45 protein-coding genes and 1 tRNA gene (1 of these 46 running past the window's edge) are annotated in these 57671 nt (G+C 38.3%); 23 read left to right on the top strand and 23 right to left on the bottom strand.

Annotated features, from left to right (window positions below; translation table 11 throughout):
- The 7 genes from DB42_RS06850 to DB42_RS10525 form a co-directional block, all read right to left on the bottom strand.
- Nucleotides 1–594, bottom strand: partial view of an enolase C-terminal domain-like protein gene (locus DB42_RS06850; RefSeq protein WP_044882306.1) — the 5' portion only. Its footprint begins 348 nt before the window's first position; only the first 594 of its 942 coding nucleotides appear in the window; it begins with the start codon at nucleotides 592–594; its stop codon lies beyond the left edge, outside the window.
- Nucleotides 594–1499, bottom strand: a complete 906-nt coding sequence (gene menA / locus DB42_RS06845; RefSeq protein WP_044882305.1) for a 1,4-dihydroxy-2-naphthoate octaprenyltransferase — start codon at nucleotides 1497–1499, stop codon at nucleotides 594–596. The genes DB42_RS06850 and menA overlap by 1 nt, the downstream gene beginning before the upstream one ends.
- Nucleotides 1500–1519: 20 nt before the next feature.
- Complete coding sequence (menB, locus tag DB42_RS06840; RefSeq protein WP_044882304.1) at nucleotides 1520–2350, bottom strand: 1,4-dihydroxy-2-naphthoyl-CoA synthase; 831 nt, start codon at nucleotides 2348–2350, stop codon at nucleotides 1520–1522.
- Complete coding sequence (locus DB42_RS06835; RefSeq protein WP_052436048.1) at nucleotides 2341–3054, bottom strand: alpha/beta fold hydrolase; 714 nt, start codon at nucleotides 3052–3054, stop codon at nucleotides 2341–2343. The genes menB and DB42_RS06835 overlap by 10 nt, the downstream gene beginning before the upstream one ends.
- Nucleotides 3051–4649: a 2-succinyl-5-enolpyruvyl-6-hydroxy-3-cyclohexene-1-carboxylic-acid synthase gene (menD, locus tag DB42_RS06830; RefSeq protein WP_052436047.1), complete on the bottom strand. Its 1599-nt coding sequence runs from the start codon at nucleotides 4647–4649 to the stop codon at nucleotides 3051–3053. The genes DB42_RS06835 and menD overlap by 4 nt, the downstream gene beginning before the upstream one ends.
- Complete coding sequence (locus DB42_RS06825; protein ID WP_044882303.1) at nucleotides 4646–5716, bottom strand: chorismate-binding protein; 1071 nt, start codon at nucleotides 5714–5716, stop codon at nucleotides 4646–4648. Before DB42_RS06825 ends, menD begins: the two co-directional genes overlap by 4 nt.
- 61 nt (nucleotides 5717–5777) lie before the next feature.
- Nucleotides 5778–6377 (bottom strand): hypothetical protein, encoded by a 600-nt coding sequence (locus DB42_RS10525; protein ID WP_052436046.1) that lies wholly within the window; start codon nucleotides 6375–6377, stop codon nucleotides 5778–5780.
- A 174-nt stretch (nucleotides 6378–6551) separates the two neighbouring features.
- Between DB42_RS10525 and DB42_RS06815 the strand changes: the two genes are divergently transcribed.
- The 3 genes from DB42_RS06815 (at nucleotide 6552) to DB42_RS06805 (ending at nucleotide 9822) form a co-directional block, all read left to right on the top strand.
- A complete protein-coding gene (locus tag DB42_RS06815; protein WP_044882302.1) occupies nucleotides 6552–7550 on the top strand; it encodes a hypothetical protein in 999 nt (332 codons plus the stop codon).
- Between the two features lie 239 nt (nucleotides 7551–7789).
- The gene (locus DB42_RS06810; RefSeq protein ID WP_044882301.1) at nucleotides 7790–8938 is read left to right on the top strand and encodes a branched-chain amino acid transport system II carrier protein; all 1149 of its coding nucleotides are present in this window, start codon (nucleotides 7790–7792) and stop codon (nucleotides 8936–8938) included.
- Between the two features lie 107 nt (nucleotides 8939–9045).
- A complete protein-coding gene (locus DB42_RS06805; protein ID WP_044882300.1) occupies nucleotides 9046–9822 on the top strand; it encodes a 2'-5' RNA ligase family protein in 777 nt (258 codons plus the stop codon).
- A 507-nt stretch (nucleotides 9823–10329) separates the two neighbouring features.
- On the opposite strand, the gene DB42_RS06800 is transcribed toward DB42_RS06805, so the two are convergent.
- Entirely contained in the window at nucleotides 10330–10716 is a 387-nt protein-coding gene (locus DB42_RS06800) for a hypothetical protein (protein ID WP_044882299.1), read from the bottom strand.
- A 128-nt stretch (nucleotides 10717–10844) separates the two neighbouring features.
- Here DB42_RS06800 and DB42_RS06795 point away from each other — a divergent pair, with 128 nt between their 5' ends.
- The 6 genes from DB42_RS06795 to DB42_RS06775 all read left to right on the top strand — a co-directional run bounded on the left by DB42_RS06795 (nucleotide 10845) and on the right by DB42_RS06775 (nucleotide 15422).
- Nucleotides 10845–12305 carry an RNB domain-containing ribonuclease gene (locus DB42_RS06795; protein WP_044882320.1) on the top strand — a complete coding sequence of 487 codons (1461 nt, stop codon included), beginning with the start codon at nucleotides 10845–10847 and terminating at the stop codon, nucleotides 12303–12305.
- 522 nt (nucleotides 12306–12827) lie between these two features.
- Nucleotides 12828–13088, top strand: coding sequence for a hypothetical protein (locus tag DB42_RS06790; RefSeq protein ID WP_044882298.1), 261 nt, complete (start codon nucleotides 12828–12830; stop codon nucleotides 13086–13088).
- Nucleotides 13081–13347 carry a type II toxin-antitoxin system YafQ family toxin gene (locus DB42_RS06785; RefSeq protein ID WP_044882297.1) on the top strand — a complete coding sequence of 89 codons (267 nt, stop codon included), beginning with the start codon at nucleotides 13081–13083 and terminating at the stop codon, nucleotides 13345–13347. The genes DB42_RS06790 and DB42_RS06785 overlap by 8 nt, the downstream gene beginning before the upstream one ends.
- A gap of 169 nt (nucleotides 13348–13516) precedes the next feature.
- A complete protein-coding gene (locus DB42_RS10920) occupies nucleotides 13517–14725 on the top strand; it encodes an IS1634 family transposase (protein WP_080502772.1) in 1209 nt (402 codons plus the stop codon).
- Nucleotides 14715–15083, top strand: coding sequence for an IS1634 family transposase (locus DB42_RS11700; RefSeq protein WP_155117457.1), 369 nt, complete (start codon nucleotides 14715–14717; stop codon nucleotides 15081–15083). The genes DB42_RS10920 and DB42_RS11700 overlap by 11 nt, the downstream gene beginning before the upstream one ends.
- Nucleotides 15084–15227: 144 nt before the next feature.
- On the top strand, nucleotides 15228–15422 hold the full coding sequence (locus DB42_RS06775; RefSeq protein WP_044882296.1) for a hypothetical protein: 195 nt from the start codon (nucleotides 15228–15230) through the stop codon (nucleotides 15420–15422).
- Here DB42_RS06775 and DB42_RS06770 read toward each other — a convergent pair.
- A complete protein-coding gene (locus DB42_RS06770; RefSeq protein ID WP_155117456.1) occupies nucleotides 15400–15681 on the bottom strand; it encodes a hypothetical protein in 282 nt (93 codons plus the stop codon). The genes DB42_RS06775 and DB42_RS06770 overlap by 23 nt on opposite strands.
- A gap of 131 nt (nucleotides 15682–15812) precedes the next feature.
- On the bottom strand, nucleotides 15813–18215 hold the full coding sequence (locus tag DB42_RS10520) for a pentapeptide repeat-containing protein (protein WP_052436044.1): 2403 nt from the start codon (nucleotides 18213–18215) through the stop codon (nucleotides 15813–15815).
- A 968-nt stretch (nucleotides 18216–19183) separates the two neighbouring features.
- On the opposite strand from DB42_RS10520, the gene DB42_RS06760 reads away from it, so the two are divergent.
- Nucleotides 19184–22540 (top strand): NACHT domain-containing NTPase, encoded by a 3357-nt coding sequence (locus tag DB42_RS06760; protein WP_044882294.1) that lies wholly within the window; start codon nucleotides 19184–19186, stop codon nucleotides 22538–22540.
- Nucleotides 22541–22802: 262 nt separating this feature from the next.
- Here the strand turns inward: DB42_RS06760 and DB42_RS06755 are convergent, their stop codons facing one another.
- The 10 genes from DB42_RS06755 to DB42_RS06715 form a co-directional block, all read right to left on the bottom strand.
- Nucleotides 22803–23807, bottom strand: a complete 1005-nt coding sequence (locus DB42_RS06755) for a DNA polymerase III subunit delta' (protein WP_080502770.1) — start codon at nucleotides 23805–23807, stop codon at nucleotides 22803–22805.
- A 78-nt stretch (nucleotides 23808–23885) separates the two neighbouring features.
- Nucleotides 23886–24530 (bottom strand): dTMP kinase, encoded by a 645-nt coding sequence (tmk, locus tag DB42_RS06750; protein WP_044882292.1) that lies wholly within the window; start codon nucleotides 24528–24530, stop codon nucleotides 23886–23888.
- Nucleotides 24531–24547: 17 nt separating this feature from the next.
- Complete coding sequence (gene gyrA, locus DB42_RS06745; RefSeq protein ID WP_044882291.1) at nucleotides 24548–27106, bottom strand: DNA topoisomerase (ATP-hydrolyzing) subunit A; 2559 nt, start codon at nucleotides 27104–27106, stop codon at nucleotides 24548–24550.
- 29 nt (nucleotides 27107–27135) lie between these two features.
- Nucleotides 27136–29640: a DNA topoisomerase (ATP-hydrolyzing) subunit B gene (gyrB, locus tag DB42_RS06740; protein ID WP_044882290.1), complete on the bottom strand. Its 2505-nt coding sequence runs from the start codon at nucleotides 29638–29640 to the stop codon at nucleotides 27136–27138.
- 21 nt (nucleotides 29641–29661) lie between these two features.
- Nucleotides 29662–30000 carry a DUF721 domain-containing protein gene (locus DB42_RS06735; RefSeq protein ID WP_044882289.1) on the bottom strand — a complete coding sequence of 113 codons (339 nt, stop codon included), beginning with the start codon at nucleotides 29998–30000 and terminating at the stop codon, nucleotides 29662–29664.
- 232 nt (nucleotides 30001–30232) lie between these two features.
- Entirely contained in the window at nucleotides 30233–31171 is a 939-nt protein-coding gene (gene ispH / locus DB42_RS06730; protein WP_044882288.1) for a 4-hydroxy-3-methylbut-2-enyl diphosphate reductase, read from the bottom strand.
- 149 nt (nucleotides 31172–31320) lie between these two features.
- Complete coding sequence (locus DB42_RS06725; RefSeq protein ID WP_052436043.1) at nucleotides 31321–31656, bottom strand: hypothetical protein; 336 nt, start codon at nucleotides 31654–31656, stop codon at nucleotides 31321–31323.
- Nucleotides 31614–31814, bottom strand: coding sequence for a hypothetical protein (locus tag DB42_RS11695; protein ID WP_255359359.1), 201 nt, complete (start codon nucleotides 31812–31814; stop codon nucleotides 31614–31616). The genes DB42_RS06725 and DB42_RS11695 overlap by 43 nt, the downstream gene beginning before the upstream one ends.
- 9 nt (nucleotides 31815–31823) lie before the next feature.
- Nucleotides 31824–33740 (bottom strand): bifunctional serine/threonine-protein kinase/formylglycine-generating enzyme family protein, encoded by a 1917-nt coding sequence (locus DB42_RS06720; RefSeq protein WP_044882287.1) that lies wholly within the window; start codon nucleotides 33738–33740, stop codon nucleotides 31824–31826.
- A 10-nt stretch (nucleotides 33741–33750) separates the two neighbouring features.
- Entirely contained in the window at nucleotides 33751–34698 is a 948-nt protein-coding gene (locus tag DB42_RS06715; RefSeq protein WP_052436042.1) for a hypothetical protein, read from the bottom strand.
- A gap of 465 nt (nucleotides 34699–35163) precedes the next feature.
- Here DB42_RS06715 and yidC point away from each other — a divergent pair, with 465 nt between their 5' ends.
- From yidC to DB42_RS10515, 6 genes are all read left to right on the top strand, one after another.
- The gene (gene yidC, locus DB42_RS06710) at nucleotides 35164–37680 is read left to right on the top strand and encodes a membrane protein insertase YidC (RefSeq protein ID WP_044882286.1); all 2517 of its coding nucleotides are present in this window, start codon (nucleotides 35164–35166) and stop codon (nucleotides 37678–37680) included.
- Nucleotides 37681–37756: 76 nt separating this feature from the next.
- Nucleotides 37757–39130, top strand: coding sequence for a DnaA/Hda family protein (locus tag DB42_RS06705; protein WP_044882285.1), 1374 nt, complete (start codon nucleotides 37757–37759; stop codon nucleotides 39128–39130).
- Nucleotides 39131–39517: 387 nt separating this feature from the next.
- Nucleotides 39518–39592 (top strand) — tRNA-Pro (locus DB42_RS06700).
- 56 nt (nucleotides 39593–39648) lie between these two features.
- Nucleotides 39649–40545 (top strand): prolipoprotein diacylglyceryl transferase, encoded by an 897-nt coding sequence (gene lgt / locus DB42_RS06695; RefSeq protein WP_044882317.1) that lies wholly within the window; start codon nucleotides 39649–39651, stop codon nucleotides 40543–40545.
- Nucleotides 40546–40613: 68 nt separating this feature from the next.
- Nucleotides 40614–40880, top strand: coding sequence for a 2Fe-2S iron-sulfur cluster-binding protein (locus DB42_RS06690; RefSeq protein WP_039384800.1), 267 nt, complete (start codon nucleotides 40614–40616; stop codon nucleotides 40878–40880).
- Between the two features lie 16 nt (nucleotides 40881–40896).
- A complete protein-coding gene (locus tag DB42_RS10515) occupies nucleotides 40897–41478 on the top strand; it encodes an iron-sulfur cluster assembly accessory protein (RefSeq protein WP_052436040.1) in 582 nt (193 codons plus the stop codon).
- Between the two features lie 316 nt (nucleotides 41479–41794).
- On the opposite strand, the gene DB42_RS06680 is transcribed toward DB42_RS10515, so the two are convergent.
- Complete coding sequence (locus DB42_RS06680; protein WP_044882284.1) at nucleotides 41795–42685, bottom strand: Kdo hydroxylase family protein; 891 nt, start codon at nucleotides 42683–42685, stop codon at nucleotides 41795–41797.
- Between the two features lie 357 nt (nucleotides 42686–43042).
- Here DB42_RS06680 and DB42_RS06675 point away from each other — a divergent pair, with 357 nt between their 5' ends.
- The 5 genes from DB42_RS06675 to DB42_RS06655 all read left to right on the top strand — a co-directional run bounded on the left by DB42_RS06675 (nucleotide 43043) and on the right by DB42_RS06655 (nucleotide 51275).
- Entirely contained in the window at nucleotides 43043–44509 is a 1467-nt protein-coding gene (locus DB42_RS06675; protein ID WP_044882283.1) for a hypothetical protein, read from the top strand.
- Nucleotides 44510–44853: 344 nt separating this feature from the next.
- Nucleotides 44854–46350, top strand: a complete 1497-nt coding sequence (locus DB42_RS06670; protein WP_044882282.1) for a hypothetical protein — start codon at nucleotides 44854–44856, stop codon at nucleotides 46348–46350.
- Between the two features lie 587 nt (nucleotides 46351–46937).
- Nucleotides 46938–48443 carry an efflux transporter outer membrane subunit gene (locus tag DB42_RS06665; protein WP_162180766.1) on the top strand — a complete coding sequence of 502 codons (1506 nt, stop codon included), beginning with the start codon at nucleotides 46938–46940 and terminating at the stop codon, nucleotides 48441–48443.
- Nucleotides 48430–49722: an HlyD family efflux transporter periplasmic adaptor subunit gene (locus DB42_RS06660; RefSeq protein ID WP_052436039.1), complete on the top strand. Its 1293-nt coding sequence runs from the start codon at nucleotides 48430–48432 to the stop codon at nucleotides 49720–49722. Before DB42_RS06665 ends, DB42_RS06660 begins: the two co-directional genes overlap by 14 nt.
- A 2-nt stretch (nucleotides 49723–49724) precedes the next feature.
- Nucleotides 49725–51275, top strand: a complete 1551-nt coding sequence (locus DB42_RS06655; protein ID WP_044882280.1) for a DHA2 family efflux MFS transporter permease subunit — start codon at nucleotides 49725–49727, stop codon at nucleotides 51273–51275.
- A 174-nt stretch (nucleotides 51276–51449) separates the two neighbouring features.
- Here the strand turns inward: DB42_RS06655 and DB42_RS06650 are convergent, their stop codons facing one another.
- The gene (locus tag DB42_RS06650) at nucleotides 51450–53189 is read right to left on the bottom strand and encodes a hypothetical protein (protein WP_044882279.1); all 1740 of its coding nucleotides are present in this window, start codon (nucleotides 53187–53189) and stop codon (nucleotides 51450–51452) included.
- A 115-nt stretch (nucleotides 53190–53304) separates the two neighbouring features.
- The gene (locus DB42_RS06645; RefSeq protein WP_044882278.1) at nucleotides 53305–53715 is read right to left on the bottom strand and encodes an OsmC family protein; all 411 of its coding nucleotides are present in this window, start codon (nucleotides 53713–53715) and stop codon (nucleotides 53305–53307) included.
- 633 nt (nucleotides 53716–54348) lie between these two features.
- Between DB42_RS06645 and DB42_RS06640 the strand changes: the two genes are divergently transcribed.
- Together DB42_RS06640 and DB42_RS06635 are read left to right on the top strand one after the other, a co-directional pair.
- Nucleotides 54349–55131 (top strand): class I SAM-dependent methyltransferase, encoded by a 783-nt coding sequence (locus DB42_RS06640; protein WP_044882277.1) that lies wholly within the window; start codon nucleotides 54349–54351, stop codon nucleotides 55129–55131.
- Between the two features lie 530 nt (nucleotides 55132–55661).
- Entirely contained in the window at nucleotides 55662–55922 is a 261-nt protein-coding gene (locus tag DB42_RS06635; RefSeq protein WP_044882276.1) for a hypothetical protein, read from the top strand.
- Nucleotides 55923–57671: the final 1749 nt, after the last annotated feature.

Genomic DNA, 57671 nt, shown 5'->3' with positions numbered 1-57671 from the left:
AAATGCTTTTTTCCAAGCTTTATAGGTAAAAGGAAAGGGATCTTCGATGTAATCTATAGATGTTTTAGGAATAAGTAAGCGCTCCATGAAGGACCAAAATTGTTCTGCATTTAATTTAGCATTAAAGTCTAATCGCCATTTCGCATGAGGAAACAAATGCGCCATCTCTGCAAAGATCTCTTTTTCTAAAGAAAGATTATGGCCTAATTTTACTTTAAAAAAAGTAAAACCGTTTTTCCACGCCTTTTGAAGATTAACAATACTGGAGGCATCCAAATGAGCCATCAGATAATGGCTCATAGGAATCTTAGCACCTTCTAATAAATTTCGTTTATTGGCGCGCGCTTTTGCATCAACGTGAGCAAAATAAATAGATTGGGCTGTTAGACGTGTACATTTTCCCTTTTGCAATAAATCAAGTTGCGTTTGCAATGGTAAATCGCCTAGCTCTTCCCAGGGGTGGCAGTCTGCATAGCCTACAATCCCCTCTTCGAAGGTTACTTTCAACAACGCTCCGCGCCTTAAAGAGTGAAGGATTTTTGATTGAATAGGCTGTTTGCTAGTTAATTCATAAAAGGAATGTTGGATTTTCATTACAACCAAAAGCCTAGCGACAAGCACACCCCAAAGAATAGGTTTAATAAAGCAGCCATACCTAGAAAAGTATTATAGATTTTAGAGGGTTCATAAAACCAAATGCAGCGTAAAAGAGTAAAACCTAAAGGCAAGGTCACGAAGGGCAAGAGTCCGGCCTTGTAAAACCCTAGATCACTCCAAAGCAAGCTTAAAAAATAAGGCAAAAGAATTAAAAGGGTGATCTCTAAACGGGCAAAAGTTTTCCCAAATTTTACTGCAATCGTTATTTTTTTTGCTTTTTCATCACTCTCTATATCCCGTAGATTATTGATAGCATTAACAGCGGCTGCTAATAAACCAATCTGCAAACCAGCCAAAAAAGCTTTTTCTGAAGCTTTACCAGCTTGCAAATAAAACCCCGCTTGGGTTCCTATAATTCCAAAAAAAAGTATCACAAAAAATTCTCCTAGCCCATAATAAGCTAAGGGAAAGGGCCCTCCCGTATAGCCGTAAGCTAGTAATGAAGCCACGATAAGCAAAATTAAAAAAAGAATACCGCCTTGAATGATCATAGGTATGCCTATTATAAAGGCCAGAGCTAGACAAAAAAATCCACCATATAATACTTCATGGAAACTCAGCCATCCCTTTTGTGTCGCGCGCTCCGGCCCTAATCTCGCTGCGTTATCAGCCCCTTTTTTAAAATCAAGAGCATCATTAATTAGATTTACAGCGACTTGAATGAAAAGGCCTGCTAGCAAAGCTGAAGCAAACGCTATTCCTTTGAAGTAGGAAGTATAATTAAGGGCAAGTAAAGTTCCGACAAAGATAGGAACCACAACTAATATCAATGTCTTAGGGCGAGCAGCCCAAGTAAAAGCCTGCCATTTAGCTGGCTTTTTAAGAAAATTACCATTCATCATTTAAATAACCTTTTATTCTTTTAAGGCAGCCTAGGAAAAGTAGAAAAATCAGGTGGCCGTTTTTCTAAAAAAGCTTTTTTTCCTTCTTGGGCTTCTTCAGTCATGTAGTATAACATTGTAGCATTTCCAGCCAGTTCTAAAAGGCCCACTTGGCCGTCGCAATCGGCATTAAGAGCAGATTTTAAACAGCGTAATGCTAGAGGAGAATGCTGTAGCATTTCGCGGCACCAGCGAATAGTTTCTTGTTCGAGCTCTTTATAAGGAACCACACAATTTACTAACCCCATTTCTAAGGCTTGCTGTGCACTATATTGGCGGCAAAGATACCAAATCTCACGCGCTTTCTTTTGGCCGACAATACGAGCTAAATAGCTGCAGCCTAAGCCTCCATCAAAAGAGCCTACACGTGGACCCACTTGCCCAAAACGAGCATTATCGCTAGCGATAGTCAAATCACATACTATATGTAGGACATGTCCTCCTCCTATAGCATAGCCTGCTACCATAGCCACAACAGGCTTGGGTAAAGAACGGATCTGCTTTTGTAAATCTAATACATTGAGACGAGCCACTCCATCGGCGCCGATATACCCTTCATCTCCTCTAACGCGTTGGTCGCCACCAGCACAGAAAGCCTCTTTTCCCTCCCCTGTTAATATAACTACACCAATAGAAGATTCATTACGGCAGACTTCAAAAGCATCTTGCATTTCTATAACAGTCTCGGGCCGAAAGGCATTGCGTACCTCAGGACGATTGATAGTTATTTTAGCAATACCCTCTTCTGTTCTTTCTAATTTAATATCCACATATTGTTTAATAGAAGTCCAAAGAAATGACGTTACGGACATGATAAAACCTCTTGAATAAATGATTGAATAATTTTAAGAAAAAGAATGGATTGCTCCCAGGGAGCTCGATGTCCAGCATGAGCGATGCTCTCCACACGTGATAAGGGATGAGAAAAAGTAAGTTCATGCGCCTTAGCTAAAAATTTGGTGTCTAATTGCCCGCTGATCCAAAGGATAGGAAGGGGTAAGCCTTTTAAAGCTTCAGATAAGTCATCCTGATGGCCTGTGGAAAAAAACTTCAGTTGATCTTGTAAATTTTTACGTAAAAACTGATGTTCTGAGCGCTTGAGCGGAAAGCTTTTACCCCCGAAAACAGCTTGGCAATTCCAATCTCGTATAACATCTTGCCAGGGATCATTTCCAAAACGATCTGCCCAGGCCTTATCAGCTTGTACTCTCTTTATCTTCTCTTCTTTAGAAGTCAATCCTGGGTGAGCTGAGATGATAATTCCTGCACGCCACTGGTTAGGATTATCCAATAAAGCATGCAGTGCTAACCTTCCTCCTAACGAATAGCCCATTAGAATGTCATCATGCCTTGGCTGAGCCAAACGGTTAAAACGCTTGGCCCATCCCCATAGCCCATCAGCAGCGGGAGCAAGAGAAGGGCGTCTAAGGCTATATGCATGTAAATTAGGAAGGTTAAACCTTTGCCAATCGGTGGGAAGGCCTAAAAAACCATGAAGGGCATGAATTTTAGTCATAAACTTTCTATACCATTCCAAAAGCGCATAGTTGCTTGTTCATTTGGCACAATTTCAACCAACCGGTGCCCCCCATAAGATATACTCTTGGGTAGATGGGTGTAATGCTCATAGTGCATATTCCATAAATCTGCAAGAGCTTTAAAACGAAGGCAATGTTGATTTTGTACCCGTTTATTTGCGTGTAAGTGGGCAAAAATTTTTCCCCCACCATTATTAATGACCAGGAGATTAAGATCTATTTCTTTCAACTGTTCTAGTATCCAAGGTGCTGCAAGATCATAAAGAGTGGTTAAATCGCCCATAATCCCCCAATTTTGCTGGCGGCAAGAACACATTCCTAGAAAAGTAGAAAGTTGGCCATCAATACCATTCAATCCACGATTAGCAAAAATATTTTCATGTTCTTCCTCGCGTGTGGCATAAGCGTCCCATTCTCGTATGGGCAGGCTATTGCCCAAGTACACTAAGGAGGAAGAGGCAATTTGCTTAGATAAATGATAAATAAGAGAAGCCTCAGCTTGAGGCTCTTCTTGCAATAATGCTAAAAGTTTACTTTGATAACGCTGGTCTTCCTTTAGCCATGAGCTACAAGATTTATTTATAGCATAGCTATATTGATAAACAGAAAAAAATTCGTGCAAGGATACCGAGTAGTTTAAGCCCCAGCTTAAACCTGGGAAAGGTAATTCGCTAATCGAACAAACGTTTATTCTACCTTTAAGCTCTTCTAAATCGCGCCATAGACGGAGGGTGGGAATGCTACCTATGCGTAAAATCCCATCAATTGGATAGCCTGCCTTTTCAGCAGCCTTCCATATGTTATCACCTCGCGTTATGCTTAACGTACGCAAGTAAGGATTTTCTCGTAGGCCTGAGGCTGCTTCTAGATAAACAGGAGCTTGATAATCAGCTAAAAATTTTACGGTAGCTTGCCTTGCCTGGCAAGATAGCCCCCCCACCACTACAAAAGGATATTTATTCCTTTGGACAAATTGATCCAGAGCTGCTTTTGCAGCCTCTATGTCCCCCTTTTGGTGGGCCACTTTTGTACATCTATTATCTAGCTCTTCCCATGCGCTAAAATTTTGATTGAGAGGTTCTTCTAAGCAAACATTTATATGAGCTGCCCCATTTTGCTTCCACTTTTGAAGTGTACAGGGCTCGCCAGCGGCAATGTCTTGTTCAAAGACAGCATAATGGCCAAATATGCCTACTTGCTCAGCTGTCTGGGGCGATCCTGTGCGGCGAAAACGGCGGGGGCGATCGGCTGTTAATAAAATCAAAGGTATGCCAGTATAATAAGCCTCCATAGCAGCTGGCAAAAGCTCACCGACTGCTGTTCCCGAGGTAGTTAAAACTGCTGTGGGGCGATGCATAAGCTTGCTACGCCCTAAAGCAAAAAATGCAGCTGAACGTTCTTCGGGCCAATAATAAAGTTTAAATTGCTCAGCTTTCTCCAAAGCAGTGATAAAAGGGACATTACGGCCGCCAGGGCAGATACATATTTCTTTAACACCTCTATAAATCAGCTCTTGCAGGACTTGTATCACTAGCTTTTCATTATCTTTCTTAGGAAGGAGGTCCATATTCATAACGCTATCATCTCTTTGATCGAAAGAAGCTTTAAATTAATTTCTTGCCATTCATGGTGCCATTGGCTAGCGGGTACAATTCCACAGCCTGCTCCAATTTTTGCCCCTTGGCTATTCCATTGAACATTACGAATGCCTACAATGCATCTAGCTTGCCTTTTATTATCGAAAAGGCAGCCTACAGGGGCACCATAACGCCAGCGATCGATCTTGTCATTGTATAAATGTAACCATTTCCTCCCTTCTTCTTTAGGAAAAGCCCCTAACGCAGGCGTAGGATGTAAAGCTTTTACAAGGGCTAAAAAATTTGAAGGTCCCTTCATTTTCAATTGGATAGGTGTCATAAGATGAGAAATCTTAGGAAGCTGTAATATTTGTAACTCGCCAATCGTTACTACTCCTAAAGAAGATAAAGATTCCTGTATGCCTTCAATGACCAGCTGATGCTCATATAATTCCTTTGAATCCTGGATGAAAATAGAGTCAGAGTCCCTATATCTTTTAGTACCTGCGCAAGCTACTGTTTCGATCAGCCCTTCAGAAGCATTATGATAGTTGAATAATATTTCAGGAGAAGCTCCTAATATTCCTTCTGTCTCTTCCCAATATCCATACACATGGAGTTGCTGATCTTTTACATAATTAATTAAATGCTTAAGAGTACTGCCTAATCTATCTAGTGTCATAGTACTTAAACTTTCTTCAAATATATAGGGCACAGCTTTTTTTAATTTTTTATTGTAAAAATGAGTGTGCAATTCTTTACAAGTATTTTCAAAATGAGCTAAGTAAGGATTTTTCCAGCTTAAAGGTAGAGGTGTAGCGGGATATGTATGCATAGCGGCTAGAAATTCATGGTGGCTGACAATAGCTGTATATTCGTGCTGGAACCAAGGACAAGGAGAGGAAAGAAAAAAATCGGGAAAATAAAAAAAAGGGCTTGGTGACTCATAAATGTTTTCTAACCAGGTACGTGCTCCCCAGCCAATCAAATAATTATCTTTATTTAGGCGAATTAGACTCCCCGATTCTATAAAGCAGCGCCAATCTTGCCGGGCCAGCCTCATGTTGCCTCCATCAAATTTTCTTTTACACTTCAAATAATAATTTCTTTTTTAAATTAGGAAATCAAGGATAAGTATAAGGCCTTTCTCTATCTACTATATTTTGTAAAGCAGCTAAATCTGATGCTTGGATTAGATCCTTGCTAAGAACTTGTATGAGTATTTCTCGTACTTTTGGACTTTTAAGAGAGGGTGAATTGATAAATTTAGCGGCTAACGTTTTTTTTACTTCTAAGTTAGTGATAGCATTTTCTAGCTGAACTTTATCGATGCTCATAGGCATTCTTGTTTTATCTTGTACGACTCTCCATTGGTTTTGCATAAGCTGTTCGGCCTCTTTAACTCGTATATTTATCTCCTGGTTTGCCTGCTTAGTTTGCTCGGGGGTGAGAGAAGGGTACTTGAAAGCTGCAGGCGGATCTTTGCTGTCATTAGAGGAGGAAGACTCGCGTGTTATAGGCATGCTTGGAATGGGAGGCTCCTGCTTTAAGCGGCGCAATTCTTGCTTTAAATCTGCGTCTGTAAATGACTGTACACTAGCTGCATGCAGTTGATATAAGCTAGTCAAAGGAAGGGCAAAGCTTAACGTTTGTATGCTCACAGATAGAGGAAAAAATAGTAAAGTCATTGCTGCCCTACGGAGTGAAAGCTGATATTTTCTCATTGTGTACCTCTTTGTTAGTTGGCTTACCTGATGCCATCTCAACTTTTTTTTGGCAAGTGCCAATTTTAATAGAACTCTATTAAATGCAATTCGTTTTTTTATTTAGTTTAATTTCCTATATATATATAGTTTCCTGAATTATATAACCTTCATTGATGTAAGGATTTCTCAACTATGGCTAGTATTTTAAATGTTCCTAGAGAACCGTATCATTTAAATTTCGCACGCAAGCAGATTCAATCGCCCATACAAAGAAATTACAATCCGTGCCAAGCGTTAAAAACAGCCCTCATTAAAGAAATCGTAAAAAAAAGCTTGCTTGAGTTAGCCATAGCTTTATCTTTTACAGGATTAGCTTGCTTGTTTGTAGCTACTCCATTAGGTATGGCCACGCTACTGCTTTCTACGATTGCCAGTTTGGCTATTACTACGTTGCTGAGGTTAGCACGAGCATACTGTATCTTCCGTGTATTTCAGCTAAAGCATTCTACTTCTAGGAAGGCAGTTGAAAAGAAAACACAATTTACCTCTTGGGTAGGTTTTATCAACGCTCTTATTCCCACAGCTTTTCGTCAATTAGTGGATGCTAATACACGCGAGGTAATCGTACATGAGGGAGGGCATGCCCTAGCTGCAAAAATTTTAATAAAAAATCCTCTGGTAAACGTTTCTATTACTCCTTTTAATGGCGGTCAAACCACTTACTACGTTAGATCTTTAACTACGATAGGGCAATATATCGGACGCGCTAATTCTGAATTGCTAATCGTAGCTGCAGGCCCTGCTTTAGCAGTTTTAGCAGCCACTGCGGGTTACAGTGCTTCCCTTGCATTAAGCAAATCTCATCCTGAGCTTAGCAGATATCTTAAAACAGCTACTCTCAGCACCATCAGCCAGCATTTCTTATATGCTTTGTCCGCTTTGTGGACGACCACCTCTATACAAAAACATGATTTTGTCAATTTAATGGCTGCTGGGCTATCTCCAATTGTTGCGGCTATCTCCATCGTCGCTCTACCTATATTAATAAGAGTAGGTTTTTATATTTATCATCGAAATAAGGGCAGCCAAAAGGAAAAAACTAATGAAAAAGAAAAGATTGCTTTAAATAATAATGGTAGATTTCAAGGCCCTTTATATAACTCTCTAACACTTGAGGCTCCGCCTATCTAAAAGTTTGGTTTTTTCCCGATCAAATCTATTAGAAATTAGGTGATTGACTGAAATTAAAGAGATTTGCTAATTTAATTTCTATGAAAAAATTTACCTATCTTTTGTCTGAAACTTTTATTCCTCTTATTGGCAGTTAGCTGCCAAAATATATACTTTTCTTCATACTTATATTTATCGTTTAAAGTGCAAATAGCAAGGTAAGCTTTCTGCCTATACCCTCGACTATCAATAGGAATAAAATGAATACGAAGTTTTTGTTTGTGAGTACTGGATTTGCGCTATTTGCTATGTTTTTTGGTTCAGGAAATCTAGTTTTCCCCTTACTTGTAGGTATCGAAAGTCAAGGCCATTATTTAATTTCTTCATTAGGTATTATTTTTACAGGCGTACTTGTTCCTTTCTTAGGCGTTTTTGCTATGCTTTTATACAAAGGGGAAACAAATGAATTTTTAGGCACGATGGGAAGCTTTGCAAAATTTTGGTTTCCTCTTATTGCTTTATCTTTAATGGGACCTTTTGGTGTACTTGCTCGTTGCATTACAGTAGCTCATGGAAGCTTTACGCTGCTTTTCCCTGACTGTTCTCTTATTGTTTTCAGCCTAGCTTTTTGCGGCATCCTCTTTTTGCTCACAACAAATAAAAGTCAGATTATTCCTTTCTTAGGTTCTGCTTTAACCCCTTTTTTACTGCTTTTTTTATTAGCAATCATCGTAGCAGGTATGTGGTATGGCCAGCTATTGGAGCCTTACAATCCAAACTACTGGTCTGCTTTCCACGAGGGAGCTTTGCAAGGTTATCAAACGATGGATCTTCTAGCTGCCTTCTTTTTTTCGACTTTTGTTATAAAGCATCTCTCCAATCATTTTTCGGCTACTTCTGATAATAGTCAGCTTGTTAAAGTGTTTATAAAATCAGCTTTACTTGGCGGTGGCTTACTTGCTATAGTCTACTGTGGACTTGTTTACTTGGGAGCGGCTTTTGCTTCCGATTTAAAGGGAATAGCTCCCCAAATGCTTCTAGGAATTATCTCTCAAAAAACCCTTGGAGCTCTCTCTGCCCCTGTTGTCTGCTCTGCTGTTATCTTAGCATGTTTTACTACTGCCGTGGTATTGACCTCTCTTTTTGCCGATTTTTTCAAGCAACAAGTCTGCCGAGAAAGTATTCATTCCTCTCTTTCCCTTCTGTTCACTTTACTTATTGCTTTCGGGGTATCTACCAGAGAATTTTCCGGTATTGCTACCTTTTTAGCTCCTATTTTAGAGACATTATACCCCGCCCTCATCGTCTTGACTTTGATCAATATTGCCCACAAATTAGGAGGCATAAAGTTACGTCGATGGCCGGTAATGCTCACCTTTGCAGTAAAGTTATATTTTTTGATAGAGTAATAATCATGGAGTCCATATTTGAAAGTTTACTTATCAAGTAGGCTCTTTGCTTATATTAAAATTTAAGATAGGTAAGCATTATCAACAAGAAAGCAGATGAAAAACGTGTGTTTTTTGCTCTCGAAGTTAAGGCTCCTTGGCCTGAAAAATTGCCTAAGGGGCGTGTTTTAGATCCTCACACACGTCATGCTACCTTAGCTTTTATAGGAGAAATTTCCCTTTCTGCTTTGTTTCAACATGCCTTTCCCCACCCTTCCTTCAGAGTAGGCCTAGTAGGAGCTTTTAATGAATGCCTATTTTTACCTTTTCACCATCCTAATGTCGTAGCTTGGAAATTTGATTGGTATGATGAAAGTAAAGAATTAATTGAGTATCGCCACAAGCTTTTAAATTGGCTTGATATGCATCACTATCCCCTGCGAGACAACCATAAAGATTGGCTGTGTCATGTAACCTTATCCAGAAAACCTTTTGATCAAAAAGAGTGGCAAGCAGCTTTTACGCCTTTACCCATGCTAACGCAGTCACTTCATCTTTATGCTAGTTTAGGTCACTTAAACTATCAGCCTCTATGGTCCTATTCATTTATTCCTCCTTTTCAGGAAATTAAGTATCCTAATCAGACTGTTTATCAAATTAATGGAGAAAATCTTAATCAGATCTACCAGCATGCCTTTGCTGCCCTAGCTTTTCATTATCCTCCCCTTACCTCTTATCATCATACAAAAAACTATGATCAGTTAAAGGAGATTATTGCTGATTTAAATTTTTTGATTGCTCAGGTAAAAGCTGATCAAGACTGTCCCCTTAAAACCCTTCATGTATATAAAGACATCCAGACAGAAGACTCTATTCTTCAATTTGAAATGATAATGGATAAATAATTTAGAACCGCTAAAGCTTTTTATTCATTTAATCTTTACCTAAAGAACAGCCTCATGCAAAGAATAGAATGGAAAGATCAAAGAGCAATAGGAGCTTATCAAAGAGGAGGGTATAGAAATCAAGCAAAGGCACTCACGCTTCAATCTTTTTATATGCTCATTGGATGATGAAGTTAAGATCAGCTTTCTAAGCAGCCGTTGATTAAATAGCAATCTTTAAGTATTTTTTCTGGCCATGTACTTAATATATTAGCTATAAATCCAGCAAGAACGCAAATGTTAGTAAATAGCGTGCTTCAAAAAACTTGAGTCTGAATACCTAATTCTTTAAAAGCTACCTCTCTACCTTGGGAAGATGATTATACAATAGCTGCCCTCGCATACAGACAGCTTAAAAGCATATAATAGTTTAAAAGGCAAAGAAAGCTATTTAACAATTTGTTGCTTTATAACTCGTCAATTTTTTATAGCCTATAAAAAGTTTTATGAGTGCAAGAAGGACACTGGCTAATATGTCGCTAAAACTTCCCCACGTATATTTATGTACACCACCGCATCACTTATTTCTATAATAATCATCCGCTGATGCTGTTTTGTTTCTTTTTCTCCCCCCCATGCGTCACCAGCTTTTTGTGTGGTCCATTGAATCTCGTACTGGCCTGGTAAAAGCTTAAAAACTTTTGATACCCTACGATTCATAAAGCTTTTTGGTGTTAAATCCATATCTTCTTCATTAAATTTAACAGAAGTAACGATAACCTGGGGCATTGCGCTATCTTCAATAGATAAATGCACTTCAACTTTATTGGCTACCATAATAGCATCTAGGGAAGGAGAATAAAAAAGTAAAAAAGTAAAAAGAAAAAAACAAGTTTTTAAAATTATTCTTAGCATACAGTTCTCTTTAGGTTAAAAAATTTATTCGATAAACCCGAAAAATAAATTAGCACGGAAATTCTATCCTTGTTATATCATAACTTTTTAACATTTTCATTTAAATTTTCAAAGCTATGCAAAAATTAATGAATTCCCAGGTAAATTTATTAGAAATTGCCCGTCAGGCCATGCTAGCTAAAGGGTTATCTCCTGATTTCCCTTCAAAAGTACAGGCTCAGTTAAATAGGCTACAAGCTCTAGTACTTGATAGCTCTAATGAACGTAGTGACATGACTAATAAACTGTGGTTTTCAATTGATAATGATGATTCATTAGATTTGGACCAGTTAACTTATGCAGAGCGTATAAACGACCATTTAATAAGAGTATATGTAGCCATTGCGGATGTAGATGCGTTAGTTAAAAAAGATACGCCTCTTGATCGACATGCTCTGGCAAACACCACCTCTGTTTATATGCCCATGATCGTCTTTCCTATGCTGCCAGAGAAGTTATCAACTAATTTAACCTCGCTTAATCCTAATGAAAAGAGAGCCTCTATTGTAGTTCAAATGGATGTAGAGGAGTCAGGTAGAGTAGTGGATTATCATCTGTTTCAAAGCTACGTTTTTAATTATGCTAAACTTGCTTATAATAGTGTGGATGCGTGGCTGGAAACGGGAGCTTTACCCCCTGAGCCTATTCAAAGAATAAAAGAGTTGGCTTCTCAGATACGCTTGCAAGATGAAGTAGCTCAACGCCTGAAAAAACATCGCCAATCTTTAGGCTTCTTAACATGGGAAACTTACGATCCGCAACCCATTATAAAAGAAGGCCAGGTAGTAGATCTTCAAGAGGTAAAAATTAATCGTGCGCGTGAATTAATAGAAAATTTAATGGTTGCTGCTAATACCTGTATCACTTTATTTCTACAAAAAACTAAGTGCCCGATAATTAAACGGGTTATTTGCCACCCCAAACACTGGGAGCGCATTGTACAAATTGCTGATAAACATAAATTTCCTCTCCCTCTTAACCCTGATTCAAGAGCTCTTGAAAATTTTCTAATTAAAATGCGCGCTGAGGATCCTTTAAATGCCCGTGATTTATTTTTAGTGATTATCAAGCTTTTAGGACGGGGCGCATATACCGTACAATCCCCTGCTGATAAACCCAACCAGCATTTTGGCTTAACCTTAGCGCCCTATACGCATGCTACTGCCCCTAATAGACGTTACTCAGATCTGATTGTGCAACGTCTGCTTAAAGCCCGCCTTGTAAATCAAACTTGTCCTTATTCTCTTTCTATTTTGCAAATCATGCTTCAAACATGCACAGAAAAAGAAATATGTGCAGACAAAGCCAAGCGGAGTGTAATGAAATCCGTATTAGCTTTATATCTAGAAGATGCAATTGGTAAAACTTTTGATGCTTTTCTAACAGGTAAAGGAGAAAAAGGTAACTGGATCCGACTGATTAGTACCGCCATTGAAGGCAAGCTTATCAATGGCTATCAAAATATTGAGGTAGGAGATCGGTTGAAAGTTAAGCTAGTTTCTGTGAATGCTGAAAAAGGTTTTTTGGATTTTGTCCAGGAAAAGCAATAATCTATTATTTCTTTGTGAAAAAATTATAATTTTTTAAGCTGATGATTGGGTAAAGAGCTGCTTAAAAGTATATAATCCTTTAACCTTCTGCACCGATCTATACCTGAAGCGCAACTTATTCCTTGACTCCTCTCAGGGGTTTAGTGAAGCACTTCTTAATTTAAAGATGTGTATTCTATCATCATATAACAATTTCGATTCTATTTAAGAATATATAAGTATTTTATATCTTCACAGTAAATAGGTTTTTTTCCGCCTCGCTTCGAGAAACGGAAAAGAAATAGATTCTGAATAGAGCAAATCGCGCTCCCACCTCCCATTTTTCATCGGATCCTTATCTTTTTCCTTTTCGAGGGAGCAATTTCTCACCTTGTTATGCCCTTCCTCTTAAACGCATTTAAAAGTTGGATTGTGACTAAGAGTGAGCTCCTATACTAAACCAGGGTAGACTTGCCTAGTTTTAGGCTTGCCTATAAACATTTTCTTTAGTATCATAAAAATATGAACCCAAGGAGAAGTTATATGACTGCTCATCCTCATAGAGTAAAGGTCACCATAGACGTTTCTGAAGACGAAAGAACTTATATTAAAATGCTAGCCGCTAAAAAAAGAATGACTATTAGTGATTTTATTATGTCCTTTGTTAGACCTAATATTCCTCATGATCAGCCCAATGCTGAAACTCAAAGAGCCATGCGCGATGTAGACGAAAGAAAGAATCTCACTCATTGCAAAACGATAGAAGAATTCTGGGCAGTAGTGGGAATAGACCCGAATGCTTGAGATTGAATTCACCAAAGCAATAAAGAAAGATTTAAAAAAGTATCAATATCAAAAAGATATACTTCTCGCCCTTCATGAAGTTATTGGCATATTAGCGAGCCAGCATCCTCTGCCTTCTAAAAACCGGAATCATCATTTAACTGGCAATTGGGTAAATCATAGGGAGTGTCATGTTAAAAATGATGTCTTACTCATCTATCAAATCGATGGTAATATTTTATTTTTAACTCGATTTGGGTCTCATTCTGAGCTTTTCTAAAAAGATATGAGAGGATATCTTAAAGCTTACATTCCTCAGCAAAAAAAATAATTAGGGATTTTGAAGACTAATCAAGTAAGATGTTTTCTTTAAGAGTTTAAGCTAAACGACTAAAAGCTATGCAAATAGATACGCAAAAACGTCGATCATTTAGGGCTGGTAGCTTAGAATGTGTGAGGAGATAGGGTTAGTTGACCTTATTGACCAAGCAGTAGGTAACCAGGCAAAGAATAAGCATTTAACCTATGGGCAAGCTGTTAAATGCATGATTTTAAATGGATTGGGATTTGTAAGTCGGACGCTTTACATGTATTCTGAGTACTTTGAAGACAAGCCCATCGATCATTTACTAGGTACGCCAGTCATTCCCGAGCAAATTGATGATAATGTTTTAGGCAGAGCGCTGGATAAGTTATTTGAATTGGGAGTGACTGAGCTTTTTACTAAGATAGCTTTGCATACGATCAAAGTGCTTGGCATCCAAGTAAAAAGTTTGCATTTGGAGGCGACAAGTTTTCATGTAGATGGAAACTATGAGAGCCTATTAGAACAAGGAGAAGCGTGTATTCGTCTATTACAAGGCTACAGTAGAGACCACTGGCCTGATTTAAATCAAGCCGTATTGCAGCTTATCACCTCCAATGAAGGCAATATTCCTTTATACATGCAAGCGGCTGATGGCAATAGCAGTGATAAAACCGCCTTTACGCAAATTGTGGCCGCACATCTTAAAAGCTTTCGGCAAGCCGTAGAGAATTGTTATATAGTAGGAGACAGTGCTCTTTATACGGCAGCTACCTTACAAGCCTTTAAAAGAGAACAACGCTTATTTGTCACGCGGGTGCCTATGCAAATCAAAGAGGCTAAAGAGCTCATATTTGAAGCGACTTACGATAAGACGGTAGAGATAGCAGAAGGTTATCGAGCTTTTGAAAGTACCTCTTGCTATGCCGGTGTTGAACAAAGATGGGTAGTCATCTTTAGCCAAGCGGCCTATCAAAGAGAATGCGGTACTTTAGCCAAGCATTATCTTAAGGGCAGTGAAAAAGAATCTAAAGCTTTCTTTAAGTTTATAAAGCAAGAGTTTTCATGTCCAAGCGATGCTAAGCGCCAATTAGATAAGTTTGCAAAAAAGCTTAAATACATACAAATTGTAGAACCTCCGGTTATAGCGACTCAAAAGCATACTACCTCTGGTCGACCAAAATCTGGGCAAGCACTTTCTATACTTAGCTATCGCCTAGAAGGTACAGTAGCTTGCTCTTTGCTTAACAAAGCAGAGTTAGAGAGGAGCAAAGGGTTTTTCATCTTAGCAACTAATGACATGGACGTAACTGCTTTTCCTGCTCAAGAGTTATTGAAAACATATAAAGCTTGAGCAAAGTGTAGAAAGAGGATTTAGATTCTTGAAAAGCCCCGATTTCCTTGTCTCTTCTTTCTTTTTAAAAAAGCCAGAAAGAATTGAAGCTCTTTTAATGGTAATGACTCTATGCCTTTTAGTCTATTCTGCGCTTGAATATAAAATTCGAGAAAAATTGCGAGAAAATGGTGAGAACTTCTTAAATCAGCTTAAGAAACCTACGCAAAAGCCAACCACACGCTGGGTGTTTTTCTGTTTCCTAGGCCTGCATATGGCCTTTATTGACCATAAAAAATTGCAAATTACCAATCTGAAAGAACGCCATAGAATTATTCTTAGATGCTTAGGGCCTCCTTTGTTTTTTGCAACCATCTGAATATGAGAAACTTATAAAATTTAAGTTTAAGGATTAACTTTTATAAAAGCTTAGCAATCAGCAATTTAAATTTCAGGTGAGGAATGTGGGCTGTAAATATTTTCTTTATTAGAATAAGGATATATCAGCTTAAGGAGAAGTTATATGACTGCTCATTCTTGTAGAGTAAAGCTCGCCCTTGACGTTTCTGAAGACGAAAGAACTTTTATTAACCTGAATGTTGAGTTTATCTATTTATTACTCAACATTCAGGCTACAAAGAAGGATTTAAAGAAGTATCCATATCAAAAAGATAACCTTCCTACCCTTCATGGAGTTATTGGCATATTGGCGAAATAGCGTTCTCTGCCCCTTTAAAAAGTTGGGATAGCAATAATTCATTTTTAAATTGCAGATTGTGGACATTCTTTAAGCTTAATCCTTTTACCTCCAAACATCTAGGGATTTTCCATAAAAAATGGAAGTGTGTTTTATTAATTTTCCATGTATAAAGAGTTTTTAATCCCACTAGATTATCGCGCCAACAGACCACAAACTCACCATGAGGTGAAATGCGAACTTTTGGTGTAGAAAAAGACAGAGTCTTGTGAGCAACCACTTCTTTTCTTTCTATATTCCATAAGCTAAGCCTGGTAATACAGGACTGAGGCGATTTTATAATTTTTTCAGCAGTAAGCATTAAAGAACCATTTAGGGATAAATCAAAGCTCTGCACGCGATTATTAAAATCTATTTTATTTTTTTGTCTGTATCGCTATCCCAGATAGAGATTTTGTAGCAACTTTTCTGAAAGATGAGCCTAGAATCATCTAAAAAGCGTATATTAGTAATAGACGAAAATTTTTTAGCTAGCTGTACTTGGGAAGTTCGCCAATCGATTTTCCAGAGTTTGGTTTGTTCTAAACGCACCTCATGTTCAAGTGTGATGAGAGTGGCTATAGGAAAAACACTAGGGGAGAGGGCAAGGCCAATTTTTTTTCCCCTAAGAGAAGAGATAGGAACAGTACCTTTTCGTACCTTGGAAGCGATATCCCATATTTCAAGTTGATTTTGATGGGCAGTCACGAGGTAACAATTATCTTCCGATAAAGCACATCCTAGTAGGGCATACATTTTAAACGTGGCCTGTTCTGTCCCCTTTTTAGCTTGAGAGAGAGTAATACAGGCCATTTCCTGCTGACGCTGGACTCCTAAGATATATTGTGCATCCGCGGAAAGAGCACAAACATCTGGATCTTGCTTAGATATGGGTAAAGCATGTTCTGGGAATGAAATAGCCCTGTAGGAAAGCCTCATACCCGATGAAGATTCGTATTCATAGAGCCTACCATTCGAGTTCAGAAGATAAATTGCCTCATCATCAGAAGAAAAACGTAAAGCGCGGAGGCGTGCGTTAAGAGGAGTTTCTTTCTTGCTATAAAAGCTCTCTAAAGTTCTGATAAAAATTTTTTCATTAGAAATTCTGAGCAGGCGTTTATTAGCTAAAAGGAATGCTATGTTTGTCATACGAGACCTCTGAGTAGAGAATTGCTCGCGTACCTTTAATTGATAATTCTCTACGCTATCCCGCATGCAAAGCATGTCTGTACCCAGGAAGTAGGCTATAAGAGAACTGTTTGGCAAAAATTGCAAATTGCTTATCCCACTTTTTTCAGAAAAAAGTGGGATTCTTTTCTTATTCTTGCTATCCCACGCATATACTTCTTCTCCTTTCATGGTGAGCAGCAGGTCTCCCTTGGGAGTAAACTGAATATTGCTAATGTTGTCGATTTCCTCTCCTAAATAGATGGTCCTGTCTTTTAGCAGTTCTAATGTCTGAAGTGAATAAAATTTTATGCATTTACTCTGATAAATTTTAACTGCCACAACAGATTCCTCAGGAGAAAAGATAATATCATTTCCCGCCTCCCCTACTAGAACCTCTCTTTCCATCTTAGTATCTTTTATTAGTATATCTTTTACTCGCTTAAGCTGAGGAAAGTTTTCCTTATTTGAGTCTATTCTCCAAAGGCAAATTGCCTTTGGGTCAGCCTCTATATTTTTACTCCTACTTTTTAATCGTGTTCCAGTAAGGATTAAGCCGTCTTTTGTAAGTGCAAATAAGGAAAAAGAGTCAACGTTTTCCAAATTTAATTGCCCACTCTCTACTATTTTTAAAGACTTAGTCTCCCATATCTCGATTTTTCCTTGGCCATAAGCTCTAAAAAGAAATTTTCCATCTGGAGAGAAGAGCAAAAAGATGCGTGGAATAGGGGGAGAAGCTGATGAGCCAAGAGAGGCCCTTGGTTTTGGTTTACTTACCTCACCTTCAGGTATTGGGCTTGACATTTTATGAAAAGTTATTAGATCCCAAACATAAAGATTTTCCGCATCATTAGACACTAAGAGCCTTCCATCAGAAGAGAGAGCTGCCGCAAGCACAGGACGATGATGCTGTAAATAAGGCCGATGTCCAAACTTGATAGCTTCAAGATTAGCGCCATCCAAAATGGCATTCCTCAGTGAACAATCCTTCAGCTCCGCATGGCTTAAATTAGCCTCCGATAAGCTGGCCTTTGCCAATGAGCAATCTCTCAGACTTGCATAGCTTAAATTAGCCTTCGATAAGTCGGCTCCATCAAAAATCGCATGCGAAAGCCTTGCGTGCGGAATCTGGATTCTTTCAAGTTTCTGATTTATAAAAGAGAAGCCTGTTTTTTTTAAAATCATCATGGCATTGGCTGCGGCAAAGCTCACCTTTGAGCAATCTTTAGAAAGCTTAACAATCTTTAGAAGCTTATGCTGGATTTCTAATAACCCGGAAGCTTGTTGTAAATAATCTGCTGCAAAAAGATGGACTCTCAGGGAGTTCATTAATTGGCCGTTATTAGAAATTTTTTGTATAAACATGTCATCTTTTTCTTGAATAAGCTGCTTCCATTCCTTACAAACCAGCTTAGCTTGGCCTTGATCTTGTGCGCCCAATTTTGCGAATATTTTTGAGCTAATTTCTGCGTAAGGCGCCAATTTAATGCATGGATACTCGCTTTCCGCTATTTCTTTGAATGCGGGAAATATAAAATGATAAGAGCCTTGTGCTTCAGGATTAAGGGCTGGATAAATGTTATGAGCTTTATTTGTTGAAATACACATATAACTATCTCCTAACAAAAAACGTCAAGTTAAAAGGCCAGGTTACTAGAATATTTTAAAAAATTAACAAACTTTTTTGTCTTTATCTTCCTCCTCATTCAGATTGGTGAGAGTTATATTATATATTTTACCTTTTCACAAATTTTGTCAAACGCAAATCTGCTGAACTTTTTTATTCATAACCATTTATGCTATCAGACGTCATTGAATTCCTTTCATTCTTTGGAGGGCTTTTAGCAGTATAAAAAGCTAGAAACCCATAAGGCCTCCCTCCTACAATAAAAGCAAATGGCTAAAAAGCGAAAAAATAATTAATCTCAACATTATAAAAAAAACCTTAATTAGCTAATGTCTAAAGAAGTTTTCATATTCGATGCTATGGTTACAACTAACTGATAGTTGAAACTTTCCAAGGATTTAAGAAGTGATGGCAGCGGGAGAAGGTAGTAAAATCCTTTCCTTAAAAGTGGAGGGTTGGGGAGCTATAAGAGAAAGTTGCAAGCATGAGGGTAAGCCATCCCCTTTCCACTACTCCGCAGACCTGATTAAGGCAAGTATGGCTTAAATAATAAGTAGGCAGCTAATTAACAAATCTACCTAAACTCTAATAAAGATTTTTACTTTAAGGTAGGACGAGTTTTTCTCTTAGAGCCGGCAACAGATAGCTAAGAGTGGGTTAAGACTAGCCCTAGTAAAAAAAATTAATAGAACCAGGCAAGAGATAGGAGCATGCCTGGTATAAAACCACTCTTAAAAAGCCTGTCACTTATATGAAGATAAATTTTCATGCGAGATTATAGCTAAATTTAAAGAGCTTTAGCTGTTTAAAGCAAAAAAATATTGCATAATTTAAAATAATTATAAAGAATGGAGGAGCAAAGGTTGTTCTTTAAATCCAAAAAAGCAAAATAGCAGGCCATCAATCAAGATGGATGCAATTTTAGTTTTCAAACCATGAGGAGGAAGCTATGACAAGCACAAGTCCTACAATTTTCACCCCACAGTCTACAACTTTTACCACCATAACTACCCATCTACCGCCAACAAAAGGAGAAGCTATTGCTAAAGTAATTTTTCGCCTAATTGGTCAGATTTCGAATAAACCAAAATATATCTACGATGTAAGCATACATCCTGATAAAAAAGATGCAATAGCGAGCGTTAAACATAAAGATTCAAATTTGATAAAGCACCATACTCACTATTGGAATGTTAAGTATATAAATTTTCCTAAAGAATTTACTTTAAAGCAAATTTCCGAATTGATGATTCGACAGCATCCTGCGATAAAAGTATCTAAAGAAAAGAGCATTGAACAGTTAAATTTAGAAGCTGAAAGCTATGATCGACAATATCCCGTTAAGGTAGAAATAGGAATTAAAGGCACGACCCACCAGGGAAAAGAATACTATTTAAAGCTATGCCCTGACAACCTGGAAAATAGCGCAGCTTATATTAAAGATGAACAGGGAAATCCGGTGCAAGTTAGCCTCAACTTAGGACCTCTTAAGGACTATCGATATAAAGATATCCGTAACAATGTTTTACCTAATTTTAACTCTAAATATCAAGTTAACTTAGCTCAAGAAGCAAAAGGACCCTGCTTACGGTTGACTACTTTAGCCCCGTTTACACAACAAGTAGCTCCCGCCTCGGGGGAATTCCAGCAAGCCGCTTCGTCTTTATCTATTTCTTCTTCTCAAATACTTCCCCGAGCTGAGCCTTTGTTTTCTATCCGCAATACTCAAGACCTGACTAATTATCTGGCTGGCGAAGGCTCTAAAGATCCTTTAATTGACGAGATTGTTAAGAAGATGGTGGATAGCTTTACCCAGCTTCAGCAGCCTTCAGCAGAGGCGATTAAGGAAGTTATCAAACTATTTGATAAGTTGGAGGAGGACGATCAATTTCGCATCCTCCAAAGTTTGACCGCGCATTTTGTGGACAACCCTCTCATAGATAAGAATATTTTACAAGCATTGACAGACATTTTGGTTCATTTTCAAAAATTTATCTACCAGGATAATTTAGAAATCTCTCCTCGCCAACCTAGTCAGTTTTCTTCTATGTCAGCAGAATTTTTAAATAAGCTTGAGTCTAAGCACCTTGTGAATATGCTGAGAATTTTAACAGATAATCTCAAGCCGACTGCTCGACCTAAAGAAAATTCCTTAATCAAGCAACACCTCAGGGTAATCATTGCACTAATTGAAGCTATGTTAATCAAGGAGGTAGAAGGCGTCGACAAAGAAATATATATAAAGGCCTATGAGGCGATTAGCCAATTTACAAAAGATGAAGACTTAGAGGTGGCTTACCTTGCCAGGTATGGGGAAAACTCTTTTCTCAAAATATCGGATGACCGAACTACTGGAGACATTATTAAAGATGTGGGCGCTCGTACCTTTTACTTCCTAAGAGCGGTAGCAAAGATAGCAGATGCGGTTGACCTATTTGAACCTTGGCATATTGCCTCGGCTTTCGATGCTCCAGCGGATTTTCAAAAGGCTTTCGCCTTTCAGGGACCTGGAATTGTAAAAAAAGTTAAAGAAAAGTGGTTTCCTGAGGATTGGTTTAATGTGCTCTTTAAAGTGCGCTATACGCTTTTTGAATATCCCCATATCTTTGTCAAAGCCATTAACGCCTTAAGTACAGATGTTGAAATTCAAAAAAAAGAGACGCTCCATCATCCCTTTTTCCTAATGGGGTTTGTAAATCTGCTTTGGGAAGTACTTCATTTTCCCCCTTCTGCTTCTTTAGACGACCTTGAGTTAAAAAAAGTAGCTGTTCAGCTTTTTAAACAAATTTACCAAGCCAATGACACGCAGAAAAATTATAATCCCCAGGAGGCATTTAGCTTAAAGAAAGAGAGGAATAGAACACAACTTCAAGAAATTACTAAACGTTATTTATTAACTTGCACTACTCATCCGCAGCAAGAGATTAGAGAGCTTGCTAAGGGAGTTGTAAACGCTTTGTCAATGGATAAAAGTCAAATCACTTCTTTTGAGTCTGCTCCACTAACCGCTCTTTTCACTGAAGCTATTAAAAAAGTTCCTCTTTTTGAAACTATGCAACGCATTGCAGAAAAATTAAGAAAAGATGACCAACTTAAGAAAGAAAGAGCCTATTATATTTCTTCTAAAGCTAGCGATCCCGAACGGCAATTTTCTAACCCGCTACCCCTGGCAGAGGAATTAAAAGGGTTTTTTAAAAGTGAGAGTACTTATGCTCTTCATCTTGAAGGGGAGGGTGGGGCAGGGAAAACACTTGCTATGAAAATGCTAGCGGATCAGCTTTTAAAGAACTATTCTCATGAAAGTTATTTTCCTCTTTATACCTACCTCCCCAAGTTAAAGGATCCTATTCATAAAGCTCTGGAACATACTCTGGATTTTTATGGAGTGGATCGAGGTCAAGCCAATCAATTAAGGGAGCGCAAAATTTTATTGATTTGCGATGCTTATGATGAAATTAACTTTGACAGATTTTCTCGTCGATTTGAAGACCCTAAAAAAATTAATATTTATGTGACGAATGGATTTAAAGACAAAGAAATTTCCAAGGTTATCTTTGTCAGTAAAACAGGAACAGCAAAGAAAAGATGCTTTAAACCCCAAGGTGAAGACTTGCAAAGGCTCCGTCTTACTCCCTTTGACGAAGCCCAAATTGTAGCCTATCTAAAAAGATTTGTGGCAGAGCGCCAAAAAGATAAAACCCTTCTTTGGACCGAACAAGAATATTTGAATAACTTTCAAGAAATAAAAAACTCTTCTTTAGGAAAAGTTATTACCAATCCTTTTCATCTAAAAATTACGGTCGAAGTTCTTCCTATTATTGTAAAAAGATACTTAAGTGAACACCCCGGCCTAGAATTGGAAAAAATATTTCATGGACAAAAAAAATTTGTTATTTTGAAGGAATTATTCGATGTTTTTGCTTGTGTAACAGCTTATCGATCAAGTGTCAAAACAGCGGGAGGGCATTATATATCCCCTCAAGAGTATTTGAACTATTCTATTCAACTAGCCTTGAAAATGGGAAGTCGTAACAGGACTTTTATTCCTTGGCCACCTGAAAATTATGTTGGTATTAATGAACAGGAAAGAAACGATATTCAAAATAGTTTTAGAGATTTTTTTGAACCAGTTAATAGCAAGGAAAGATTTTATAAAGAATGTCTAATTCAAAGAAATGAGGGATGGTCTTTTATTCATAAGGATTACCAAGAATATCTGGATTATTTAGGAGGAAAGCGGCCGGCAGAATTAGAAGAGTTCATTAAAAGAATTGTTAGGGAATATAAATTTAAGGAGCTTTTTTAGTCATGGCAGCTGAAGCACAAGGAAACAAGAGAGGAGCATATCCCCCTCTTTAAGCTTACGCCAGCTAATATACCCGACTTTTAAATAAGATCTTTAAAGAGCTTCATTTCAGTTAGAAATTCTGTTTTCTCTACAGGAACTAACGAAAGGAGCTCTTTTTTATCTTAAAACTCTTTCGGAATTTTTCAATCCAACTTGAAAGGGAGAATTTCTTTCGAGGGAAAGCAACAAATCTTTTGCATCTATCAAACACGAGCTATATTTAAAGCAGCTGAAGCTCTAGAAAGAGCCTTTCTAAGCAATAGCTTAAAGAAGTTGATCTTTCCAGGCTTTTTTGAACGTTCTTAATTTTTTCCTCAACAAACTCTAATGGTAGAATTTCGCCGCGTTGATAAGCTTGTATGAGGTGTTTATGAAAGTCAGGGTTTTCCAGTAATTCTAAGCGTCCTCCCACATCTAGCAAATGTAAATCTCGATACCAAGATAAAATGTTTTTTAATAATGCTGTAGCCTGCTGATTTACCTGCATAGCTATTGCACCTTCTGTCTCTTTCTCAACTAAATTCTTCTGATAGGCGTTCATTTGATCGGCCTGTATCTTTTGAATTTCAGTTGTCCCAGCTTTTTCTTCTGCTTTTTGAATTTCTTCAATTTGATGGGCAATTTGAGAAGCATAAGAGGAAAGTTTGGTATAGGTAGTCATTTTGCCTTCAGCCAATAATGACAAAATTTGGTTACGGCTAGGATCTTTTATCCGTGGAGCAGCATTTTTATTGGGAGATTGAAAACGAATCGTACGGCATCGCGACAAAATAGTAGGTAGAAGAGCATGCGCATGACTAGAAAGTAAGATAATAAGGCTATTTAAAGCTGGTTCCTCAAAGGTTTTAAGTAATGCATTGGCACTATAATTTAACATCCTTTCGGCATCATAAAGTATAAAAATTTTCCAAGGGCTTTCATAAGGAGGCAAGTAGACCTCCTCACAAAATTGACGCATAGAAGCAATACTATGCATCCCTATTTTACCTTCAGGACGGTAGATATGAACGTCCGGGTGGACATTTCTATCAATTTTTGAATAAGAATTTTCTCCCATTAGCAATTTTGCTAAGGAAAAGGCAAATTGATCCTTGCAAGCTCCTTCAGGTCCTGCAAACAATAAAGAATGCCCAATAGCTTGCTTTTGAACCATATTCACTAGATAATCTTTCACCTGCTCATTGCCTAGGATGTGGTCAAAAACTTCTCTCATATTGCTCGTCATAACCCAGGTTACCTTACAACCCTCGTATTAAGAAGGAAGATAATTAAACTATTATTTATCAATTTAATTTATAGTTTTTCAATGGATGACTTTTTCTTCCAGCCACTGCTTAGCCTGGCGAAAGACAGCATCTTCGGCTTGATTAGCGTCAATGACCCGAATGCGCTCAGGAGATTGCCTTGCTAAACTTAAAAATCCTTGACGCACACGCTTATGGAAATCTAAACGCTCCGCTTCAATGCGGTCTACTTCCCCTCGTCCTGCATTTTCTTTGGAGGCTTTTCGCGTGCGCATAAGACCAATTTGCGGATCGACATCTAAAAATAAAGTAAGGTCTGGATTTAAATTTTCACTCACACACTCACAGATTTGCTTAACATAGTCCATTCCTAAGCCACGGCCTATGCCTTGATAAACAATTGTAGAATCATTAAAACGATCGCACAGCACCACTTTTCCTTTTTCAAGAGCAGGCCTAATTAATTCTTCTAAGTGTTGGGCACGCGCTGCTAAAAACAGCAGCAATTCAGCTTTATAACCAATCGGCAGATCAGCATTTCTATTAAGAAGCCATTCTCTAATATGAGTGCTTAATCGAGAACCACCCGGCTCCCGAGTTTTCACTACAGCGTACCCAAATGAGGTTAAAACGGCAGCTAACTTCTCTATAAGAGTTGTTTTACCGGCTCCTTCGCCGCCTTCTATTGTGATGAATAATGTCATAGGCTATTATTTTCTTCCTAAGTTTCTGTATCAATATGAGTAGGGCCTTCTAAATCAATTTCTGTTCCTGTTGCTACCCCATCAAGACTTTCTTCTTCTATGGCTGCCCCTACGCTAGCATCTTCTATACTTTCTTCTGCACTTTTCACTTTCTGAATAGCAACAAGATAATCATTATCACGTAAGTTGGCTAGTCTAACTCCTTGCGTATTACGTCCAAGCACGCGTAATTCACGCATACTAATACGGATAGCTTGCCCACTTGCTGTCATCATGACCATCCCATCCGTATCCGCTACGCAAAGAGCGCCTACTACATTTCCGTTCCGCTCGCTAGTCACAATTGAACGTACTCCCACGCCGCCACGATTAGTTTGCCTAAAGTCTTCTACGAGGGAGCGCTTGCCAAAGCCATTCTCACAAACGACCAGAATGGTTTCATCCCCCTTTACTACTTCACAGCTGACGACATAATCATTCTCTTCTCTTAGGCTAACTCCTTTTACCCCTCGAGCCATGCGACCCATGGGCCTAACCTTATCCTCAGCAAAGCGAACTGCCATACCCCTATGGGTAAATATCATCACTTGATACTCTTCTTTTACTAAGCGTGCTGCTACCACCTCGTCACCTTCATCCACATCTAACGCCCATATACCTTTACGACGTGGATTGCTGAAGTGGCTAAGCTCAGATTTTTTAACCACGCCTTTACGTGTAGCCATCAATATGCAGGCTTGCTCATCAAAAGAAGAAACACGCATGATGGTGGCAATCTTTTCATTAGGTTGAATATCTTCTAGCAAGTTAACGAGCGGTTTACCTTTAGATTTACGACTCGATTCTGGTATCTGCCAAACTTTTATCCAATAGCAACGCCCTAGATTTGTAAAAATCAATAGGTAGTCGTGCATGGTGGCAACATACAAGCCTTTAATGGTATCGTCCTCCCGCTTCATCTGCATACCTGCAACCCCTTGGCCCCCTCTCCTTTGTTCACGGAAAGTATCCATAGGCATACGTTTGATGTAGTCATCTTCCGAAATAGTGATGATCACAGGCTCATTAGCAATCAGATCTTCCATGTTCATCTCGCTTTCGGCTGCGATGATCTGAGTTTTACGGGGAGACTTATGCTTTTCTTGAATTTCGTTCAGTTCATCTTTAATAATTTGACGGACCATGAGTTCGCTTGCAAGCACAGCTTTAAAATAGTTTATTTTCTCTAGTAAACCCTGATACTCTTCATTAATTTTGTCATGCTCTAAAGCCGTCAGTTGATATAAACGTAAATCCAAAATTGCGATCGCTTGCTTATCGGAAAAGGCAAATCTCTCAATTAAAGATTGTTTAGCCTCTTCGCGGTTATTGCTAGCACGGATCAATCTAACCACTTCATCCAAATGATCAATAGCTTTTAAATAACCTTCCAAGATATGAGCGCGTGCTTCAGCCTTAGCCAATTCAAATCGGGTACGACGGCGGATAACTTCTATGCGATGCTCAATCCAGGCGCTAATGATATTTTTTACATTCATAATGCGCGGTAGACCTTTATCCAAGGCCAACATGTGGCATCCAAAAGTAGTTTCCATATCGCTGAATTTATAAAGCTGATTGATAGTCACATCAGGAACTTCATTTCGTTTCAGCTCTAGCACAATCCGCATTCCATCTTTATCGGATTCATCACGTAAATCAGATACTCCTGCTAAAGTCTTACTATTGATCAGGTCTGCAATCTGTTCAATCAAACGGGATTTATTAAGATTATAAGGAATTTCATCGATGACTAAGCGCTGGCGGTCCGGGTTATCTTCCATTTCTTCTACACGGATGACACCCCGTAAAATGATTTTACCATGGCCTGTATGAAAAGCTTCTTTCACTCCCCGATATCCACAAATAATTCCCCCTGTAGGAAAATCGGGCCCGGGCATTATTTGCATGATTTCTTCGATAGAAGTCATCGGTTGGTCTAGCACGAGTAAAGTTGCTGTAATTAACTCGCTAAGATTATGGGGGGGTATGTTAGTGGCCATACCCACGGCAATTCCTGAAGAACCATTACAGAGCAAGTTAGGAAATTTAGCAGGAAAAACGACCGGTTCTTTCTTGGTCTCATCATAGTTAGGAACATGATCTACCGTATCTTTATCCAAATCTTCCATTAATTGCATAGAAGCATGAGTGAGCCGTGCTTCTGTATAACGCATGGCAGCAGGAGGATCGCCATCAATCGAACCAAAGTTCCCTTGGCCATCAATTAAAGTGTAGCGCATCACCCAGCCTTGCGCCATACGCACTAAAGTGGGGTAGATGACCATTTCACCATGAGGATGATAGTCCCCTGAAGTATCCCCGGATATTTTTGCGCATTTACGATGTTTGGCTCCCGGCGACAAGTTTAGCTGCCGCATCGCATAAAGAATACGGCGCTGAGAAGGCTTTAATCCATCGCGAACATCTGGTAATGCGCGTGAAATAATCACAGACATCGAATAACGCAAATAGCTGTCTTTCATTTCATCTTCGACATTACGAGGGATAATCACCTCATTTTTCGTATACGACATATTTACCTTAAAGTTGACGATTTGTTAGCTTATATATCTAAGTTTTTTACAGAAAGTGCATGCTGTTCAATGAAAGCTCGCCGTGGAGGCACTTCTTCACCCATCAGCATGGTAAACATATGATCAGCAGCTATCACATCAGGAAGGGTCACACGCAGCAATGATCTTTTAACTGGATCCATTGTAGTCTCCCAAAGCTGGTCTGCATTCATTTCACCTAAGCCTTTATAACGTTGGATTTCAATGCCTTTGCGGCCATTTACCCTTAGGAAATCAAGAATTTCATGAAGGGTATAAAAATTATGGGTATGGTTATCTTCCTTAATTTCCATAATCGTTCCACTAGCCACAAGATAATAAGTCAAGTCATACCCAAAGTTTGCCAGCTTATTATTTAGCTGTTCAAGGTGCTCCTCTTCATATAATTCCATAAAATTTAGACGAGTAGGTCTAAAAATTCTCATTTCCGGAGTAATTTCTTCTTCAGGGATAGAGGCTAAGGTTTGTTCATGCTGAGCTTTTTGCAAGCGCTCGTTACGCTCTTTAAGCTCTTCAAATTCATCTAATGAATAAGCAAAGTGTACACCATCAGGCAGCGTAACCTGAAAACGAGGCAGCATCCCTTGAGGATTTTTTGCATGCAGAAATTCTCGGAAAGTGATTCCTTTACGCTCCATGCGTAAAACAAAGGATTCTAACTCTACCATTAGCTGAAGTAAATCTTTCATCTGGAGAATAGACATAGGCTCTTGATCTTTGGGAAGCTTCATTTTCACGTCGCTAATCCCCAATTCTAACAAGTATTCATCCATCTCTTTTTCGGAGTGAATATAGCGGCTAGTCTTTTTCCTAGAAACCCTATATAGAGGAGGTTGAGCAATGTAAATAAAGTTATTCTCTACTAAAGCAGGCATGTGACGATAAAAGAAGGTGAGAAGTAAAGTACGGATATGCGAGCCATCCACATCAGCATCCGTCATGATAATAATTTTATGATAACGCAGTTTTTCCAAGTGAAAACCATCAAGGCCAATGCCACATCCTAAAGCAGAAATAATTGTTCCTACTTCAGTATTCTGAAGAACTTTTTCCAAACGAGCTTTTTCTACATTAAGAATCTTTCCGCGAATAGGCAAGATAGCCTGGAAACGTCTGTCCCTACCATTTTTAGCTGAACCTCCTGCTGAATCACCTTCCACAATATAAATTTCGCATAGCTTAGGATCTTTTTCTTGACAGTCGGTAAGCTTTCCAGGTAAGCGTCCACTGTCTAAAGCAGATTTACGCAAAGTCAATTCACGTGCTTTACGAGCAGCTTCCCGAGCTTGCGCAGCAAGAATAGCTTTATCCGAAATAGTTTTGGCGATTGCGGGATGCTCGTCAAGGTAGATAGCTAACTCTTCACCAACAATTTGTTGGACGACGGAGCCTACGTCGCTATTACCTAGACGCTGCTTTGTCTGGCCTTCAAATTGGGGATTGGCAACTTTAACAGAAATAACAGCTGTTAAGCCTTCTCGCATATCTTCACCGCTAATCGATATTTTATCTGATTTTAGGAGATTATGGCTTTTAATATAGCTATTTAATACCCTTGTAAGAGCCGTTGAATAGCCAGTAAGATGAGTTCCTCCATGTCGTGTAGCAATATTATTGACATAAGAAAAGATAGACTCGGTATAAGTATCGTTCCATTGCATCGCTACTTCAAATTCAATGGGAGCATCATCACCGGGCCTAGATCCAGAAAAATATAAGGGCTCAGGAAAAAGGACATTTTTGTTTTCATTTAGATAAGATACAAAGGAAGAAAGACCTCCACTATAACAGAAATGCACATCATCTTTATCTTCATTTCTTTCATCATGAAAATAAATATTGATCCCTTTATTGAGAAACGCTAGCTCTCTTAAACGTTTGGCTAGAATATCATAGTCGAATTCTACGACTGATAAAATAGTATCATCCGGCCAAAATGTTATTTTAGTTCCCCGCTTCGTTGTCTCACCTATTTGTTCTATAGGTCTTACCACATGCCCTTGAGAAAATTCAATTTCATGAGTTTGGTTATTTTTATAAACCTGGACAACCATCTTTTTAGAAAGGGCACAGACACAAGAAACGCCTACTCCATGTAAGCCACCCGAGACTTTGTAAGTGTTTTTATCAAATTTACCGCCAGCATGTAAAATAGTCATCACCACTTCTATAGCTGAAACATCACGACCCTGCTTGATCGATTCTTTTTCATGCTTTTCTACAGGAATACCCCGGCCATTATCTTCAATAGTCGCAGAGCCATCTTTATGAAGGGTCACGCAAATGGCGGTGCAATAGCCTGCCATAGCTTCATCAATACAGTTATCTACGGCTTCATACACCAGCTGATGCAAGCCATTAGAAGAGGTGTCGCCTACGTACATACCAGGGCGCTCTCTAACAGCTTGCAACCCTTCTAAGACTGTGATAGAACTAGCATCGTACTCTTTAGTTACTTGCTTAGCACCTTCTGAACTTAACGTATCGTTAGTCATGCATACATCCTATAATATTTATCATCCAATCCGAAAAACGATGTTCTTGAGATGAATATGAGGGAACTTGGTTTTTAAACTAGCTATAATTCGATTTTTATCATTTTGGCTTAAAAGACTGTGTAAAGTAGAATTTTTTACTTTAACATGCAGAATGCCATCAATAAAAGACATGGCTTGTGTCATAGATGCTAGCTTAGCTCCAATGACTTCAGGCCATGCTGCTAACACAAGATCTGGACGATGGCGATAATTCTCGCGAATTTGAAAAACGAGCTGAGAAAGCACATCCGAAATTTTGTGTGTGGTAATTGCAGTGCCATCATAATTCTTAGGAGTTCTTCGAATTGCTTTTTGCACCGTTTAATTCCTTTAAAAAAGTAAGTTTTTTAACATAAAAGGTCTCGTCTTATCAAGGGTTTTTATGCTTTGTTTTTCTCTACCTAGCCTACAGGTAATGCTAAAGTAAATTATTCATTTACCTTCCCTAAATGATCAGAATTAATAAAAAAGATTTAGGAGGTTAAAAGTTAGAATAAATATGAGCATTTTTGCAAACTAGCTTTTAGCTATCTATCCATTAGCATGCATATTAAGCTCCAAAACGCGCATTAACGATAGGCTTTGGAAGTTGAAAAACAACATCTTCGGTAGTAAATACTACATCTTCAACCTCTTTAACCCCTAAAGTAATAAGTTTCTTAATACAATCTTGCACGATTCCCTCAGGGGTAGAGGCACCTGCTGTAAGGCCTATAATTTTTACATCTTTTATCCACTGGGGATCAATTTCGCTATCATCGTTGATTAAATAAGAAGCAATTCCTTTATTAGCTGCTAACTCACGTAAACGGTTAGAGTTAGAGCTTTGTGGATCACCGACTACTAAAACTAAATCAGTAGCATCGGTAATCTCACGCAATGCAAGCTGTCTATTTGTAGTAGCATAACAAATAGAAGAACTAGGCAAAGTAACAATATGAGAATATTTGGCTATCAAAGCTTGTGTAATTTCTCCCACATCATCCAAGCTTAAAGTGGTTTGGGTAATGTAAAAAAGCTTATCACTACTTTGAAAAGTAAGATTTTCTACATCTTCCACCGATTCCACAATAGTTGTTACATCAGGAGCTTCTCCAGCGGTTCCAATAATCTCTACATGATGGCGATGACCAATTAATATGATCTGATATCCTAAATTAGCAAAGCGCTTAACAGCTGAATGAACTCTAGTGACTAAACCACAGGTGGCATCAATTTCAATTAAATTGCGTTTTTGGGCCGCGGCGCGTACAGCTGGTGATACGCCATGCGCTGAATAAATGAGGCGCGCACCCATAGGAACCTCATCTACCTCTTCTATGAAGATGGCGCCTTTAGCTTTCAAACTTTCTACCACATGTTTATTATGAACTATTTCGTGCTTCACATAAATAGGGCGACCCCATAAAGAAAGAGCTTTTTCTACTGTCTCAATAGCCCGTTCCACGCCTGCGCAAAATCCCCGAGGCTTAGATAACAGTAATTTCATAAACTTTTATTCCTATAAGGCTAGCATTGGAAAGGAGTTTATTTTATCACAAATTTGATATTGAGTAAAGGCTATTTCCCTAGTCAATCCATTCAATCTAAGGCGTACATCTACCTAAAAAAAACTTAAAAAAAGAGGTTGATTAAACATTAGGCGGATGCTTTTGCATGTTTATTTCGAGTTTTTAAATGTTCGATAAATCCTTTACAAGCCTCTTCGATCATATCCAACTCCTCATCAAACGCTGTCTCTCCCTTATAAAAAGGATCAGGAATGGTTTGATGATGATAAATTTGACTAAATGCGGTCAATAAATGAATCTTTGCCTTTTGCTTTACTGTTTTAGCGTGCAAGTATAAATGATGCAGAATGTCCTGATCTGCAGCAAAAATGTAATCAAAAGCTTCTAAAAACTTTGGATGAAAGGCTTGTGCAGGAGAAGTTAGATAAATGGCCGCGCTTGGGAAGCGGCCTGCCTCATACATGCATCAGGAAGTTGCCCTACATGCCATGAGCCTAATCCACGGCTTTGCACTTTTACATTTTTTAAAGCAACCTCTTGATTAATGAGGTGACGTAAGATTCCTTCAGCAGCTGGCGAGCGACAAATATCACCTAGGCACACAAATAATATAGTAATCACAGATATCCTTCATTGAACATCGGCAGCACAACGGAAGCCATAGGTTCCATTCACGGTACCTGGATTGTTCCGATGCCGCCTTGAGCACCGTAAGTCTTCTTTTAGACTTTTCCAACAGCCTCCCCTTAAGACCCGGTAAACACCTTGTAAAGGCCCTTTAGGATTTTCCGGCTCTTGAATGGATATCTCATAGTAATTATAACCGTACCAATCTTGGCACCATTCATAGACGTTTCCTACCATGTCATAGAGGCCATACCCATTAGGAATATAACTCATCACCGCAGTAGTATCCGAACTGAAAAAGTTAGCTTGAGATTTTTCAATCTCTTCACCTGTAGGATAAAGAGAATTTTCTTGTCCCCCTCGTGCTGCAATTTCCCATTCTGCTTCTGTAGGAAGGCGTTTTCCTATCCACTTGGCATAAGCTACAGCCCCATACCAGGTTACCCCTACGACTGGATGTTTAGCATATCCCGATTCAATACTTAATTTACCGCCACTACGTTTGATTCTTGAATCCCGCATACGGATAATATCTTGATGATTGCTATCTTTTTCTCCACCCATGACCTCTAAAAAGCGGACAAACTGCTCGTTAGTTACCGGATGGATATCGATAGCAAAACCAGCTAAAATTACTTGATGGCGAGGTACCTCATCGCGGTTTCCATCATTACTACCGCGATAAAAACTCCCTCCTGATACAATGACCATATCCGTTAAAAGAGGTTGAATATTTTTTACTTCTTTATATTCGGGGCGGTAAGATTTTACGCTGGTATCAATCTGAAAGACAGCAGCAGGATCCGGATCTGTTTGAGGCCTTTCTAATTGGGCGGTACGAAGGATAGGCCTTAATGTAGCCGCTTGCTTTTCGTCATGCTTAATTACTTTTTGGGTAGCCCTTTCTGCCTCTTTTAATGCAGGTTGATCAAGTATATAAACCTCTGCTAAACCCTCCTCTGCTAAACCCTCAACAGAAAGAGCTTTAGCAGGAGAAGCTTGTATTTTATCAAGTTCGTACACAAGCAATTCTGGACGCTTAACAGGATCGTTTTGTAGACAGCTTGATATTAATTTATCCCAGTTCCACCGCAAGTCCGAACGCTCGGAAGGCATTTCAAAAATGCCTTCTGGAAACTCATTCATCAATAAATAATACGCCAGCACTCCAAAAGCATAACAATCCACTTGCACATCTACTATTTTGGATGTATCCAAGCGTTTTTGCTCAGGAGCTAAAAAAAAGTAAGTCTGTAAGAAAGAAGCGTGCAAGGGAATTAACTTTGAATTTTCCACCGAGCTTACGTACCGTTCCTGACCTGCTTTAATAGGATTTACGGCAGATCCGATACCTAAAGATTCGGCTACATTCTTATATATGCGTGTTAAGACAGAACCTACACCGACAATACGCGAAAGGCCGAAATCCGAAAGATAAAGGTCAATTTGTGCCCCTAGTCTATTACTTACCAAAATATTATTAAGCTTAAGACCGCGATGCACAAGTTTTTTTCCATGCGCATAATCCAATGCTTCAGCAATCTGTCTGAGCAGACGAAATAATTCTTCTTCCTCTAGTCGTTTGCCCCGGCCCACCATATATTGCATTAAATTGGTTGTTTCGCCCAATTCATCTACTACGCAATCGGTAACTAAAAAGTATTGTCCATGCGAGTAGGAAACATTATGAATTTTAACTATATGCGGATGATCTAGAGCGGATAAATTAGCTACATCTTCTTCAAAACGCTGAATAAAAGCTCTATCGGCACTCAGCTCTTCCGGAAGAACTTTTAGGATATAATGCTTTTTCATAAAGCGATGCTCGGCTAAATAAACATTCCCTAGCGATCCTTGGCCTATCTGTTTGATAACAGTATAATCCCCTAATATTTTCGCTTCTTTTGTTCTAAGTTCCATACTTTCCTAATTATTTTTGAAAATGACCACGCTTTTCATCTAAAAGCTTTTGGGCCAAATTAATTACACGACTAAAAGCATACCATTGCTTAGCTTTATCTAACAATCTTTGGGCTAAATCATATTGATGAAAAGCAAGAGCTATCTCAACATAATAAGGAATGTCTATACGCGATAATACTATATTTTGTTCGATAATGCTGTTAAGGTAAGTCGATAAAGCCTGCACCTTGGCATCTTTCTGGGTAAATCCTAAGATCATCCGATAGAGACTTGTATCGTAAGGCTCTATAGCTACTGCTTTCCTAGCATGGCTTAATATTTGTAAACGTGCAGCCTGCCGCTCTTCTTCTGTTTTAGCTCTTTCGAAAAGTTTAATGTAGAGGGCAGCTTTAGCTTTATAAGCGAGAAAATGTTGGGGATCGTGAAGATAGGCATTGTAAAACAGCTCAAAAAATTGTTCGTATAAACCCAAATTTGCTTTACTCATTGCTAATAAGTAGCTTAGATGATAAAAATTAGGATTCTTTATAAAAAAAGGTTCAAATTGTGATATTATTTTTGTGGCTGTCTTGTCAGGATCATAGCCAGCATCTTCTAAATAAATCTTTAAAGCTTGGTCATAAATGAGCTTTTCGTCTGGGGAGATGTTAACAGCCTCTACAGCTGGAACCTCTTTTAAAGATTCAAGGAAAGCTTTAAAAGATTTTTCTTGCTCCTGATCTTTATAATAAGCAATCGCCCAATTTTTTTGTGTTAACCCTCTATCTTTAGGGGAAACCTGGGAGGGTTGTGCTTCAACTGGCAAGGAGCTTTCACAGTTTGAAGCCTCTAATTTCTTTTCTGGCACAGCTGCAATTTCGGCTCTCCATGCCAGAAGAAGAGATAATAAAGTTTTCAATAATCTTTCTTTCATCCACTTATCTCTGTAGTAGAAGCGTAGGGCTAAAAAAAACATTAAATATCCCCTATCTTTGAAGGAAAATTATTTCACCAATTACTTAGATTTTTAGACATCTTCTTAAAAAAATTATAAGCTTTAAAGTCTAGTAGGATTAAAACCTTATCGACTCAATCAGCTATCTCTAACAGTTAAGGCTCATTGGCTGCCGTAAAAGCTGGAAGTTTTATGATCTATCTGCTTAAAAGTTGCCCGTTATAAGGTCATTAAAAAACATGAGAATGAGCACCAAGGGTAGAGTAGTCTATTCTTTTTACTTCGAATGTCTGGTATCATGATAAAAAATACACGGCCTAAGAGACAAAATCAAGGGTAATCTTACACCCAATAAATATCGGATTTAACTTTATCATTTCCCTTCTCCTGACAAGGGCTCGTCTAGGGGAATTTAAATTGCATGATTAGAGAGATGTATGCTAATGTTCTTAATTTATCTTTAAACTTCAACAAAAAAGTCTACTTATGGATAAGCGAACCGCGCTATTTGTTTTGTGTCTAGCCTTGACCTTATTTGCTGTTAATTGGTACTTCGAGGGGAAAAATCAAGAAAACCTAAAGGAATGGACAGCCCAGCAAAAAGCTAAAGCTCTACAGATCGAGCAACAGTTAGATAAAGAGATTAGCCAGAAGACCGAAAACCCTAGCAACCTCCCCTTAATTAATTTGTATGCTGATGAGAACGCCACCAATTTTCTCACTACGGGTGTGGAGATTAATAATGTGGTGATGGCCCTTGCATGGGACGAACACCTTCCTCAAATTGTGTATAGCAGAAAACTTTTAGAAGATAGCAAGCCACGCGCATTTAAACTTCTTTTTAAAGAAGGCTCTATCGAACAGCCTGTAATTTATGCAGCAGAAAATGGAATTAAATTGCAAGTAAGCGAGCTTCCGGATTTTGGTTCATTTGATTTACAAATTGTAGAAGCTAGTGGAAAGATTAACCCTAAAATGGCTGCTCCAAAAATCATATGGGGAGAATATAAAGATGGGCAGCTATCTATTCCCCTAGTCAAATTAGCCCTGCTAAAGCAGAAGAAGCAAGACTATGAGAATCAAATCAGAAATTACCTTCCTTCCAATGCTATTGCTTTATTAAATACCGCTTCGGGGTATCTACCCGTAGGAATTTATGAGCAAGAAAACGGTAGTCTTAAGTTAATGAATGAATTTATGGGCACCGAAAATATTATTTCAATGCCTAAAGCTAAACGAGCGTCCCCCTCGCTGCAAAAGGCAGAGGAAAAGTTTTTTGTGTTAGAAAATGCCTACCAGCAGCTTGTTTTTTCTAACCTTGGGGGTTCCATTGTAGAAATTAATCTTCCTTTTCAAAGCGCTAACAATCCGGCCAGTGTGGTAAAAGAAATTGAATATGATCGTGACATGGTTAAAAACCATCCTTCTAATGCTCATTTTCCTGCCCATGCTTATTATACTCCTGACGGAGCCTTGCATCAAAAAGGATCATTAGGCGGATATTATCCGCTTTTAAGACGCGATTTAGTAATAAAAGGGCAGAAAAAACCTACACGTCTACCACCACGCTTTTATGCCACTAATATTGTTTCAGAATATCCTGAATTTGCAGAGCTTATCTATGAAGTGAAAAAATTTGATAGCCATACAATTGTATTTGAGGCTAGCCAATCGCATCGAAAAATAACGAAAACTTATACTTTAAGAAACGATGAGCAAACAGCCCCCTATACTTTTGACTTAACAATTGAGATAAAAGGAGACAGTCGCGGCTTATGGTTAACCTCAGGAGTTCCTGAGGTGGAATGGATATCTGGAAGTCCAGCACCTGCTTTAAAATATAGAATTACTCGTAACCATAAATCCTCGGTAGAAAATATTGACCTGCCTAAAGATGCCTTCACGGTAAGTTCTGTGTATGTAGATTGGATTGTGGATTCCAATGGCTTTTTTGGCATAATCCTTGATCCTTTATCTAAAATTGATGCAGGGTACCGAGTACAGCAGGTTCCAGGAACAATAGCCCCTTCACGTTTGGTTCATTTGGACCAGCAGTATAATCGTTTTAAAGCAGCTAACATGCCCGGATACATGGCACTACTACCCCTTGCTAGTGACGGAGGCTCTATGAACTTCCGTATCTTCAGCGGCCCGTTCGCTGATAGTATTTTGAAAAAAGTAGATGCCATGTATAGTGATTCCACAACAGGATACAATCCTGACTACATTGCCTCTCAAACTTTTCATGGATGGTTTGCCTTTATCTCTGAACCATTTGCTAAGTTTTTGTTTATTTTGATGAAATTCTTTTATCGCCTCACAAGCTCATGGGCATTTTCAATTATTTTATTAACTATAGCATTACGGCTGATGATGTATCCCTTAAATGCATGGTCTACAAAATCCATGTTACGTATGCAGCAAATTGCTCCTGAAGTAACGGCTGTTCAAGAAAAGTATAAAAAAGATCCTAAGAAAGCTCAGCTGGAAATTATGTCTTTATATAGAGAGCGAGGAGTTAACCCCATATCAGGTTGCTTTCCTTTACTGATACAGATGCCATTTCTTATTGGAATGTTCGATTTATTGAAATCCACTTTTGAATTACGGGGAGCTAGCTTTATTCCGGGATGGATTGATAATTTAACAGCCCCTGATGTGCTATTTAGTTGGAATACCCCTCTCTTTTTTATTGGAAATCAATTTCACTTACTTCCTATTCTTTTAGGCGGAGTGATGTTCATCCAACAACGCTATATGACTACAGGCCCTAAAGATCCTAGCCAGATGACAGAGCAGCAAAGGCAGCAACGCTCGATGAGTACAATCATGACCGGAGTATTTGCCGTGATGTTTTATAATTTTCCTTCTGGGCTCAATCTTTATTGGCTATCCTCTATGCTACTAGGTATTTTACAGCAATGGTGGACTTCAAGGCAGCTTCAAAAAAAAGCCTTACGTCCCCAAGTTATAGAAGTCGGCCAAAAAATTGTTAAAAAATAAAAAGGATGGCCTAACCCTTTTCAACAATCGTGCGAGTCCTCTCGCACGAGATTAAACCATAGCTGGGACAATCGAAATGCACGCATGGAATGAATTTCTCGCCTTACAGGAAATTGAACTAGGCAGTGAAACCGTCCATAAATGGCTGAAATCCTTAAGAATTATCCGTTTTGATGCGGCTAATTTATATCTGGAAGCTAAAGATTCTTTTCAAGCCCTATGGTTTGAAGAACATATGCGTCAAAAGATCCTCACCAAATTTGTTAACAACAACAATAAAAAAATAAAAGTTCACTTAAGTGTTGCAAACAGCTTACCTCGTAAAGCAAAAAGCTCTTCATTAAAAAGTGCAGCTTTATCCAGTCACGCCCCCTTCGCTTTATGTTTTGATGAATTAGATCCTTACTGTACATTTGAACATTATGTTTCTTCAGAAAAAAATATATTAGTAGAGAAATTATTACTTAGCTTGGCTCATTCTGGCCCATCTAAAGAACTAGGTACATTTAATCCTATTTTTATCCACGGTAGCTCAGGAGCTGGCAAAACGCATTTACTGATGGCTACTGCTCAAGCTCTGCGTAGTCAAGGGCTTCATGTTCTTTACTCTCGAGCCGAAACCTTTACTGAACATGTAGTCTCAGCCATTCGTGTAGGAGAGATGAGTATTTTTCGTCAAGCTTATCGTAATAGTGATGTCCTCATCATAGATGGGGTCCAAGAATTTTCTAAAAAAGGGGCCACTCAGGAAGAATTTTTTCATACCTTTAATACTCTTCACCTGGATAATAAACAGATTATCTTAAGTGCAAACTGCTCGCCTGCAGAACTTACCTACATTGAACCACGCCTGGTTAGCCGCTTTGAATGGGGAGTTGTCCTTAATTTATTTCCCCTGTCCAAAGAAGAATTAGCTCTTGCCATTCGTAAGAAAGCCCAATTCTTTAACTTTCCTCTTCATGCTAAAATTATTGAGTTTCTATTAGATAATTTTCCTAGCAGTAGTAAAGCGCTGATTCGTGCTCTAGAAGCTTTAGTTTTACGCTCGCATCTCAATGAGCAAATGGCAAAGCACTCCACCGTAGGTATAACTGTTCCTATCGCTAAACAGATTTTAAGTGATCTACTGATTGAAGAAAAACAATATGTACTCACCCCCGACAAAATAATTAAAAGTATCGCAGAAATATTTGGCATTAAAGCAGAAGATATTTTGGGAAAAGCGCAAAGCCGAGATTGTGTTTTTCCTCGACAATTGGCAATGTATCTCTGTCGGCAGACCCTGCAAATGCCTTTTACAAAAATTGGCGATATCTTTTCTAAAGACCATTCCACAGTGATGTCTAGTGTACGTCTGATAAAAAAAGGCATGGAGATGAATGATAAAGATATTATTAGCGCCTATCAATCCATTCAGAAAAAAATTGATTTTAATGAGCCTAAAAGCTGAAGCATAACTGTAGCAGAAAGTGTTTCTTAACCAATGACTTCTACCTGTAATGATTTCATATAAGCTCTTTCACAGGGTCTCATTAATTTAAAGAGATCTATGACCATCTAAATAATATGTCTATTAAAAAAATTCTCTTCAAGAGGTTGTTAAGAAGGCCCACTCAATTAGGTTCCCAAGCATTCAAGATTAGAGAAGATACATCTTTTAAATAGGTCCAAGCATAACTTGGGGGATACCCAAGTTGTATTACATTCTCTCCAACTAACTTTTTTAGCTAAACCTGCCTATCAACGGTTACTTTGAGTTTTTAGGTAGAAATATCACTAAGCCCCTTAGAAATTGCTTGCTGGAAAAGACCCTCCTGCTTATAATTCGTCTTTTCTTCGGAGTATAGCGCAGCTTGGCTAGCGCGGCTGCTTTGGGAGCAGTAGGTCGGGGGTTCGAATCCCTCTACTCCGATCAAAAAGGCTCCTATGCCTTGACATAGGAGCCTTTGACTTCTAATGGCTTTTTATATGCACCTATTAATCGCCTGGCTATACTGGAATCCCTCTAAAGATATTTTCACTCTTCCTCTTGTTAACAGGCCGATTGCCTGGTATGGCCTTTTTTTTGTATTGGGCCTTATATTAAGTTATTCCATCGTTCTTCATCTTATGCGAACTATGTTGTTGGAACGCTGTTGCCCTCAAAAAAATAGTAAAGATATATCCCCCATAGCCTTAGCCTTAACTGATCGTCTTACATGGTACGTAGTTACGGGTATCATTATTGGCGCTCGTTTGGGCCACGTTTTTTTTTATGATTGGCCTTATTATCAGCATTACCCTATAGATATTTTAAAAGTTTGGGAAGGAGGTCTAGCCAGCCATGGAGGTGCTGTTGGCATTTTATTAGCCCTAGCTATTTACCGCTTATCTATCCGTAAAAAATTTCCTAAATTAACTTTCTTAACAATTGCAGATATGATAGCCGTGCCTGCAGCTTTAGCTGGCGCTTGTATTCGTGTAGGCAATTTTTTCAATCAGGAAATACTAGGGACACCTTCCCAAGCGCCCTGGGCGGTAATATTTGGAAATCCTGCCGATCATAGCCTTCCTCTGCCTCGTCATCCAGTCCAACTTTATGAAGCCTTTGCTTATCTAATTATCTTTGCTCTCCTCTTTTTAATTTGGCAAAGAGCTCTCGTGCGCAAGAAATCTGGCTTTATGACCGGGTTGTTTCTTATATTGCTTTTTTCCACTCGATTTTTTTTAGAATTTTTTAAAAGTTCGCAAAGTGCTGTTATTGACGAATCAAAAATGCAAATGGGCCAATATTTAAGCTTGCCTTTTATCCTCAGCGGTTTATTTTTAATTATTTATACTAACAAAGTCTACAGAGCATTTACACGAGAAAACGAGAATATTTAATTGGCATTGTTCTTTATTAGATATATGCTTATAATGATTCCTGTAATCATATAGCGGAGTCTTTAAAAGTGGCCAAGTTAATATTTGATCATAATGGCGAGGAAATCGAATTGCCTGATGATTCACCAATTGCTGAAGTTTGTGAAGAAGCAGGAGTGCCTTTCGCCTGTACCGAGGGTGTATGCGGAACCTGTGTTATCCTTGTTAAAGAGGGAAAAGAAAATCTCTCCTCCCCTACACAAGAAGAAGAAGATTTTCTTGGAGAAGGCACTTGCGATGAGCGACTTGCCTGTCAGTGTCGCATCAAAAAAGGCAATGTAAAAATATCATTTTAATGAAAAGGTTAAGAGCATGACAAGCACACAAAATCAAGAAAATACCATCATCCATCGTCAGATGACTATTGAGCAAATTTTATCTCTTTTTCCCTTTAAAGCGCAAAAATTAGCGCAAGAAATTACGCGTGCAGGACTTCATTGCGTAGGATGTCATGCAGCTACCTGGGAAACCCTAGAGGCTGGCATGCTAGGCCACGGAATGAATGAGGACCAAATTAGTACGCTAGTAGAAAGACTTAACAACCTTTTACAAGAAGAAGCGGATTTATCTACCATTACCATCACTGAACGCGCTGCCAAAAAATACTTAGAGATTTTAGCCGAAGAGGGCAAACCAGGCTGGGGCATTAGATTCGAAGAGAAAATGGCAGGCTGCAGTGGTTTTGAATATGTATTGGACTTCTCTGAAAAAGCTGCTGAAGATGATGAGACATTTGTTTCCCATGCCATCGAAATTCACGTAAAAAAAGCTATAGTGCCTCGGCTTTTAGGTTCAGAAATTGATTATGTGGATGGACTCCAGGGAGCGGGTTTTAAAATTAGTAATCCCAATGCACGTTCATCCTGTGGCTGCGGCTCCTCTCATAATTACTAGGGGCTAATGTTTATTCTAGCTTAATTTAGGCAGTAATCTATCATTGTTCCTTTCCAATAATTTCGATTAGATTTTGATGTTATCTAAGCTTTTTTATTGCAAATCCCACAAGGTAGTAAGAAAAAGTTTAACATATTAACATTATAAGTTTGACTGAAGCTTTTTATGCACACTTATTTTCGACTTGCTTTCTTAAAAATTTTTTAAATTGAAAAATTTAGAAAGCATACGAGTTAAATAATGATAAAAGAGGCCCTTGACTTGTTAGGGGCCTACTTATTTTCCTACTTAATAGGCCCGCGCAGAGGTTTATACTTTAGCTGCTTTCAATTAATTCTTGTCCATAGAAACGTTCTAATACACGTAAGGGCGAAGTTTCTGGGTTCTGTAAACTTTCTACAGGAAGGTAGAAGGTTTGCTCCATGACATATTGGCCCGAAAGAGCCGCATGGGAAGCTTGATCTGTATAAACTATCCAGCTGCTCCCAGGTGGAAACAGCACTTCTTGCTGTTTAGCATTTTTTTGATACTCTTTATCTCCCTTCATTAAATCATGCAAACTCATCATATAATGATCATAGAGGGTGCGATAGTCTTTAGTAATACCTACTGCTTTTAACAACCAGGCTAGCCCAGGGAACGGCTTTTTTAATTTTACTCCAAATTTTTGCACTGCTTCAGAAAAAGGCTCCCCTAATTTCCAAACCCTAGGTTGTTGAGCTGGATTAATATTTGAAAAAAAACGCATGATTCGTTTTCCCTTTACAGGTGAAGAAGGAAAAGCATCGACATGGAGCAGAGTATCATCTTTACGCCAGGAACTAGATCTTCCTGCTATTTCTGCAGGACGAAAACTTGTACGCGCTTGATTTAAATGCCCTTTATAATGGGGAAATAGCTTTTCAATAAAGAGGCGACTTTGCAGAGCATAGCGCTGCATCATATTTTTTAACTTCTGCTCTTCCTCTCCTCTACAAATTGTTCCACCTAATCGATCTCTTATCACATCATAGCTGATGTTCTTTGATTTAGGAGCTACAACCTGAGGAGAAAGAAATTGTAATTCATCTTCGTGTAAGTTAAAAGTTAGATGAGGAAAATAGACTACTTTGCCTTGCTCTAAAGTTTGAATAGCATCCTTTTTTATTTCTTCAGATAACGGATTTTCAAAAGATGTAATATCAAATGTTTTTATAACTTCTTGCATATTGGCACTCCATGAATAAGAATAAAAAGGATGTTAAAGAAGACAGATTATATTTGCTAATCTATTTTTGGCTTTTATAGCTAAAGGCTAAAATGTAGGCAGATCTATTGGGAATGTAAAGGATTCCATTCCTTATTTTTTGTATTTTTTTTCATATAAATGGCTTTAAATATTGCTTATGGTGTGTATGCCCAAACATCAATGGCAGGGTAATACTATCAATTTATTAAGCAAGATAAACCTCAAATGGGATTAAAAGTCCATACATATTTCTTATCTTTATCTTTTCTTTAAAGTAGAGGATTAATGTGAATTCTATTAAAGCAGCCCTTACAAAAGTCTATAAGGAGAGGGTTTATGAATTTTCAAGCAATCAATGCAGCTGACATAAACCTAGTTTTAAGACAACTGAGGTATCCGGAGGCCTCTAATAAAAACGTTCTTCACCCCAAGCCTTTGTCGCATCAGATGTGTCGCGGAATCACCTATGTGGGCACAGCCATGCAGCAACACGCTAATAGTAGACGCTGGCATGGAAAAATTATCGTTGTTTTGAGTAAAAGTTTTGTAGCTACAGGCTATCTATTAAATACGCCGATGGCCATAATTGAAGGATTGGTAACGGCAGCTTTAGCGGCTATAGCCCTTGCTGGCCATATACTTTTAAATGCCCGCTCGCCTCTTTTTCAAAAAATTACTCTTAAGCTATGCGCTCACTCCCTAAATTCAGCTTTGATCACTGACCTTCAAGTGACCTGCCTAAAGCAAGGCTTTTTCTCAAAATATCACAGTCTCAATGCAGCTGCTAGCCACGCTATCCATGGCATTTCTGCACTTATTCCTCAATTAATAGGGCATACTTTTGATCGTCAAGCTGGTAGATTACCTACTGATGGTAGCTTAGCACCCTCTGTGGTAAAAGCTATTCGAATAGCTCTGGAGATAGCTCCTGCAGCTTTGCAAGACATTTCACGAGGGTTAGCAAGAGATTTTTCTTCCAGCATTAGGAATAATCTCTACGATAACATTACTTTAGAGATATTTTTACGCCAAAATCCTGACTGTATTGATATGTTGAATCGTTTGAATTTTGAAAGCCTACGTGATATCCATTATCGCTTACGCTTACTAAATTTAGTCGGAAGCTATCTAATGCAAGTAAGCTTATTAGAGGGATATCAACATACTCCTCATATTTATCGCTATAATGTGAATACTCATGCAAAGGATATAAAATATCAGACACACATCTTATACCTTATCAAGGCTGCTTTTATAGAGTTATATGATAATGAGGAGTTAGTTTGCTTACTTAGTAAAGAAAAGGATAAAGTAAAAGCAAGAGAAGATGGCCGAGAGCTGCTAGAAACGCTTTATAATATTAACCTGCAACTTGCCAATTACGCTCAATTACAAGAGCTCCGTGCTGAAATCGTATGTCCCCTTCAATTTAGAGCCGTAGACTTAAAGCCGTATAATGCAAGGTACCAACGTCTTGCTCATGCTAAAAATTGCCTAGATCAACTTTCTTCTGAAGAACAAGCAATTCTTATGAAAAAATTACTACAATTAGGCTCTTATGATATAGAAAAACAGGGTCTTTCCAAAAAGCGTGCCAAATTTGTACAACAGCTTTTTAATGAGATTGGCACCTTATCAGGAGAGCTACACCAAGGTAATTTACTATCTAGAACTTTTGTAGATATAAATATTTTAAACCAAGGCGATGTATACAGAGCTTTCGGAGCTGAAAACTTATTCGTTCAAGCTTGTCAAAAAGCCATTCAAGAGATTCAAGAGAGGACACAGGAGAATGCTCCCTAGCTTTTCCATATCCTTAGACTTTTTTATAGACTTTTTGGCTTCTACCCAGTGTCATCTTTTTATATAGGCCAGCAGCTTATTTAACCCCTCATGCTTTGTTAGCATATAATTTTAGCTTCCAAAAAAAGTTAAAAGCTTTCATTGAGATAAACATCCTTGCAGGTAAATTAACTTTTTTCTTTTTTGTTTCTAATTGCGAGTATCCTTTAAAAGGCTGGATTTTTTTCCTTTCACAGCCTTTCTTTTTATCAATAAAAAATTTATTTTAAGCAAATAATTGTACTATCTTTATTACTAATAAATCGGATAGTATTAAGGCACAGCTTTAATCATATTGGGACCTTATGAATAAATTAGGTGGTATTAACTCTACGGCTCCTTCAATGCACCAGATTGTGCAAGCCGATTCTAGTCAAAAGGATATGTTGCATCCAAGGCCTTTATGCCACCGTCTCCATTATGTAATCAGCAACCTTGGAACCCAAGCCTTGCAACATCTGGATGCAATAAATGATCAAGGGGCTTTAAAAAGAGGCATTATTAAAGGAATTCTTACCGGTGCTTATCTTTTAAACACTGTTTTTGCTAGTGTTGAGCTAATCTCAGCCCTATTTTTTTCTGTTCTTGCCTTTTCCATACAAAATTTTAGGAAAGACAGCAACTCCTCTATACAAAAAATCACTCTTAAAAGTTTTGCTTATACACTAAACATAAGCGCTATTGTTGTGGAGCAGTTTTTACAAATAATCAATATGTCATTCTCCAAATACCATAGCTATAATGCTTTTTTAAATGATGGTCTTCCTATCTTTGCCATGCTATCGGTACTTCCTTTTGGCAGCAAGACTAAGCTATCTAAAATAAAAATAACTCCTACTAGCCTATTTTCTTACGCTGAAGTCCGTGCTTTACGTTTTCTTATTGACTACACTCCTTCGCTGCTTGATGATATCACTAAAGGGGCAGCAAGGGATTATGCAGTGTATGGTGCAGCACGTAAATTATCTACCCACTACCCTCTTTCAACTGATGCTTTTCCTTCTACATTTTTACGATATTACACTCCTGAGCGTCAGTTAAATGGTGAATACTATCATTATCTATTGTGTCTTCTTTTGAATGCTTACCAAACTTCTTATCTGCAGGAAATCACTCAGAAACTGGTCTTAAAACATTCACCTATTTTAACGAATATTCCTGAAGATGAAAGTGCTTCTTTTATTTCTAACAGTTTAATTGCAGATGAAAAGGATGCTGCTTATCAAAACGACCTTAAATATGTGATTAAGCTTGCTTATAAAAATATTTATGAAAATCCAGATTTAGTTTGTACGTTAAGTCAAACATTAGATGAAAAAAAAGCTTTAATTGAGGGGCGTGAAATTTTGGCAAGCCTTTTGGCCACAAGCCAAGTCGCTAATTATGCTCAATTTCAAGAAATCATTAGCCAGATTATATGCCCTGCTAAATTTAACTCCCCTTCCTTACAAGTTTTTAATAAAAGGAATCAGCTCATTACCAGTGCTAGGCAAAGGATTGCTCAGCTTTCCGTTCAAGAAGAGGATATATTAATTAACAAGCTTTTGAAAACAGGAAATTACGACCTTTATGCGCATCCTTTAACGGAAGAGCGCCTCAAACTTATTGAAGGGCTATTTAAAGATATTGTAAACTTAGCTGGAGCCCTTTATCACGGGCCTTTGTTACTGCAAAATTTTAATAATCTCCACCAAGAAGCCTGCCAAGAAGCTCTTACAGAAATTGAAAAAAATGAAAATTTAATTAATTTTTTTACTAAATGTACCGACGTTATTAAAAACTTTGGAGATGATCTTTATTAATGAACTACATCAGATTTTCTTCTGTCATCATTAGCTAAAAATACATAGCTGCCACTTTTAAAACAAAAAAACTTTTTTCCAATAATTAATCAAACAGAGTCAGCACTTAGCTAATCGTTGCCTTTTTATCTATTTTTAAAGCGCCCAATAATAGCCGCAGGCAATGAAACATCGTCTCAACTATTATTGCTAGCTTAGCTTTTTGCAAAGAAGCAATCCTGCTTTCCAGAAGAAAAGAAAAGCTCCCCTGAACTACTCTGACAATCAATCACGAGCAGCAGATTAAAAGTGATCCTTGATAATAAGCCCTCCCTGTAGGTTAACCCTTCGTTACACTTTTTCTTTAAAGAGAAATTTTCATTGAATCTTCTTCGCCCTCAAAGTAAATTTTGAAAATTTTTTAATCAGTAATTAAGAGAAGGGAGCTTTTTTCTTGTCGTGCGTGAGTAATCAAAAAAATCTCCTGAAGGACAAAATCTATCTTTTAATCTGCTTAAGTAGGAATAAATATCTAGAATTTATTTCAGTAAAAACGTAAATAAAGAAGTTTTGAAAAATTAGGCACCTATATCATGCTTGCTAGGCCAATGAAAAAATATAAGATACCTTCCTTAATTTCTATCTTAGCTTTCTTATCCCTTATCACAATCAATTTTACGAGCTGTTTAAAACAACGCCAACCCAATATTTATGAGTTTCCTACTAGAGCTTTAGAAGAATCGCTCCTCTCAACAATTAATGAAGGGCCATTTACTCCGGGTGAATGGCCCCAGGCCCACTGGTGGTTAATGTTTGGCGATAGCCAACTCGATAAGCTTATAAGCAAGGCGTTATCTGATAATCCAGGTATTAAAATTGCTCAAGCTCGTGTAAAAATAGCCAATTATGCTGCTCGAGCAGCAGGTTCTGCTTTATGGCCTACGCTAGAACTTGAAACCGATATAGCTCGGTCGCGCACAAGTAAAACAGGTACAATTGCATCTATAGCTTCATCCTCCCCCCCAGCCTCAACTTTTACTACCCCTCCAGCTTCCCCTACTCGTTCCGGGGGCTTTATTTTTACGCAGACAGAAATTAATTTAGACGCCCATTACCAGCTCGATATATGGCAGCAAAATTTAAATAGCTTTAAAGCTGCTGTAGGCGAAATTTTAGCTAGCAAAGCAGATGCAGCTTTTTCCTCCGTCATATTAAGTACTTCTATAGCCCAAACTTATTTCCGTTTGCAGGTTTGCTATGCGCAAAAAATATTGGCTTTAAAGAAACTTCATAATCGCGCTGAGTACCTCCAATTGGTAGAAAAACGCGTTAAAAATGATATTGATAACCAATGTGTTCTAAAAAAGGCTCAAACATATCATTTAGAAGCACAATTGCTACTCAAGCAAGTTCAACTTAAAATTAAAGCCTATAAAAATCAACTGCAAGCCTTAATAGCAGGAGATTTCTGTGAGCCCATAGAAGCAATCGCGATTGAAAATCAAGACCTCTTTCTCTTTTCGCTACCTACAAATCTACCCTTTAACCTTTTAGCGCATAGGCCTGATGTGACAGCAAGCGTCTGGCGAGTAGAAGAAGCGGCAAAAAAAATTAAAGTCGCACGAGCGGCTTACTATCCAAGCTTTAACATAATGGGGCTTTTTGGCTATCAAACTCTTCACCCTCATGACCTTTTTAAATGGAGAAGTATTTATGGGCAAGCAAGCCCCGCCATTAACTTGCCCATTTTTGAAGGAGGACTCCTTCAAGCTAATTTAGGCACAGCGCATGAAGAATATTACATTGCCATCGAACAGTATAATCAATCTATTCTCACAGCAGTCCAAGCTGTGTTAGATAGCATAGCGGAGTTAAAATATGCTTTTGAAGAAATGCAAGATTCTGTACAAATCACCAAGCTATCAGAAGAAAACTCACTACTTATTAAAGAAAAATTTAAACATTATCTAGCTTCTTACTTAGATGTATTAGACGCCGAGTTTGACAAAACCTCTCAAGAGAATAAAAAGCTAGTAGCCTTAGAAAATTATTACATTCGATTTACAAGCTTAATCAGTGCATTAGGGGGTGGATACGAGAATGAAAGCCAATGAAGAAACGTCCAGGATGATAGAAGATACAATAAAAGATTCAGTAGCACGGCCGCAGAAGACTAATAAATCCTCTGAAAAATCGCCTAACCCTGATAATCTAGATAGCCAAGAGCCCTCATCTTCCCCTTTATCTCCCTCTAATACTATCAAGAGAAATAGAAAGCTTTGGGGATTTACATTAATCTTGGTCTTAGCAAGCCTAAGCTGGGGTTTACTCTATGTGCTATATCTTCAAGGTTACGAAACTACAGATGATGCTTACGCGAGTGGGAATATGATTAACATTAATCCCTCTATCACCGGTTCTGTAATTGCTTATTACGTGGATGATACGGATTTTGTGACCGAAGGCCAACTTTTAGTACAACTCGACCAAACAGAATATTTACTCAAATACGAGCACTCTCTGGCCTCCTTGGCTTCCACAGTCTTAAAAGTACGTCAGCTTTATGAGAAAGTAAAAGCAAGTCAATCGACCCTAGAAGCACGCAAGATTGCTTTGTCAAAAGCAAATTATGACTATGAAAATCGCTCGCACCTTGTAGAAATGCAAGCTATCTCTAAAGAAGAATATACTCATTCTAAAGCCGACTTATCTATAGCGAAAGCTACTCACCAAATTGCTGAGGCAGAGCTAGCGGCTGCTATAGCAGCCGTCGGAAATACATCTTTAGAATGCCATCCTCTGCTTATTGAAGCCAAATCTCAAGTCCGTAAAAGCTATTATGATTTACAGCATTGCCGCATTTATGCACCCGCCACAGGTTATGTAGCTCAACGTACCGTTAACGTAGGACAATCCGTACGGCCGCAAACGCCTCTTATGGCTATCATTTCCCAGAATGATTATTGGGTAGAAGCAAACTTTAAAGAAACTCAATTAAAATTTATGCGTATTGGCCAACCGGCTACGATCAATTTTGATATGTATGGTTCAAAGATAGAATATGTAGGAAAAGTCGTGGGCATAGCTTCAGGTAGCGGCAGTAATTTCTCTTTAATCCCTCCTCAAAATGCAACAGGAAATTGGATCAAGATTGTTCAACGCCTACCTGTACGTATAAGCGTTGAGCCTGAGCAAATGAAAAAATATCCTTTGCGCTTAGGAATTTCTGCTAAAGTTAAAGTAGATATTAGCAATCAAGATTTACCTATGCTTGCCAGCACCTCTCCAGGCCGCCCTCTAGCTGCTACTACAGTGTTTAATGTTCATTTAGAACCCATCGATCATGTAATCGACGAAGTAATTCAAGCAAACTTAAAGAAAAAAGATGATTAGCGATGAAGAATGAACAATACGAACAAGGATATAGGCTTACTTTACTTAATGTGGCACTAGGCTTAGGAACATTTATTCAAGTGCTAGATACTTCGATTGCAAATGTAGCCATTCCCTATATTGCTGGCAATTTGAATGTAAGTACTGAGGAAGGCACCTGGGTGATCACTTCATTTTCTGCTAGCAATGCTATCATTCTTCCCCTTACCGGTTGGTTATCTGATTATTTTGGCCGAGTACGCCTTTTTTGCTGGTCTATCGCTCTATTTACCATTACCTCATTCTTTTGTGGATTTTCTTCATCTCTTAGCATGCTAGTTTTTTTTCGTGTATTGCAAGGCGCTGTGGCGGGCTCGTTAATTCCCTTATCCCAAACTTTATTATTAGCTAATCATCCTCCGGAAAAGCAGGGGAACGCTTTAGGTTTTTGGGGAATGATTGTTATTGTAGCTCCAATTTTAGGACCTATTCTAGGTGGTTACTTGACCGATTTTTATAGTTGGCCATGGATATTTTATATGAATGTTCCTATTGGTTTATTTTCTGCCAGTGTAACCTGGTATTTACTTAAAGATAAAGACAGCCAAGTGGTAAGAAATCCCATCGATTGGATTGGGATTGCTTTGTTATCGCTAGGAGTAGGATGCTTACAGATTATGTTAGATAAAGGCAAGGATTTGGATTGGTTTAAATCTAACACTATTCTCGCACTCGCAATTGCTTCTATCATCGCCTTAAGCTATTTTATTATATGGACTTATTATCAACCTTATCCTGTAGTCGATCTTTCTTTTTTTAGAAATATCAATTTTGCTTTTGGCTGCCTTGCAACTACGATTGGCTTTTTATTTTATTTTGGTAGTACTGTGACCCTTCCTCTTTGGCTGCAAACAGAACAAGGCTATACCCCTTTTTGGGCAGGTTTGGCGGTAGCTCCTGTAGGGATTATCCCTTTTCTACTCTCTACTAGTGTAGGAAAATATATGAACCGCTTTGATCTTCGCTTTATTTCGTCGTTAAGTTTTCTGTTTTTTGCTTTAAGTTTTTTTTACCAAGCTCATTTTACTACGGCTATTAGCTTGCAAGCAATTATGCTTGCCCGTTTCCTCCAAGGATTGGGGGTAGCTATTTTCTTTTTACCTCTTGTACAACTCTCTTTAGGTAGTATCCCCAAAAACCGCTATGCAAGCGCCTCGGGTCTTTATAATTTTATCCGTATTCTTGTCGGGAGTGGATTTGGGACATCTTTGTCTATTGAGTTATGGACTCGCCTTAAAACCTTTCATCGTGCTCGCCTTACAGAAACTTTAACAATTTTCAACTCTTCTACAGAAAAATTCTATGAAACTCTAGAAAATTATCATCCTTCTTTTACATCCGACGTTTCTAATCAACTTTTAGAAAAGCTGATTGAGCAACAAGGCTATATGCTCTCTACCAATGATTTAGCTTGGCTAGCAGCTTGGGGCTTTTTAGCTATGATTCCTTTAATTTTTTTGTGTAAAAAAGTTAAGATGTCTAATAGTAAATCCTCTACTACGACTGCTCATTAAAGCAAGATGGTTGGCTCTAATCAAACTTTATTTAACCTTATCCTAATAAAGAAGCCTGCTGAGCGCCTGCTATAAACTACCTCTTGCTAATGAGCGACAGAGGGATGTCTACAAGCTCGATGTTATCCTCTGTATATTGCACTTGTAAATGTTAGAAATAAAGCTAACTACTCCTTAACTTTCCACAATTTTAGTTCGTTGGCTCTTTAATATTTCCTTTAAACTTAGATAAGCACTTTCAGCGCTGATTGCTCCCTCGGAATAGCTGTGTATAAGGCTTTCTTCTTTTTCTTTAACTTCCTTAGATAGAGACATCCACAAAAAGCGATTGATAAGAGCAAGATAGGAATCTTCTAAGCAATAATAACGCTTAATAAACTCCACTAACTTATCCCACTGCATTCTAAAAGAGCTATCCTGAAGTAATGCTTCAAATTTTTCTAGAAAGGAAGGAACGGGCCAATCGGCAAATTGCTTTAAGAGCTCGCAATACTTTAAAACTTCCGGCAGCATTAATTTTTGCGCTAACCGTATAAAAGCCTCTAGCGTTCCTGTTTTATGCCGACGCACTTCATAAAAAGGAATTTTGCCTGACTGAATGCAATCACTCAATGAGCCGTCGCCTGTACAGCCTACAATTTCTCCACTCAGATTAATTAGTTTAGTAAAATCTGAAGCTGGTAAAGGAAGAACGCAAACTAGTCGTAAAGTTTTTCCTGTCGCCAAATTAATTTGATTTAATACTGTTTCTCTGACAGAAGGTACAAAATCGACTACAAGGATTTTAGAAAATCCATAAGCAAGCATCCAACTATCGCTAAAGTGAAGAAACTGTTCTTTTTTCTGCTGAGGAAGAATAATAGTAAGATGGCGGCTATCCTGCAGATGGCGTCGACACATCATCTCAATAAAAATTTCTCTATGAGCAGAAGAATGAGGCAAGTAGGCTACTTCTATAGCATAATCCATTAAATAATTTTTAAGATGCTCAGCATGGGGCTGATCAACTTGCCATAAATACTGGCATAAAGCTGTACAGCTCCAATGAGAGGTTATATGGTGATTATTAAGGAAAATCCCCTCTTCAAATGCATTTAATCCTATGCTAAACCAATGCCGTTGAAGGTAGTTGGCTATCCCTTGGAAATTTCCCGCTTCCGCAAAATAAAGAGATTTTGAAGCTAACTCAGGATTATCAAAAGTATTCAAGGCCAAAGCGATGTGAACAATAGCTAAGCTTTTTTTCATTAAAAGATAAAGCTTTTCCGCTTCTGCTTTTTTTTGCTGATAATAATAGTAAGATTGAATAGATCGCTGCACTTCATCAGAAAGCTCTTGAATGGCTACAGCTGCCTGAGGATGTGTTTCTTGCAAAGTTTCATACTCAGCTAAAAGTCTATTATGCTCGAGTAGTAATTGATCTAGCTGCGCTTCACATAAAAAAATTTTCTTTCCCTCTAAAATAGGTTCTAAGATAACGCTGCAAGCTTCCTCGGTTTCTTGAAAAGCATAAATATTTTCCTTTTTTATATGATAAGGATAAGGATCGATGGAAGGCAAAGATTGCTTATGCGTATAAGCAAGATAAACCTCTAAAGCAGGGTGATGTTCTTTTAAAATTTTAGCACATTTAAATAAGGTTACATAATCCCCTATTCCATCAGAATGCACGGCAGAAAGTAAAAAAACTGACCCAGCAATTTTAGGAGGATGTTGGAGATAAAGGGGTTGAAATAGGTGAAGAAAAGTAAAGCCTACCAAATTATATAAGGCATCCTCTACTTGTAACTTTTCTTCAGCAGAAACTTTTGCCTCTTTTAAGGCTATCCAATAACTATGTAGCGATTCAATTAGAAGAGGATTTAGTTTTCGGATCAAAAAAGGATCTTCAAAAGGGTTCAGACTATCAAGCATTTATTTTCTCCATAAGAGATCCTTTTCTATATTTTATTTACCACTTTTAGCCTATCACAAAACCTCAGAGAGGCTAAAAAAATTATAAATTTTTACAGCCATCCTTTATAAAGTTCTAATTATCCCAGCAAAAAATAAGCTCTACTTTTACCTCCGGATGTAAGCTATGATGGACAGGACAACCTGCAGCTATCCTTTCTAAAGCTTGCTTTTGTTCAAGAGAAAAATCCTGAGGAATCCCTATCTTGATTATAATTTTTCCAATGCGACGGATAGGTTGAGTAGCCATGCTCTTTTCTACTTCCAGTCGCATCCCAGTTACATTCCAGTTTTTTCTCTGCGCGTATAAAGCTATAGTTGTCGCTATGCAAGTTGCTAAAGCACTTGCCATCAAATCTGTAGGAGAGAATGATACACCTGTTCCTCCACTATCTAAAGGAGCATCTGTCTCCAGTATAGCTCGTGGATCCTCACGAATTACTTGACAGTGAAGCTTACCCGTATATAAAACAGTCACTTTAACCATAAATATCCTCTAATAAACATTCATTAACTTGGTATCTTCCTAGCTTGCTTTCTTATAACATTTTTCACTATTTTTCCTCTTAGTTTCTTTCAAATAGGCCATCAAATAAGAAAGGTAAGACCTATTCAAATAGTTGATTAATTCTTTCTTATTTAAATTTTAATAAAATGATTTTTCTATCTAGCGAACAGGATAAATCTTAAATTTTCTTATCCCTCGCTATCTCGGTCTCCTGCTTGCTCTTAAAGCTCATTCCTTTGACTTTAATTTTTTCTCTTTCGTAAAGATTAAAAAGAGGGACTCTATTAAAAACGGTTAATAATTGCCATATAAGCAAACAATAGTGTTAGATGGGGGGCGTTAAAAGTTTTCTTACCTTTTAGATAAATTTTCTGCTAGTGTTTCCACCCTTTATAAAGATAATTTTCCTCATAAACTTTTCCTTGATCCCAAGAGACTATTTTTGCACTGCTCTATCAAGCTGCTTGTTCATCATATCTGTAGAAAGTAAAATCTGTTACCTTGTAAACTCTTCGCATAACAAGTTAACTTCCTATTGCCCGCCTTATGAAGAAAAATAAGAAGTTATCCTTAAGATTTATGTTTACTTAATCCTAGAGAGTTGATTTTTTTATGAAAACACCTACCAAATTACCCCATCCAAAAGCTGCCTCATGGGAGCCTGCCAGCCAATGGTATAAAAACCTTGTCGGCGAAGTAGGTCATTACTATCACCAGCAAATTATTATTCCAAATCTGTTGCGTTTGTTAAACCTTCAAGCTTGCTCCTCTCCTGCCGTATTAGATATTGCTTGCGGATCAGGGGTATTAGCCCGCCATCTTCCTACCCATACAAACTATATGGGCATAGATCTTTCCCCTACTTTGATCAAAGAAGCCAAAAAATTGGATACTAACCTTCAGCACCATTACCGGGTAGCAGATGCTACAAAAAATCTTTCTTTAGATGACAAGAAATTTACCCATGCTACCATTATTTTAGCTTTGCAGAATATTTCATCTCCTTTGCAAGTGTTCCACAATGCTTATAAACACTTGGAAAAGCAAGGAGTGTTAATAATGGTTCTTAATCACCCTTATTTTCGGCTTCCTCGCCAGACTTCCTGGCAGATAGATAAGGACAAAAAGCTTCAGTACCGTCGCGTAGATAGATATATGTCCCCTCTAGAAATTCCTATCTGTGCCCATCCTAGTAAAGGACAACAATCTGCTCAACTCACCTCTTATCATTTCCCTCTTTGTAACTATTTTCATTGGTTAAGAGAAGCCGGTTTTAGTGTATACGACATGGAAGAGTGGTGCTCTAATAAGATTAGCAAAGGGGCAAATGCTAAAATGGAAAATCGTAGTCGCCAAGAATTCCCCCTTTTTATGACTTTATGTGCTCAGAAATAAAAGGCTTTCCCTATAAAGGGATGCCACGTGTTTCTACTTTATTACCCAAGTTTGTAAAAAAGAAAAGCTGCATGGAAGCTTTTGCTTAAGAAAGCTACTTTACCTTTAGGAAAAGATCTAAAATGCTACCTAGCTTAACGCGAGTTATCGGATAAGAAAGCACTCTAAGGCTGCTTCAATTATACCTAAACTTTAAGCCAGCACATGTGTTACAAGATAGAAGGAGCCCTACAACTAACCTTACAGGCTTAGCTGGTTGGCCTATTTTTCTACAAACAACTTATCAAATTCTTCTTCGAACTGCTTCCATTCAATCAACTTAAGATAGCTTAAATAAGAGGATGATTTTGATTGAGTTCGCCGCTAAGGCGGAATTTAAAAAAGCGGTCTTGTTGGCTATCTAGCCTGTTTAGTTTCATAGTAAACTTTGCAAGAAATTAAGAGCTTTATAATAGATTTACTTGTAAAGAAAATATAGCATTAAAAAAAAGCTCCTAGAATCTTACTTCAAGGCGAAAATGCTTTAAATCATGTTGGACTATATAGTAGGAGAGAGTGCTCTCTATACGCCAACTATCTTAAAAGTCTTTAAAAGAGAACAAGGCTTATTTGCCACGCGTGTGCCCCTGCAAATCAAAGAGGTAAAAGAATTCATATTTGAAGCGCCTTACGACAAAACTGTAAGGATAGTAGAAGGCTATCGAGCTTTTAAGACTACCTCTTGCTATGCAGGCGTTGAACAAAGATGGGTAGTGATCCTCAGCCAAGCGGCCTATCCATACTTTAGCTAAGCCTTACCTTAAGGGCAATGCAAAAGAAGCCAAAGCCTTTATTAACCTCATGCAACATGAATTTTCATGTCCAAACGATGCTGAAAATGCCAATTAGATAAGTTTGTAAAAAAACTTAAATATATACAGATTATAGAAACTCAAGTTATAGCAAATCAAAAGCATACTACGTCTGGTCGGCTCAAAGCTGATCAAAAACCTTCTATATCTAGCTATCGCCTATAAGGCATAGTAGCTTGCTCTTTGCTTAACAAGTTAGCGGATACCCCTCTGGTGATAAGGATACGAATTGGCTTGACTTGCTTTTTTAACTTTTTTATATTGCCTTTAAAAAATAAAAATGCTGAAAAGTTCATCACTACCCAAGGAAATAAAATGCATCCTATCTCTTCGGCATCTATTGAAAGCTTGCCTAATGAATTGCTACTCCCTATCTTAGAAGCTTGCGCAGCTCCTTCCTTATTTAGCGTCTGTAAAAGATGGCATCATCTGCTGGCTTCTGAAGTGATGCCTTCTCTTTATAAACAAATAGGTAAAGTACATGTTTCCCAAGGGGATATTAACAAGCAGGCTTTTATTTTAGATAGGATTTATAAGCTGGATGATAGGCTTTCTGAAGGAGAAAAAGCTAAGGCAATCTTCAAGGAGGCCTTTACTCTAGCTAAATCCCTTGCTCCTGCGGAGCTAGAATTTAAATGGAAAACCCAGGAAAAAAGGTGTTATACCCTGGCTAATTACTCTTCTTATCTCTTAAATATTAATCGCCTTTTGCTTTGGAAAAAACTTCCTAGCGGGAAAGAATACTTGAGCCGAGAAGAAATTAAGTATTTACCTTTAGAAAAACAGGGGGCGCTTCTTAGAGATTGGATTGAAAAAAATTGTAAGAGCATCACGGCTCTAGGTTTATTTGTAATAGGCTTGACTTATTTACCCCCAGAAATAAGCCAGTTATCTCAGCTGCAAAGGCTTGATTTAAGCAGCAACCAGCTCACCAGTCTGCCTGCAGAAATAAGCCAGTTATCTCAGCTGCAAAGGCTTGATTTAAGCCGCAACCAGCTCACCAGTCTGCCAGCAGAAATCGGGCAGCTGTCTCAGCTGCAAAGGCTTGATTTAAACCAGAACAAGCTCACCAGCCTGCCCGCAGAAATCGGGCAGCTGTCTCAATTGCAAAGGCTTGATTTAAGCAAGAACAAGCTCACCAGCCTGCCCGCAGAAATTGGTCATCTGTCTCAACTGCAAAGGCTTGATTTAGGCCAAAACAAGCTCACCAACCTGCCTACAGAAATCGGGCAATTGTCTCAGCTGCAAAACCTTTACTTATATCTAAACCAGCTCACCAGCCTGCCTGCAGAAATCGGGCAGCTGTCTCGACTGCGACACCTTTGCTTAAATCAAAACCAGCTCACCAGACTGCCAGCAGAAATGGGGCAGCTGCCTCAGCTGCTATGGCTTGAATTAAATCACAACCAGCTCACCAACCTGCCTGCAGAAATCGGGCAATTGTCTCAGCTGCAAACGCTTTACTTAGATCAAAACCAGCTTACCAGTCTGCCTGCAGAAATCGGGCAAATGTCTCAGCTGCAATGGCTTTACTTAAATCAAAACCAGCTTACCAGTCTGCCTGCAGAAATGGGGCAGCTGTCTCAGCTGCAAAAGCTTTACTTAAATCACAACCAGCTCACCAGTCTGCCTGAAACAATCGGGCAGCTGTCTCAGCTGATACAGCTTTACTTAAATCTAAACCAGCTC

Origin of the sequence: Neochlamydia sp. EPS4 (assembly GCF_000813665.1) — a bacterium.
Taxonomy (GTDB): Bacteria; Chlamydiota; Chlamydiia; order Chlamydiales; family Parachlamydiaceae; genus Neochlamydia.
Note: the sequence above shows the minus strand (reverse complement) of the source record. Positions and strands in the feature narration are given on the sequence as shown.

Excerpts from the sequence above, each read along its gene's own strand:
- menA (WP_044882305.1), bottom strand. The coding sequence starts at position 1,499 with ATGATGAATGGTAATTTTCTTAAAAAGCCAGCTAAATGGCAGGCTTTT.
- menB (WP_044882304.1), bottom strand. The coding sequence starts at position 2,350 with ATGTCCGTAACGTCATTTCTTTGGACTTCTATTAAACAATATGTGGAT.
- DB42_RS06835 (WP_052436048.1), bottom strand. The coding sequence starts at position 3,054 with ATGACTAAAATTCATGCCCTTCATGGTTTTTTAGGCCTTCCCACCGAT.
- menD (WP_052436047.1), bottom strand. The coding sequence starts at position 4,649 with ATGAATATGGACCTCCTTCCTAAGAAAGATAATGAAAAGCTAGTGATA.
- DB42_RS06825 (WP_044882303.1), bottom strand. The coding sequence starts at position 5,716 with ATGAGGCTGGCCCGGCAAGATTGGCGCTGCTTTATAGAATCGGGGAGT.
- DB42_RS10525 (WP_052436046.1), bottom strand. The coding sequence starts at position 6,377 with ATGAGAAAATATCAGCTTTCACTCCGTAGGGCAGCAATGACTTTACTA.
- DB42_RS06815 (WP_044882302.1), top strand. The coding sequence starts at position 6,552 with ATGGCTAGTATTTTAAATGTTCCTAGAGAACCGTATCATTTAAATTTC.
- DB42_RS06810 (WP_044882301.1), top strand. The coding sequence starts at position 7,790 with ATGAATACGAAGTTTTTGTTTGTGAGTACTGGATTTGCGCTATTTGCT.
- DB42_RS06800 (WP_044882299.1), bottom strand. The coding sequence starts at position 10,716 with ATGCTAAGAATAATTTTAAAAACTTGTTTTTTTCTTTTTACTTTTTTA.
- DB42_RS06795 (WP_044882320.1), top strand. The coding sequence starts at position 10,845 with ATGAATTCCCAGGTAAATTTATTAGAAATTGCCCGTCAGGCCATGCTA.
- DB42_RS06790 (WP_044882298.1), top strand. The coding sequence starts at position 12,828 with ATGACTGCTCATCCTCATAGAGTAAAGGTCACCATAGACGTTTCTGAA.
- DB42_RS06785 (WP_044882297.1), top strand. The coding sequence starts at position 13,081 with ATGCTTGAGATTGAATTCACCAAAGCAATAAAGAAAGATTTAAAAAAG.
- DB42_RS10920 (WP_080502772.1), top strand. The coding sequence starts at position 13,517 with ATGTGTGAGGAGATAGGGTTAGTTGACCTTATTGACCAAGCAGTAGGT.
- DB42_RS06775 (WP_044882296.1), top strand. The coding sequence starts at position 15,228 with ATGACTGCTCATTCTTGTAGAGTAAAGCTCGCCCTTGACGTTTCTGAA.
- DB42_RS10520 (WP_052436044.1), bottom strand. The coding sequence starts at position 18,215 with ATGTGTATTTCAACAAATAAAGCTCATAACATTTATCCAGCCCTTAAT.
- DB42_RS06760 (WP_044882294.1), top strand. The coding sequence starts at position 19,184 with ATGACAAGCACAAGTCCTACAATTTTCACCCCACAGTCTACAACTTTT.
- DB42_RS06755 (WP_080502770.1), bottom strand. The coding sequence starts at position 23,807 with ATGACGAGCAATATGAGAGAAGTTTTTGACCACATCCTAGGCAATGAG.
- tmk (WP_044882292.1), bottom strand. The coding sequence starts at position 24,530 with ATGACATTATTCATCACAATAGAAGGCGGCGAAGGAGCCGGTAAAACA.
- gyrA (WP_044882291.1), bottom strand. The coding sequence starts at position 27,106 with ATGTCGTATACGAAAAATGAGGTGATTATCCCTCGTAATGTCGAAGAT.
- gyrB (WP_044882290.1), bottom strand. The coding sequence starts at position 29,640 with ATGACTAACGATACGTTAAGTTCAGAAGGTGCTAAGCAAGTAACTAAA.
- ispH (WP_044882288.1), bottom strand. The coding sequence starts at position 31,171 with ATGAAATTACTGTTATCTAAGCCTCGGGGATTTTGCGCAGGCGTGGAA.
- DB42_RS06725 (WP_052436043.1), bottom strand. The coding sequence starts at position 31,656 with ATGTATGAGGCAGGCCGCTTCCCAAGCGCGGCCATTTATCTAACTTCT.
- DB42_RS06720 (WP_044882287.1), bottom strand. The coding sequence starts at position 33,740 with ATGGAACTTAGAACAAAAGAAGCGAAAATATTAGGGGATTATACTGTT.
- DB42_RS06715 (WP_052436042.1), bottom strand. The coding sequence starts at position 34,698 with ATGTTTTTTTTAGCCCTACGCTTCTACTACAGAGATAAGTGGATGAAA.
- yidC (WP_044882286.1), top strand. The coding sequence starts at position 35,164 with ATGGATAAGCGAACCGCGCTATTTGTTTTGTGTCTAGCCTTGACCTTA.
- DB42_RS06705 (WP_044882285.1), top strand. The coding sequence starts at position 37,757 with ATGCACGCATGGAATGAATTTCTCGCCTTACAGGAAATTGAACTAGGC.
- lgt (WP_044882317.1), top strand. The coding sequence starts at position 39,649 with ATGCACCTATTAATCGCCTGGCTATACTGGAATCCCTCTAAAGATATT.
- DB42_RS10515 (WP_052436040.1), top strand. The coding sequence starts at position 40,897 with ATGACAAGCACACAAAATCAAGAAAATACCATCATCCATCGTCAGATG.
- DB42_RS06680 (WP_044882284.1), bottom strand. The coding sequence starts at position 42,685 with ATGCAAGAAGTTATAAAAACATTTGATATTACATCTTTTGAAAATCCG.
- DB42_RS06675 (WP_044882283.1), top strand. The coding sequence starts at position 43,043 with ATGAATTTTCAAGCAATCAATGCAGCTGACATAAACCTAGTTTTAAGA.
- DB42_RS06670 (WP_044882282.1), top strand. The coding sequence starts at position 44,854 with ATGAATAAATTAGGTGGTATTAACTCTACGGCTCCTTCAATGCACCAG.
- DB42_RS06665 (WP_162180766.1), top strand. The coding sequence starts at position 46,938 with ATGAAAAAATATAAGATACCTTCCTTAATTTCTATCTTAGCTTTCTTA.
- DB42_RS06660 (WP_052436039.1), top strand. The coding sequence starts at position 48,430 with ATGAAAGCCAATGAAGAAACGTCCAGGATGATAGAAGATACAATAAAA.
- DB42_RS06655 (WP_044882280.1), top strand. The coding sequence starts at position 49,725 with ATGAAGAATGAACAATACGAACAAGGATATAGGCTTACTTTACTTAAT.
- DB42_RS06650 (WP_044882279.1), bottom strand. The coding sequence starts at position 53,189 with ATGCTTGATAGTCTGAACCCTTTTGAAGATCCTTTTTTGATCCGAAAA.
- DB42_RS06645 (WP_044882278.1), bottom strand. The coding sequence starts at position 53,715 with ATGGTTAAAGTGACTGTTTTATATACGGGTAAGCTTCACTGTCAAGTA.
- DB42_RS06640 (WP_044882277.1), top strand. The coding sequence starts at position 54,349 with ATGAAAACACCTACCAAATTACCCCATCCAAAAGCTGCCTCATGGGAG.
- DB42_RS06635 (WP_044882276.1), top strand. The coding sequence starts at position 55,662 with ATGTTGGACTATATAGTAGGAGAGAGTGCTCTCTATACGCCAACTATC.